This is a genomic window from Ancylobacter sp. GW821-FHT10E12, from assembly GCF_058809335.1.
On the sequence record NZ_JBXASN010000011.1, the window covers coordinates 57,672 to 113,089 of the forward strand.

The 55,418-nt window shown below is 68.7% G+C and carries 52 protein-coding genes and 1 tRNA gene (2 of these 53 cut by a window edge); 24 read left to right on the forward strand and 29 right to left on the reverse strand.

What is annotated here, in order from left to right; translation table 11 throughout:
• The 8 genes from AC1RU4_RS16055 to AC1RU4_RS16090 all read right to left on the reverse strand — a co-directional run.
• A protein-coding gene (locus AC1RU4_RS16055; RefSeq protein ID WP_492892112.1) for a helix-turn-helix domain-containing protein crosses the window boundary here: on the reverse strand, positions 1-165 show its start. The gene continues 567 nt to the left of window position 1, outside the view; only the first 165 of its 732 coding nucleotides appear in the window; the start codon lies at positions 163-165; its stop codon lies beyond the left edge, outside the window.
• Positions 166-250: 85 nt separating this feature from the next.
• Positions 251-1,252, reverse strand: a complete 1,002-nt coding sequence (locus AC1RU4_RS16060; RefSeq protein ID WP_492892113.1) for an ABC transporter ATP-binding protein — start codon at positions 1,250-1,252, stop codon at positions 251-253.
• Positions 1,249-2,247 (reverse strand): ABC transporter ATP-binding protein, encoded by a 999-nt coding sequence (locus AC1RU4_RS16065; RefSeq protein WP_492892114.1) that lies wholly within the window; start codon positions 2,245-2,247, stop codon positions 1,249-1,251. The genes AC1RU4_RS16060 and AC1RU4_RS16065 overlap by 4 nt, the downstream gene beginning before the upstream one ends.
• A gap of 5 nt (positions 2,248-2,252) precedes the next feature.
• Positions 2,253-3,146 (reverse strand): ABC transporter permease, encoded by an 894-nt coding sequence (locus AC1RU4_RS16070; protein WP_492892115.1) that lies wholly within the window; start codon positions 3,144-3,146, stop codon positions 2,253-2,255.
• A gap of 3 nt (positions 3,147-3,149) precedes the next feature.
• A complete protein-coding gene (locus tag AC1RU4_RS16075; protein WP_492892116.1) occupies positions 3,150-4,166 on the reverse strand; it encodes an ABC transporter permease in 1,017 nt (338 codons plus the stop codon).
• Positions 4,167-4,182: 16 nt separating this feature from the next.
• Positions 4,183-5,790, reverse strand: a complete 1,608-nt coding sequence (locus AC1RU4_RS16080; protein ID WP_492892117.1) for an ABC transporter substrate-binding protein — start codon at positions 5,788-5,790, stop codon at positions 4,183-4,185.
• Between the two features lie 36 nt (positions 5,791-5,826).
• Positions 5,827-7,059 carry an aminotransferase class III-fold pyridoxal phosphate-dependent enzyme gene (locus AC1RU4_RS16085; protein WP_492892118.1) on the reverse strand — a complete coding sequence of 411 codons (1,233 nt, stop codon included), beginning with the start codon at positions 7,057-7,059 and terminating at the stop codon, positions 5,827-5,829.
• Positions 7,060-7,343: 284 nt separating this feature from the next.
• On the reverse strand, positions 7,344-7,664 hold the full coding sequence (locus AC1RU4_RS16090) for a hypothetical protein (protein WP_492892119.1): 321 nt from the start codon (positions 7,662-7,664) through the stop codon (positions 7,344-7,346).
• Between the two features lie 339 nt (positions 7,665-8,003).
• On the opposite strand from AC1RU4_RS16090, the gene AC1RU4_RS16095 reads away from it, so the two are divergent.
• The 3 genes from AC1RU4_RS16095 to AC1RU4_RS16105 all read left to right on the forward strand — a co-directional run bounded on the left by AC1RU4_RS16095 (position 8,004) and on the right by AC1RU4_RS16105 (position 9,152).
• The gene (locus tag AC1RU4_RS16095) at positions 8,004-8,315 is read left to right on the forward strand and encodes a hypothetical protein (RefSeq protein ID WP_492892120.1); all 312 of its coding nucleotides are present in this window, start codon (positions 8,004-8,006) and stop codon (positions 8,313-8,315) included.
• A gap of 55 nt (positions 8,316-8,370) precedes the next feature.
• Positions 8,371-8,802 carry a hypothetical protein gene (locus AC1RU4_RS16100; protein WP_492892121.1) on the forward strand — a complete coding sequence of 144 codons (432 nt, stop codon included), beginning with the start codon at positions 8,371-8,373 and terminating at the stop codon, positions 8,800-8,802.
• Between the two features lie 263 nt (positions 8,803-9,065).
• Positions 9,066-9,152: transfer RNA gene (locus AC1RU4_RS16105), tRNA-Leu, on the forward strand.
• 346 nt (positions 9,153-9,498) lie between these two features.
• On the opposite strand, the gene AC1RU4_RS16110 is transcribed toward AC1RU4_RS16105, so the two are convergent.
• Positions 9,499-10,491: a LysR substrate-binding domain-containing protein gene (locus tag AC1RU4_RS16110; protein ID WP_492892123.1), complete on the reverse strand. Its 993-nt coding sequence runs from the start codon at positions 10,489-10,491 to the stop codon at positions 9,499-9,501.
• Between the two features lie 89 nt (positions 10,492-10,580).
• Here AC1RU4_RS16110 and AC1RU4_RS16115 point away from each other — a divergent pair, with 89 nt between their 5' ends.
• Genes AC1RU4_RS16115 through AC1RU4_RS16135 form a run of 5 tightly spaced genes read left to right on the forward strand, consistent with a single transcriptional unit; the run spans position 10,581 to position 17,134 of the window.
• A complete protein-coding gene (locus tag AC1RU4_RS16115; RefSeq protein ID WP_492892124.1) occupies positions 10,581-11,915 on the forward strand; it encodes an aromatic ring-hydroxylating oxygenase subunit alpha in 1,335 nt (444 codons plus the stop codon).
• Positions 11,912-13,192: a cystathionine gamma-synthase family protein gene (locus AC1RU4_RS16120; protein ID WP_492892125.1), complete on the forward strand. Its 1,281-nt coding sequence runs from the start codon at positions 11,912-11,914 to the stop codon at positions 13,190-13,192. The genes AC1RU4_RS16115 and AC1RU4_RS16120 overlap by 4 nt, the downstream gene beginning before the upstream one ends.
• Positions 13,189-14,784 (forward strand): FAD-dependent oxidoreductase, encoded by a 1,596-nt coding sequence (locus AC1RU4_RS16125; RefSeq protein ID WP_492892126.1) that lies wholly within the window; start codon positions 13,189-13,191, stop codon positions 14,782-14,784. Before AC1RU4_RS16120 ends, AC1RU4_RS16125 begins: the two co-directional genes overlap by 4 nt.
• Before the next feature lie 11 nt (positions 14,785-14,795).
• Positions 14,796-15,968 carry an NAD(P)/FAD-dependent oxidoreductase gene (locus AC1RU4_RS16130; protein ID WP_492892127.1) on the forward strand — a complete coding sequence of 391 codons (1,173 nt, stop codon included), beginning with the start codon at positions 14,796-14,798 and terminating at the stop codon, positions 15,966-15,968.
• A complete protein-coding gene (locus AC1RU4_RS16135; RefSeq protein WP_492892128.1) occupies positions 15,968-17,134 on the forward strand; it encodes an NAD(P)/FAD-dependent oxidoreductase in 1,167 nt (388 codons plus the stop codon). The genes AC1RU4_RS16130 and AC1RU4_RS16135 overlap by 1 nt, the downstream gene beginning before the upstream one ends.
• Before the next feature lie 99 nt (positions 17,135-17,233).
• Here AC1RU4_RS16135 and AC1RU4_RS16140 read toward each other — a convergent pair whose 3' ends face one another.
• Positions 17,234-18,070 carry a helix-turn-helix domain-containing protein gene (locus AC1RU4_RS16140; protein WP_492892129.1) on the reverse strand — a complete coding sequence of 279 codons (837 nt, stop codon included), beginning with the start codon at positions 18,068-18,070 and terminating at the stop codon, positions 17,234-17,236.
• A gap of 141 nt (positions 18,071-18,211) precedes the next feature.
• Between AC1RU4_RS16140 and AC1RU4_RS16145 the strand changes: the two genes are divergently transcribed.
• The 3 genes from AC1RU4_RS16145 (at position 18,212) to AC1RU4_RS16155 (ending at position 20,894) form a co-directional block, all read left to right on the forward strand.
• The gene (locus tag AC1RU4_RS16145) at positions 18,212-19,159 is read left to right on the forward strand and encodes a fatty acid desaturase (RefSeq protein ID WP_492892130.1); all 948 of its coding nucleotides are present in this window, start codon (positions 18,212-18,214) and stop codon (positions 19,157-19,159) included.
• A 62-nt stretch (positions 19,160-19,221) separates the two neighbouring features.
• Entirely contained in the window at positions 19,222-20,088 is an 867-nt protein-coding gene (locus AC1RU4_RS16150; protein WP_492892131.1) for a DMT family transporter, read from the forward strand.
• Entirely contained in the window at positions 20,085-20,894 is an 810-nt protein-coding gene (locus tag AC1RU4_RS16155) for a phosphate/phosphite/phosphonate ABC transporter substrate-binding protein (RefSeq protein ID WP_492892133.1), read from the forward strand. Before AC1RU4_RS16150 ends, AC1RU4_RS16155 begins: the two co-directional genes overlap by 4 nt.
• Positions 20,895-20,930: 36 nt before the next feature.
• On the opposite strand, the gene AC1RU4_RS16160 is transcribed toward AC1RU4_RS16155, so the two are convergent.
• From AC1RU4_RS16160 to AC1RU4_RS16175, 4 genes are read right to left on the reverse strand one after another with little or no spacing between them, the layout of a single operon-like run.
• Positions 20,931-22,973 carry a dipeptide ABC transporter ATP-binding protein gene (locus AC1RU4_RS16160; protein WP_492892134.1) on the reverse strand — a complete coding sequence of 681 codons (2,043 nt, stop codon included), beginning with the start codon at positions 22,971-22,973 and terminating at the stop codon, positions 20,931-20,933.
• Positions 22,970-23,848 (reverse strand): ABC transporter permease, encoded by an 879-nt coding sequence (locus AC1RU4_RS16165; protein WP_492892135.1) that lies wholly within the window; start codon positions 23,846-23,848, stop codon positions 22,970-22,972. Before AC1RU4_RS16165 ends, AC1RU4_RS16160 begins: the two co-directional genes overlap by 4 nt.
• Positions 23,845-24,810, reverse strand: coding sequence for an ABC transporter permease (locus AC1RU4_RS16170; RefSeq protein ID WP_492892136.1), 966 nt, complete (start codon positions 24,808-24,810; stop codon positions 23,845-23,847). The genes AC1RU4_RS16165 and AC1RU4_RS16170 overlap by 4 nt, the downstream gene beginning before the upstream one ends.
• 11 nt (positions 24,811-24,821) lie before the next feature.
• Positions 24,822-26,480 (reverse strand): ABC transporter substrate-binding protein, encoded by a 1,659-nt coding sequence (locus AC1RU4_RS16175; RefSeq protein ID WP_492892138.1) that lies wholly within the window; start codon positions 26,478-26,480, stop codon positions 24,822-24,824.
• Between the two features lie 165 nt (positions 26,481-26,645).
• Here AC1RU4_RS16175 and solA point away from each other — a divergent pair, with 165 nt between their 5' ends.
• The 6 genes from solA (at position 26,646) to AC1RU4_RS16205 (ending at position 33,155) form a co-directional block, all read left to right on the forward strand.
• On the forward strand, positions 26,646-27,806 hold the full coding sequence (gene solA / locus AC1RU4_RS16180) for an N-methyl-L-tryptophan oxidase (RefSeq protein ID WP_492892139.1): 1,161 nt from the start codon (positions 26,646-26,648) through the stop codon (positions 27,804-27,806).
• 325 nt (positions 27,807-28,131) lie between these two features.
• Positions 28,132-29,214, forward strand: coding sequence for an LLM class flavin-dependent oxidoreductase (locus tag AC1RU4_RS16185; protein ID WP_492892140.1), 1,083 nt, complete (start codon positions 28,132-28,134; stop codon positions 29,212-29,214).
• A 148-nt stretch (positions 29,215-29,362) separates the two neighbouring features.
• A complete protein-coding gene (locus AC1RU4_RS16190; RefSeq protein WP_492892237.1) occupies positions 29,363-30,133 on the forward strand; it encodes an ABC transporter permease subunit in 771 nt (256 codons plus the stop codon).
• Positions 30,130-30,864 (forward strand): ABC transporter ATP-binding protein, encoded by a 735-nt coding sequence (locus tag AC1RU4_RS16195; protein WP_492892141.1) that lies wholly within the window; start codon positions 30,130-30,132, stop codon positions 30,862-30,864. Before AC1RU4_RS16190 ends, AC1RU4_RS16195 begins: the two co-directional genes overlap by 4 nt.
• A 37-nt stretch (positions 30,865-30,901) precedes the next feature.
• Positions 30,902-31,924: an NrtA/SsuA/CpmA family ABC transporter substrate-binding protein gene (locus AC1RU4_RS16200; RefSeq protein WP_492892142.1), complete on the forward strand. Its 1,023-nt coding sequence runs from the start codon at positions 30,902-30,904 to the stop codon at positions 31,922-31,924.
• Positions 31,925-31,934: 10 nt separating this feature from the next.
• The gene (locus AC1RU4_RS16205) at positions 31,935-33,155 is read left to right on the forward strand and encodes an acyl-CoA dehydrogenase family protein (RefSeq protein WP_492892143.1); all 1,221 of its coding nucleotides are present in this window, start codon (positions 31,935-31,937) and stop codon (positions 33,153-33,155) included.
• Positions 33,156-33,290: 135 nt separating this feature from the next.
• On the opposite strand, the gene AC1RU4_RS16210 is transcribed toward AC1RU4_RS16205, so the two are convergent.
• From AC1RU4_RS16210 to AC1RU4_RS16225, 4 genes are read right to left on the reverse strand one after another with little or no spacing between them, the layout of a single operon-like run.
• The gene (locus AC1RU4_RS16210) at positions 33,291-34,088 is read right to left on the reverse strand and encodes a MetQ/NlpA family ABC transporter substrate-binding protein (protein WP_492892144.1); all 798 of its coding nucleotides are present in this window, start codon (positions 34,086-34,088) and stop codon (positions 33,291-33,293) included.
• Between the two features lie 28 nt (positions 34,089-34,116).
• Entirely contained in the window at positions 34,117-34,782 is a 666-nt protein-coding gene (locus tag AC1RU4_RS16215) for a methionine ABC transporter permease (protein WP_492892145.1), read from the reverse strand.
• Positions 34,772-35,956, reverse strand: coding sequence for a methionine ABC transporter ATP-binding protein (locus tag AC1RU4_RS16220; RefSeq protein ID WP_492892146.1), 1,185 nt, complete (start codon positions 35,954-35,956; stop codon positions 34,772-34,774). The genes AC1RU4_RS16215 and AC1RU4_RS16220 overlap by 11 nt, the downstream gene beginning before the upstream one ends.
• A 26-nt stretch (positions 35,957-35,982) precedes the next feature.
• Positions 35,983-36,186 carry a hypothetical protein gene (locus AC1RU4_RS16225; RefSeq protein ID WP_492892147.1) on the reverse strand — a complete coding sequence of 68 codons (204 nt, stop codon included), beginning with the start codon at positions 36,184-36,186 and terminating at the stop codon, positions 35,983-35,985.
• A gap of 432 nt (positions 36,187-36,618) precedes the next feature.
• On the opposite strand from AC1RU4_RS16225, the gene AC1RU4_RS16230 reads away from it, so the two are divergent.
• Complete coding sequence (locus AC1RU4_RS16230; protein WP_492892148.1) at positions 36,619-37,422, forward strand: MetQ/NlpA family ABC transporter substrate-binding protein; 804 nt, start codon at positions 36,619-36,621, stop codon at positions 37,420-37,422.
• A 102-nt stretch (positions 37,423-37,524) separates the two neighbouring features.
• Here the strand turns inward: AC1RU4_RS16230 and AC1RU4_RS16235 are convergent, their stop codons facing one another.
• From AC1RU4_RS16235 to galE, 7 genes are all read right to left on the reverse strand, one after another.
• Positions 37,525-38,508 (reverse strand): sulfonate ABC transporter substrate-binding protein, encoded by a 984-nt coding sequence (locus AC1RU4_RS16235; protein WP_492892149.1) that lies wholly within the window; start codon positions 38,506-38,508, stop codon positions 37,525-37,527.
• Between the two features lie 53 nt (positions 38,509-38,561).
• A complete protein-coding gene (locus AC1RU4_RS16240) occupies positions 38,562-39,332 on the reverse strand; it encodes an ATP-binding cassette domain-containing protein (RefSeq protein WP_492892150.1) in 771 nt (256 codons plus the stop codon).
• A gap of 4 nt (positions 39,333-39,336) precedes the next feature.
• Positions 39,337-40,182 carry an ABC transporter permease subunit gene (locus tag AC1RU4_RS16245; protein ID WP_492892151.1) on the reverse strand — a complete coding sequence of 282 codons (846 nt, stop codon included), beginning with the start codon at positions 40,180-40,182 and terminating at the stop codon, positions 39,337-39,339.
• A gap of 29 nt (positions 40,183-40,211) precedes the next feature.
• Positions 40,212-40,946 carry an ABC transporter ATP-binding protein gene (locus AC1RU4_RS16250; protein ID WP_492892152.1) on the reverse strand — a complete coding sequence of 245 codons (735 nt, stop codon included), beginning with the start codon at positions 40,944-40,946 and terminating at the stop codon, positions 40,212-40,214.
• Between the two features lie 10 nt (positions 40,947-40,956).
• A complete protein-coding gene (locus tag AC1RU4_RS16255) occupies positions 40,957-41,808 on the reverse strand; it encodes an ABC transporter permease (RefSeq protein WP_492892153.1) in 852 nt (283 codons plus the stop codon).
• Entirely contained in the window at positions 41,805-42,824 is a 1,020-nt protein-coding gene (locus AC1RU4_RS16260) for an aliphatic sulfonate ABC transporter substrate-binding protein (RefSeq protein ID WP_492892154.1), read from the reverse strand. The genes AC1RU4_RS16255 and AC1RU4_RS16260 overlap by 4 nt, the downstream gene beginning before the upstream one ends.
• 498 nt (positions 42,825-43,322) lie before the next feature.
• A complete protein-coding gene (gene galE, locus AC1RU4_RS16265) occupies positions 43,323-44,327 on the reverse strand; it encodes a UDP-glucose 4-epimerase GalE (RefSeq protein ID WP_492892155.1) in 1,005 nt (334 codons plus the stop codon).
• Between the two features lie 331 nt (positions 44,328-44,658).
• On the opposite strand from galE, the gene AC1RU4_RS16270 reads away from it, so the two are divergent.
• Positions 44,659-45,855 carry a CaiB/BaiF CoA transferase family protein gene (locus AC1RU4_RS16270; RefSeq protein ID WP_492892156.1) on the forward strand — a complete coding sequence of 399 codons (1,197 nt, stop codon included), beginning with the start codon at positions 44,659-44,661 and terminating at the stop codon, positions 45,853-45,855.
• Between the two features lie 37 nt (positions 45,856-45,892).
• On the opposite strand, the gene AC1RU4_RS16275 is transcribed toward AC1RU4_RS16270, so the two are convergent.
• On the reverse strand, positions 45,893-46,576 hold the full coding sequence (locus AC1RU4_RS16275; RefSeq protein WP_492892157.1) for a FadR/GntR family transcriptional regulator: 684 nt from the start codon (positions 46,574-46,576) through the stop codon (positions 45,893-45,895).
• A gap of 172 nt (positions 46,577-46,748) precedes the next feature.
• Between AC1RU4_RS16275 and AC1RU4_RS16280 the strand changes: the two genes are divergently transcribed.
• The 5 genes from AC1RU4_RS16280 (at position 46,749) to AC1RU4_RS16300 (ending at position 52,597) form a co-directional block, all read left to right on the forward strand.
• On the forward strand, positions 46,749-47,609 hold the full coding sequence (locus tag AC1RU4_RS16280; protein ID WP_492892158.1) for a fumarylacetoacetate hydrolase family protein: 861 nt from the start codon (positions 46,749-46,751) through the stop codon (positions 47,607-47,609).
• Between the two features lie 97 nt (positions 47,610-47,706).
• Entirely contained in the window at positions 47,707-49,416 is a 1,710-nt protein-coding gene (locus tag AC1RU4_RS16285) for an ABC transporter permease (protein WP_492892159.1), read from the forward strand.
• Positions 49,417-49,440: 24 nt separating this feature from the next.
• The gene (locus AC1RU4_RS16290) at positions 49,441-50,568 is read left to right on the forward strand and encodes an ABC transporter ATP-binding protein (RefSeq protein WP_492892160.1); all 1,128 of its coding nucleotides are present in this window, start codon (positions 49,441-49,443) and stop codon (positions 50,566-50,568) included.
• 17 nt (positions 50,569-50,585) lie between these two features.
• Entirely contained in the window at positions 50,586-51,512 is a 927-nt protein-coding gene (locus tag AC1RU4_RS16295; RefSeq protein ID WP_492892161.1) for an alpha/beta hydrolase, read from the forward strand.
• Positions 51,513-51,568: 56 nt separating this feature from the next.
• The gene (locus AC1RU4_RS16300; protein WP_492892162.1) at positions 51,569-52,597 is read left to right on the forward strand and encodes an ABC transporter substrate-binding protein; all 1,029 of its coding nucleotides are present in this window, start codon (positions 51,569-51,571) and stop codon (positions 52,595-52,597) included.
• Positions 52,598-52,789: 192 nt separating this feature from the next.
• On the opposite strand, the gene AC1RU4_RS16305 is transcribed toward AC1RU4_RS16300, so the two are convergent.
• From AC1RU4_RS16305 to aguB, 3 genes are all read right to left on the reverse strand, one after another.
• Positions 52,790-53,425 (reverse strand): hypothetical protein, encoded by a 636-nt coding sequence (locus AC1RU4_RS16305; protein WP_492892163.1) that lies wholly within the window; start codon positions 53,423-53,425, stop codon positions 52,790-52,792.
• Between the two features lie 174 nt (positions 53,426-53,599).
• Positions 53,600-54,688, reverse strand: coding sequence for an agmatine deiminase (gene aguA, locus AC1RU4_RS16310; RefSeq protein ID WP_492892164.1), 1,089 nt, complete (start codon positions 54,686-54,688; stop codon positions 53,600-53,602).
• Positions 54,685-55,418: the 3' portion of an N-carbamoylputrescine amidase gene (gene aguB, locus AC1RU4_RS16315; protein ID WP_492892165.1), read on the reverse strand. The gene runs 148 nt beyond the window's last position; the window shows 734 of its 882 coding nt (coding positions 149-882); its start codon lies off the right edge, out of view; the stop codon is at positions 54,685-54,687. Before aguB ends, aguA begins: the two co-directional genes overlap by 4 nt.

Genomic DNA, 55,418 nt, shown 5'->3' on the forward strand with positions numbered 1-55,418 from the left:
GCGGCAGCCGGGGCCGACGATATCGGCGACCACCATCTGGCGGCGATCGTCGATCCAGTAGAGAACGGCGGACGATGCCTGGAACGTGCCCAGCGCCAGATGGCGGATATGGGCGATCTGCTCGTCGGCACCGCACGGGGGCACATATCCCGAATTCTGGGACATTGTCTTCCTCCGCATCCAAGGGAAACCCGTCATTCCAAGCAAGAAGACTGCCAGACCCTGAAGCGAGCGCGCACGATTGCGTGTTTCAGGATGGAAAATGGCAGCATACCGAATGGCCCGATGCCAGAAGTCGCGGCGGCGGGTCGGTCTGCGCGCAGATCGCCTGCGCTTTCGGGCAGCGGGTGCGGAACCCGCACCCCGAAGGCCGCTGTGCCGGACTGGGAACGTCGCCGCGAAGCACGATCCGCTGCCTCGCGCGCTCGCGGACCGGATCGGGGATCGGGGCGGCCGACAGCAGCGCCTGCGTATAGGGATGGCCGGGTGCCTTGTACAGAAGCTCGCGCGGCGCGCTCTCGACGATGCGCCCGAGATACATCACCGCCACGCGGTCCGACATGTGGCGGACCACGGCGAGGTTGTGGGCGATGAGGATATAGGCAATGCCGGTGCGGGCCTGGATGTCCTTCAGGAGATTGAGCACACCGGCCTGCACCGAGACGTCGAGCGCGGAGACCGGCTCGTCGAGAAGGATCACGTCCGGCTCCACGGCTAAAGCGCGGGCGATGCCGATGCGCTGGCGCTGGCCGCCGGAGAAGGCGAACGGATAGCGGTCGGCCTGTTCCGGCAGCAGCTGCACCTGGTCCATTGCCCGCAGCACCCGCTCGCGGCGCGCGTCGCGGGTCAGGTCCAGCATGCGCAGCGGTTCGGCGATGTTCTCATAGGCGGTCATGCGGGGATTGAGGCAGGCATAGGGGTTCTGGAACACCAGCTGGATGTCGCGGCGATAGGGGCGCATCTGCGTGGCCGACAGGCCGGTGAGATCGGTGCCGCGGAACAGGATGCGGCCGGAGGTCGGAGCGACGAGGCCCATCATGGCGCGCGCGAGGGTGGTCTTGCCGCAGCCGGATTCCCCGACAATGCTCAGGGTCTCGCCCCGGCGCACATGCAGCGACACCCCGGCGACGGCGCCGATCGTCCCTGCCTTGCGGGAGAACAGGACGCCCTTGCGCACCGGAAACTCGACGCGCAATTCCTGCACGTCGAGCAGCGGACCGGCCTCCATCGGCTCGGCTGCGGATATCGTCATGCCGGCTCCCCCAGCAGCGTCGTGAGAGACAGTTCGTCCGCGCGGTGGCAGGCGACGACGGACGCACCGATGCGCTGCAGCGCCGGCTCGCCCACCCGGCAGGGCGGCACCGCGAAGGCGCAGCGCGGCTCGAACGGACATCCCGGCGCGCGGTCGGCGAGGGAGGGCGGCGCTCCCGGAATGGCGTGGAGGCGCTCCGCCACGTCGTCGATGGAGGGAACGGCGGCCAGCAGGCTCGCCGTGTAGGGATGGCGCGGCGTGGCGAATAGCGGCTCCACCGGCCCGCGCTCGGCGACCCGTCCGGCATAGAGCACGCTCATGCGGTCGGCGAGGCCGGCCACCAGGCCGAGATCGTGGGTGATGAGCACGATCGCCATGCCGCGCTCCTTCCGCAGCCGGGCGAAGATCTCCATGATCTGCGCCTGGATGGTGACGTCGAGCGCGGTGGTCGGCTCGTCGGCGATGAGAAGATCGGGGTCGTTGGCGATGGCGATGGCGATCACCACCCGCTGGCGCATGCCGCCGGAGAATTCGTGCGGATATTGGTCGTATCGCCGCTCCGGCGCCGGAATCGCCACCGCATCGAGCAGTTCCAGCGCCCGTGCCCGCAACTGGGCCCGCGACAGCGCCGGATTGTGCAGGCGGATCATCTCGACGATCTGCGCGCCGATGGTCTTGACCGGGTTGAGGGCGGTCATCGGGTCCTGGAACACCATGGCGATGCGCCGGCCGCGCAGCGCCCGCAGCCGCCGCTCGGGGGCGCCGCAGATCTCCTCGCCGTCGAAGCGGATCGACCCGGAGACGGCAAGGCCGCGCGGCAGCAGCCCCATCACCGCCAGCATGGACAGGCTCTTGCCGGAGCCGGATTCGCCGACCAGCCCGACGACCTCTCCCCGCTCGACGGTGAAATCGACATTGGAGACCGCCTCGCGCTCCCCCGACCGGGTCGGGATGGTGACGGCGAGGCCGCGTATGTCGAGAAGCGGAATCGCCATCGGCGTCACGCTCCCTGCCGCGTGCGCGGATCGGCCATGTCGCGCAGGGCGTCGCCGAGGAAATTGGCGCTGAGCGAGACGAGGAAGATGGCGATGCCCGGCCCGAGTGCGATCCACCAGCAATAGAAGTTGGACGCCCCCTCGGCGATCATCTGCCCCCATTCCGGCGTCGGCGGCTGGGCGCCGAGCCCGATGAAGCTGAGGCCGGCGGCGAGCAGGATCACCTGGCCGACATCCATGGTCGCATTGACGAAGATGGGGCTCCAGCACAGCGGCATGATGTGCCGGAGCAGCAGGCGCGCCGGCCTCACCCCGCCGACGATGGCGGCGTCGACATGGTCGAGCTTCTTAACGTTGAGCACCTGCGCCCGCATCAGCCGCGCATAGATCGGCCACCAGACGATGATGAGCGCGAGCGCGGTGTTGACGAGGCCGGGCCCCAGCGACGCGGCGATCGCCATGGCGAGCAGCACCGGCGGGAAGGCCAGCGTGATGTCGGCGAGCCGCATCAGCAGGTTGTCGACCACGCCGCCGAGAAAGCCGGACAGCGCCCCGATGGCGACGCCGATTCCCACCGCCACCGCGAGCACCGCGGCGGCGATGGGCAGCGAATAGCGCGCGCCATAGAGCGTGCGCACCAGCACGTCGCGCCCGAGCGCATCGGTGCCGAGCCAGTGCTGCGCACTCGGCGGCTGCAGCCTCCGGCCGGCAAGGCCGATCGGGTCATAGGGCGTCCACCATGGAATGGTGGCGGCGATGACGACCAGGGAAACCAGCACGACCCCGGCGAAGACCACCGGGACATGCCGCCAGCCGATGCGGCGGAACAGGCGGCCGAGGCCGTTCGAGATGCGGGGGCGGGAGCGCTCCTGCGTCCGGGTCGCGGGATTGAACAGCATGGTTCAGCCCGCCTCCCGCATGCGCGGATCGGCCGCCGCATAGGCGATGTCGGTCAGCAGGTTGGCGAGGAGGAAGCCGAGCCCGCCGATGATGGTCACGCCGGTGATGGCCGGGTAGTCGAGGCTGCGCGCGGCATCGACCGCATAGGAGCCGATGCCGGGCCAGGAGAAGATGGTCTCCACCAGCACCGAGCCGGTGATCAGGTAGGCGAAGGTGAAGCCGAGAATGGTCAGCGCCGGGATCAGCGCGTTGGCGAGCGCGTGATGCACCAGCACGCGCAGGCGGCCGGCGCCCTTGGCCCGCGCCATGGTGATGTAGTCTTGGCCGAGCACGTCGAGCATGCTGGCGCGCACCATGCGGGTGACGATGCCGATCACCGACCAGCCGAGCACCAGCGACGGCAGGACGAGATGGCGCAGCGCATCGACGAAGCCGTTCCAGTCGCCGGCGAGCAGCGTGTCGACCAGCAGGAATCCGGTCGCGCTCGGCGGCGCGACCGAGCGGATGTCGAGCCGGCCGGGACCGGGCAGGAGCTTGGTCTGCACCGAGAACAGGAACAGCGCGATCAGCCCCAGCCAGAATACCGGCAGGCAGGAGCCCATGAGCGCGATCAGCCTCGCGCCATGATCGGCGGGCGTGTCCTTGAATTCCGCGGCGACGATGGCGAGCACGATGCCGCCGACGGCGCCGACGATCATGGCGCAGATGACCAGCTCCAGCGTCGCCGGCAGCCGCTGGGCGAGGTCCTTCAGCACCGGCTGCTTGGTGCGGAACGAGGTGCCGAGATCGCCATGGGCGAGGTTCCACACATAGATCGCGTAGCGCTCGGGTACCGAACGGTCGAGGCCCCAGCGCGCCTTGGCGGCGGCGGCGATTTCCGGGTTGTCCAGCGCCCGCGCGCCGATGATCGAGACGAGGGGATTGCCCTTGGTGAACTGCGCCAGCAGGAAGGTCGCCGTGACGATGCCGAGCAGCAGCAGCGGCATCACGAGCAATCGCCGGAGGACGACCTTCAGCATGGCGGGGTGAGCCCTCTCACTTCTTCTCGATTTCGCCGAGCGGCAGGTTGCAGCAGGCGCTGTAGCGCACGCCGCTAACGTCGTTGCGATAGGCGAGGACCAGGTTCGGGCTGACCAGCGGCAGGATGATCTTGTCGTCGATCATCTTGAGCGCCAGGTCGCGATAGGCGGTCTCCTGCGCGGCGCCGGTGGCGGCGAGCGCCTTCTGGTACATGGCGAGCTGCTCCTTGCCGTCGAGGCCGGGCTGGCCGCCGACGCCGGCGCGCCGGGCCCAGGGCATGTCGGGCAGCATGCCGAAATACTGGATGTACTGGGCGGTGCCGTAATAATCCGGCGCGAAGAAGCCGATGGTGAAGGGCACGCCGGGGCTGTCTATATCGCTCACCCAGACGGTGAACGGCACCGGCTTCAGCGACAGCTTGATGCCGACGCGGCCGAGATCCTGCTGCACCTTCTGGGCAAGCAGCGACAGGTCGACGCCGTAGACGTTCATCGCCGGGAATTCGAGCTCCATCTCGAAGCCGTCGGGATGGCCGGCCTTGGCGAGCAGTTCCTTGGCCTTCTCGACATTGGTGACCAGCGCGGGAAGGTTCGACGTTCCCGGATAGCCGTTGGGGATCGCCGCCGGCTGCTCCTTGCCGTCGCCGCCGACGGTGAAGTCGATGATGCCCTTGTAGTCGAGGGCGAGGGCGATCGCCTCGCGGACCTCGTGGGTCAGCGGCACCGGCGCGCCCTTCGCCGCCGGGCTGACGGCGGCGTAGACGAAGTTGAACGAGGGCACCGACTTGAAGGTGCTGTCGGGCGCCGACACCGTCTTGGCGGTGTCGGGGTCGATCTGCATGGCGATGTCGGCGGTGCCGGACTGGAGCATCTGCGCCTGCGTCACCGCGTCGGCGGTCTGCTTGAGCACGACGCCGGCAACGCCGGGCTTCTTGCCGGTGAACTTGTCGTTGCGGGCGAGGCGCAGCGAATCGTCCGCCGTGTATTTCTCCAGCACGAACGGGCCGGCGCCGGCCGAATGGGCGAGGAACCAGGTGTCGGAGGTGTCCGAGGTCGCGGCATCGGCATTGGCATTGGCGCCGTTCGCCGCGGCGAGCTTGCTGTTGACGACGCCGGTATAGGGAGCCGCCAGGATGCCGAGGAATTCCGAGTTCGGCGTCTGGGTGGTGATGACCACCGTCCGGGGGTCCTTCGCCTCGACCGACTTCAGGCTGTCCATCAGATAGGCCGGGCCGCCCTTGATGTTCTTCAGCCGCTCCAGCGACCATTTCACGTCGGTGGCGGTTACCGGGGTGCCGTCGGAGAAGGTGGCGGCGGGGTCGAGATGGAAGGTGAAGGTGGTCACGTCCGGGCTCACCTCCCAGCTCTTGGCGAGGCTCGGGATGATGGTCGTATTGTCGGGTGCCAGCGTCAGCAGCGTCGCATAGACCGCCGAGAGGTAGATCTGGCAGGTGTCGCAATAGGCGCGCGCCGGATCGAGCGAGTTGATGTCCATCGCCCGCGCCACCACGAGCGGGCCGTCGGCGGCCTTCGCGCTCGGCGCGGCCATCGGCAGGAGGAACACCGAGGCGAGCAGGCAAGCCGCTGCGCTGGTGGACGGAGCAAGGCGAACATATCGGGCCATGGGCAAAGTCTCCGGGCGAATGGGCGGGGCTGAACGCTAGGCGGCAACCGGCGCGAGGGCGCGCACGGCGCGGAAACCCTGCTCGGCGGCATCGAGCGCCCGGGCGATATCCTCGGGCGTGTGCGCGGCGCTCAGGAACATGTTGTGCAGCGGGTGGAAATAGACGCCCGCCTCCAGGGCGGCGGCGCAGAAGGCGAAGCCTTTGCGTGTGCCGGGGTCGTCGTCGAACAGCACGAGCGGCATCTGCACCGGACCGGTCTGGCGGATCGGGATTCCATAGGTCGTGCTCAGCGCGGCGAGGCCCGCGCGCAGCGCCGTGCCCATCGCCTCCATATGCGCGATCGCGTTGTCGCGGCGCAGGATGTTCAGCGTCGCCACCGCCGCCGCCATGGACTGGGCGCCGCACCAGAACGAGCCGGTGGTGAAGATCGACTGGGTCGCCGCGCGGAAGCGGTCATTGCCGGTGACGGCCGACAGCGCGAAGCCATTGGCGATCGACTTCGACCAGGCCGACAGGTCCGGCCGCACGCCGACGCGCTCCCAGCTGCCGCCCTGATGCAGGCGGAAGCCGGCACGGACGTCGTCGACGATCAGCGCGGCATCGCCGGCATCGGCGGCGGCGCGGGCGGCTTTGGCGAATTCGACCGTCGGCAGCTGCTGGTCGAAGCCGTAATCGTGCTTGAAGGCGCTCACGATGATGCCGGCGAGGTCGCCCTCGGCCTGCTGTGCCGCCTGGAGCAGGCTTGTGACATCGTTGTACTCGTAGGTGAGTATGTGCGCCCGATCCTCGGCGGTCACGCCGACGAGGGAGGGCGAGCACCACGGAACCGCGCCGTGATAGGCCCCCTTGGCCACCAGGATCTTGCGGCGGCCGGTGCCGGCGCGCGCGACGGTGGCGGCGGTGGTGGTGGCGTCGGTGCCGTTCTTCTCGAACTGGGCCCAGTCGGCATGGGGGATCAGCTCGACCATCAGCTCGGCGAGCTCGACCATGGCCTCGGCCGGGCCGTTCATGGCATCGCCGCGCTGGTATTGAGCGAAGGCGGCCGCGTCGACCTCCGGGTGGTGGTGGCCGAGGATGATCGGTCCCCAGCTGCACATGAAGTCGAGATATTCGTTGCCGTCGACGTCCCAGAGCCGGGTGCCCTCGGCGCGCGCGAAATATTGCGGGTAGTTTTCCGGAAGACCATTGGCGTGCATGTGCCCCCACATGCCGCCCGGCACCACGCGCAGTGCCCGTTCCCGCAACGCGCGATCCAGCGAATTGCTCATTGCCGCCTCTAACCTGTGCATGCCTAAATTTCGGACGCAAGGGTGAGCAGGGCGGGCTGGAGCGTCAATCGACCGAAAGTAAGACATCGGCCGCCGGTGCGGGGAGGAGGTGGGCAACCGGAGCCGCTATCGCCCCGCGCCTGGGCGACCTGTGTCGTGGCGTGCGCGGCGATCATCGCTTCTGGCGAGATCCGCCGGCATTCCGGCGGCAAGGGTCGGTCGGGTCACGAAAAAGGCGCGGTCCCCAGGGATCGCGCCCGGTCGATGCGGCTATGTGCCTTTTGTCAGCGCCACTCGTACCAGCAGCGACGCACCCGGCGGCCCCAGCGGTCACGCACGGTGCGGCACACCCGTACCCGACGACGACGGCGCACGGGCGGCGGCGGAACCGGGCGGTGCCAGGGCTCGTGCCATACCTGCTCGATCGGCGTGCCGTCCGGCGTCATCGCGCTCGCGCCCGCGGATTCGGGGGCCGCGTCGGGCGGGGCAAGGTTCTTCAGCTGGTCGAGCGGCGTCGCTTCCGCCGTCGAACCGATGGCAAAGCCGGCAGTGGCTCCAGCGCCGACAAGGCCGGCAAGGCCGAGCAGAAATCCACGTCTGTCCACTTTATCCTCCCGCTAGGGCTGGACGTCGCCGCCGCGACGCCAAGCTACTCACACAGAGCCTTAACGCGCGAAGGTGATGAGGGTTTCGCCGGCCCGAAGGAAATCCTTTGCCGGGCTCGCGCCGCCGATCGTGCCTGAACACGGCAGCGCGCCTTCCGCATGGTCATGTCGGGAAATGCGGCCCCGCGGGCATCGACGCCTGCCGGCCGCTAGGTCGAACAGGTGACTTGTCGTCGACCGAATGCCGGGGAATAGTTCCTCGCCGGCCCAGAAAGGGCCGACAGCGATTCGTCGCGGTCCGATATGCCGGGCCGTCGATTTCCATCGAGGCGAACTCATATGATGCGTCCTGGTCCGGTGGGGAGATCCCGCCTGCTCGCCGCCGCCCTGCTACCTGCCCTGGTGGTCGGTGCGCCGTCGGCCCGCGCCAACGACACCGGCGCGCTGATCGGCGGCCTGGTTGCCGGCGCGCTGGTGGGCTCGGCGGTAACCGCCGCCGCCCGCCCGCGCTACTATTACCCGCCGCCGCCCCCGGTTTACTACGCGCCGCCGCCGCCGGCCTATTACGCCCCGCCACGCGGGCCGGTCTATGGGCCGGGCTATTGCGGCGCGCCGCCCTATCCGCCCTGCCGCACGCCGGTGCCCTACTGAGCTGCCTCGAGGTCTGCCGATGTTGAAAGCCGCATCTCTTCCGTTGAGCCTGCTCGTGGGCGCTGTGCTGATGGGTGGCGCCGCGCTGGCGCAGGGCGCACCGCCACCGGCCGCCGGGGCGCCGCCGGCAGGCGCCGAAGAGGAGGTGCTGCCGGCTCCGGCGGCCTGCCTGCTGACCGAGGCGTATCGCTGCGAGGCCGGCAAGACCTGCGAGAAGGTCGGCACGCTGGGCACCATCAAGCTGCCGGCGCGCGTGCTGGTCGATTTCGAGAAGCGCATTCTCGCCGGCACCAATGGCGAGGGGCTGCCGCATCTGTCGGTCATCCATTCCTTCGCGTCCGGCAGCGATAATCTCACCGCGCAGGGCGTCGATGGCCCGGTCGGCTGGATATTGCAGATGTCACGTTCCGAGGATGGGATCAGCCTGACCACCGTGTCGCACGAAGTGGTGCTGACCGGCTTCGGCACCTGCAAGCCGGCGCCGTAAGCGGGCGGCGGCTGATGGCGCTACGCGCTCTTCGCCGGTTCGGCCGGCAGCGGAGCGTGTTGCGGAGGCAATGGGGAGCGGGGGCGACCATTCCGTTTTTCGCAGCAACAGGCCGGCGGCGCGGCGTTTTAACCTGCGTGCGCCAAGTGAAGAACCAGATGAGGCGAAGGCTACGGCGTCGATCTGTCAGTAAAGCGTGCCGTGGGGATGGAGGTTGCTTTTTTCTTGGCGCCGGCGGCCATCCGTTATAGACAGCACGTCGAGCGGGCGTGGCGGAACCGGTAGACGCGACGGACTCAAAATTCGTTTCTGGTGACAGAGTGTCGGTTCGAGTCCGACCGCCCGCACCACCTCCCAATTTCCCAGGCTCTCCGCAAATGCGGGCTTCGGCGCCGCCGATCCGGCGGCCGGTCAGGCCGGCGGCGGGCAATGGCTTGCAGGCACCCCCTGCAGTCACCATCGGCAAGGCGATGAAGATGCATCGTGAGCGGCCGGGAGCCGTCCGCCGAGCTTGCAACCGTCCGGCATTCGCCGTCCATGTGACATGAGCCGGGATGCGCGCCGCCGGGCAATCGGCGAGCGCCGGCTTCGGGGATGGGCCGGGGCGATGCCGGGAGAAACCAGCGGCACTGCTTGAACGGCGCTGTTGCTTAGTCGGCTTGCATCGACCGGTCGGCGCGCGGCCGCCGTCTGCGGCTATGCCGGGGCGGGGGACACTTGGGCGGGGGATACTTGCGCGTAGCGCTGGACGACCCAGGAGCGGAAAAGCGCGATCGCGGGATCGGCCATGTCGTCGGGATGGACGGTGAGATAATAGCCGAAGCCGCTCGGGCAGGCCGCATCCTTGAACGGCGTCACCAGGCGCCCGTCGGCGAGTTCGGATGTGAACATGTCGACGTCGACCAGCGTGACGCCGCCCCCGGCGACCGCGCATTGCACCGCCATGGCTTCGGTATCGAAGGCCAGTCCGCGCACCACGCCGACATCGATGCCGCGCAGGCGGGTATAGGCCGACCAGAACACGCCGAAGGGCTCGCCCTCCAGCTTGACGTGCAGGAGCTCGTTGGTCCGCAGGAACGCGGGAAGGTCGAGGCCGGCCGCCCGCGCGGCCACATCGGGCGCGCAGGCCGGCGTCAGGCTCACCATCCAGAGCGGATCGCGGATGGCGTCGCCCAGATGCGGCCGGTCGAACACCACCGCGAGGTCGACGCTGCGTCCCGGCGGCAGGCCGATGCCGTTGCTGCTCGACACATCGATCGGCACGCCGGGAAAGGTGCGACGGAATTCGGCGAGAAGCGACAATCCGACGACGTGAAGGAAGGTCGGCGGCATGTGCACCCTGAGCACGCGCGCGCTCTGGCCGGGCTCGCGCCGCAGCACCTTCAGCATTTCCTCGATGCGATCGAAGGATTCCGCCACGACCGGCAGCAGCGCCGCGCCGGCGGCGGTCAGCAGCATGCCCTGCGGGCGGCGTTCCAGCAGCCGGCAGCCCAGATGCTCCTCCAGGCGGCTGACATGGCGGCTCAACGCGCTCTGCGAGATATGAAGGGCGGCCGCCGCGCCGGTGAAGCTGAGGCGGCCGCCGACCGCCTCGAAGGCCCTGAGCGCATTCAGCGGCAGCCAGACCCGCCCGGCGTCCGGCAGGTCGGCGTCGGCGGCAGGTGCGACCTCGGGGCGGGGAACCGGCACGCCTTGCCTCCATGCGATAGGGTCATCGAGAAAGGTCATTTGAACCGTTCCAGGGACTCTGCCAAGATTTCTCTCAAAGGGAAACAGCCATGCTTGATCTTGAGAGAATCCGGGCGCTCGTCGCCGGCCGCCGGCCGGGATACTCGTTGCCCCAGGCACTTTACAACAGCCCGGACGTGTTCGAGTTCGACATCGACGCGATCTTCGGACAATCCTGGATTCTGGTCGGCTTTTCCTGCGAGATCCCGCAGCCGCGCGGCTACCTCGCCGTTACCGTCGGCCGCTCGCCGGTGGTGATCACCCGCGACCGCGACGGCACGTTGCGCGCCTTCCACAATTCCTGCCGCCACCGCGGCGCGCAGATCTGCGCCGAGGGTGCCGGCGCGCGCGGGCGCCTGACCTGTCCCTACCATCAATGGGTCTACGATCTCGACGGCACGCTCGTGCATGCCCGTCACATGCAGGAAAGCTTCGACCCGGCGGAACACGGCCTGAAGCCGGTCCATGTCGAGAATGTCGCGGGCGCGCTCTTCGTGTGCCTCGCCGAGACCCCGCCGGCCTTCGCCCGCTTCCGCTCGCATCTGGAGCCCCTGCTGGGGCCGCATCGGCTGGAGGAGGCCAAGCTCGCGCACCAGAACACGCTCGTCGAGAAGGGCAACTGGAAGCTGGTGATGGAGAATGCGCGCGAGTGCTACCATTGCGCGGTCGGCCACCCGGAGCTGTGCCTCACCTTTCCCGTCGCCGAGGCGGTCGGAGAGCATTTCGCCAGCGAGGACGATCCGCGCCATGCGGCCTTCACCGCTCGGCTGGAAGCCGCCGGGATCGGAAAGGGACCGTTCGACGGGCCCTGGTGGCAGGTCGAGCGTTTCCCGCTCAACGAGGGGCAGCTGTCGCTGACCATCGACGGCGCGCTCGCCTGCAACAAGCTGATGGTCGACGGCGACGAGGTGGATATCGGCTCGCTCCGCTGGGCGATCGAGCCGCACAGCTTCTGCCATTCGACCGCCGACACCACCGTCTATTTCAGCGCCATGCCGACCGCCACCGGCGAGACGCTGGTGACCTGCAAGTGGCTGGTCCACAAGGATGCGGTGGAAGGCGTCGACTATGATGTCGAGCATCTCACCGCCCTGTGGAACGTCACCAACATCCAGGACCGCGATCTGGTCGAGAACAACCAGCGGGGCGTCAATTCCGTCGGCTACACGCCCGGACCCTATAGCCAGAGCGACGAGTCCTACGTGCTGCGTTTCATCGACTGGTACTGCGACAAGGCGCTGGACTTCGTCGCCGCGCGCACGGGCATCGACAAGCGGCCGATCGCGCTGCGCGCCGCCCCGGACGATGCCGCGCCGGCCCCGGTCGACATGCCGCCCGTCCTGCCGGCGCTGGAGACCGGCGAGCCCGAGGCGACGCGCCGTTGAGTACCGACGCGCCGCCGGACCCCCTGCATCCCGACACGCTCGTCGTCGGTTTCGGCTACGATCCGCAAACGGCGTACGGCGCCGTGAAGCCGCCGATCGTCCTGACCTCGACCTTCGCCTATCCCTCCGCCGCGGCGGCCAAGCAGGCGCACCGTGATTATTTCGATGGGGCGGTGCCTGGACGCGAGGCGCCCTTCATCTATGCGCGGCTCGATCATCCCGGCCTCGCGCTGCTGGAAAAGCGGCTCGCCGCGCTCGACGGTGCCGAGGAGGCGGCCGCCTTCGCCTCCGGCATGGCGGCGATCTCGGCGATCTTTCTGGCGTATCTCAAGCCGGGCGACAGCGTGCTGCACACGCGGCCGCTCTATGGCGGCACCCACGGCCTGCTGCAGGGGCCGATCGCCGGTATCGGCGTCACGCCGGTCGCCATCGAGGACGGCCTCGACGCGGACAGCGTCCGCCGCGCCGTCGAGACCGCCGGGCGGCATGGGCCGGTCGGCGTCATCTTCATCGAATCGCCCGCCAACCCCACCAATGGCATCGCCGATATCGCGATGATCGCCCACGCCGCCGACGATCTGGCGGGGCGGCAGGGCGGTCGGCGGCCGGTCGTGGTGGTCGACAACACGTTTCTCGGCGCGCTGCTGCAGGCGCCGCTGCGGCACGGGGCCGATCTCACCGTCACCTCGCTCACCAAATATGCCGGCGGGCACAGCGACCTCGTCGGCGGCGCCATTGCCGGCCGTGCCGGGACGGTCGGCCCGCTGCGGCGGCTGCGCACACTGCTCGGCACCCATCTCGACCCGTTCACCAGCTGGCTGACGCTGCGCTCGCTTGAGACCTTCCCGCTGCGCAATCGCCGCGCCAATGCCAATGCCGTCCTTGTCGCGGCCTTCCTGCGCGACCATCCGAAGGTCGAGAGCGTCAGCTTCCTCGGCTTTCTCGATGCCGGGTCGCCGGCCCGTGCGGTGTTCGACCGCCAATGCGCCGGCGCCGGCTCGACCTTTTCCTTCCGCATTCGCGGCGGCGAGGCGGAAGCCTTCGCCATGCTCGACCGCCTGAGGGTGTTCCGCATGGCGGTCAGCCTCGGCGGCACGGAAAGCCTGATCTGCCATTCCGCTACCACGACGCATTATTCGGTGCCGGAAGCGTTGCGCCGGGAGGTCGGGGTGGACGACGCCACCCTGCGCATCTCGGTCGGCATCGAACATCCCGACGACCTCGTGGCCGACCTCGCCGCAGCCCTTGACGCGATAGCTCCGGACGCCATTCCATGACCCGCCTGATCCTGCCCGCTCCCGACCGCTACTCGATCGCCGGCAAGACCGGAGCGCCGGACGAGCGTGCGGAGCTGGTGGTGGTCGGTGCCGGCCCCGCCGGCTGCGCGGCGGCGAGCGAAGCCGCCAGGGCCGGGGCGAAAGTGGTGCTGATCGACGAGAACCCGGTCGCGCCCGGCCTTATCGGCATGGACGTGCCCCTGCAGTTCGGCGGCCGGGCGAGCGCCGCCGTGCAGGCGCCGGAGCGCCTCGTCGAGCGTGTGCTGGAAGCCAATCCGGCGCTCGGCGAAGCCTGGGAACTGGGTGTCGATGTGCGCCTGTCCACCTATGCCTGGGGCGCCTGGGTGAACGGACCGGGGTTGCGGTCGCTGTCCACCGGCCTTCTCGGCCTCGCGGACGAGACCCGGAGCTGGCTGCTCGGTTTCGACCGGCTGATCCTCGCCACCGGCGCGCGGGACCTCAACCTGTCCTTTGCCGGCTCCGACCAGCCGGGGGTGATGGGCGCGCAGGCGCTTCATGCGTTGCTCTCGGTCTATGACGCCTTTGCCGGGCGCCGGCTGGTCATCCTCGGCACCGGCGACCTCGCCATCGGCACCGCCGAACTGGCGCTGGCGCGGGGACTGGAAGTGGCGGCGTTGGTCGAGGTGCGCGACGCGGGCGTGGGCGATGCGGCTCGGCTCGCCGCTCTCGCGGCGCAGGGCATCGAGATCATCACCGGGCATGTGCCGCTCGCCGCCGAGGGCGGGCCGGATGGCGTGACCGCCCTGGTGCTCGTCGATGCGGCGACGCCCGAGCATCGGCGCAGCATCGCCTGCGACACGGTGTGCCTGGCGGTGGGTGCGGTGCCGGTCATCGAGCTTTTCGACGTGCTCGGCGCCAGGCGGATGATGGTGCCCGAGCGCGGCGGCCATGTTCCCGTCGTCGACGCGGCGGGCGCGACCTCGCTCGGGGAGGTGTTCGCGGCGGGCGATTGCACCGGCCTCAACGGCGACGCCGTGTCGGCCGGCCGCGCCGCCGCCCGGGCGGCGCTGGTCTCGCTCGGCAGGCCGGTCGACGGCGCCGATTCAGGCTTGGCCCCGCCGCCGCCCGGCCCGGACGCGCTCGCCTACCAGCTCGACTGGGCGCGCGCGCTGCTCGCCACCGGCGGACCGGACGTGCTGGCCTGCATCTGCGAGGACGTGACGCGCGGCGAGCTTCTCGCCGTGCAGCCGCCCCGCTATCTCGGCTGGAGCTCCAACGCCATCGCGCAGCGCGACCTCGGCACGCTGGCGCAGGACGGGCCGCTCGACCAGGACCAGATCAAGCGGTTGACCCGCGCCTGCATGGGCGCCTGCCAGGCGCGGCGCTGCCGCGAGCAGGTGGCGCTGATGATGGCGCTCGGCGGCAACGTGCCGGCGGAATCGATCCCGCTCGCCGGCTACCGCGCGCCGGTACGGCCGCTGCCGCTCTCGGTTCTGGCCGATCTGAACGAGAGCCCCGGCATGGCGGAGGACTGGAACGTCTGGTTCGGCATCGTCACCCAGTGGATTTCCTACGACGACATCGGCACCGAGCGCGAAGCCGAGCAGCTTCGCGCCGGCATGCCCTATTGAGGATGCCGGCAATGTCGAAAACGGGCAGTTCCGTCGTTGTGGTCGGCGGCGGCGTCACCGGTCTGTCCGCCGCCTGGTGGCTGGCGCGCTCCGGCGTCGATGTGACGGTGCTGGAAAAGGGCATCGTCGGTTTCGAGGCCTCGGGACGCAATGGCGGCGGCTGCACGCATTACCAGAGCCCGCTCTTCCATGAGGAACAGCGGCTGTGGCCTCACATGGACGAACTGCTCGGCTATCCCACCGAATACCAGCGCGGGCGGCTGGTGTTCCAGGTCGACGAGCGCAAGGCGAATTTCCACGAAGGCCTCGCGATGCGCATTCCCGCCGGCTACGCGTGGGAGGTGCTGGACGGAAGGCAGGTGCGCGAACGGGTGCCGCTGGCGGGCGACAATGCCGTCTCGGGCGTGCTCTTGCATTTCGGCGGCCATGCCAACCCGCAGCGCACGTCGCAGGCCTATGCCTGGGCGGCGCAGGACCATGGCGCGCGGATCCGCCAGCATGTGGCGGTGCGCGGCTTCGCGATGGAAGGCGGTCGCGTCGCCGCCGTCGAGACCTCCGAGGGGAGCTTCGGCTGCGATGCGCTGGTGATCGCCGCCGGTCCGCAGACCGGGGCGCTGGCCGCCATGCTCGGGCACGACCTGCCGATGGCGCCGGCGCGGGCCGAGATGATCGTCACCGAGCCGCTGCCGCTGATGCCGATGGGGGGCGTCGACGGGCACGGGCTCTATGGAAGGCAGACCCTGCGCGGCAACCTCGCCTATGGCGGCGGCCCGCATGAATGGTACGACGAGGTGCCTCTGGACGGTCCGCCACCCCGCCCGTCGGGCAGCGTCCTGCGCAGCCTTGCCAAGCGTGTCGCCGAATTGCTGCCGCGCGCGGCGCATGCGCGCGTCATCCGCAGCTGGGCGGGGGTGATCGAGAACACCCCGGACGGAAGGCCGGTGATCGAACGCCTGTCCTCGCCCGACAATGTGACGCTCGCCACCATGTCGAGCGTCGGCTTCGGCCTGTCGCCCGCGAGCGGCCACGCCATCCGCGACCTCGTCCTCGACGGGGCCTGTTCCTTCACCGATCTCGGCAAGCTGTCGCTCGGCCGCTTCAAGGGCCTGTCGCCCGACTGGCGGCGAGAGCTCAACTGGCTGCCGCCGGAACCCTCCGCCAAGACCGAAGGCGTTATCCTCTGATGTCGAATTCCCGCGGCACTGTGATCGTGATCGGCGCCGGCATTGCCGGCCTCTCCACCGCCTGGGCGCTGCAGCGGCGGGGCTTCCGCGTCGAGCTGTTCGAGCAGGGGCCTATCCCGAATCCGCGCGCGACCTCCTATGACGAGCATCGGATCACCCGCCACGCCTATGGGACGCTGGAAGGATACGGCCTTCTGATGCCCGATGCCTTCGCCATGTACGAGCGGATGTTCCAGGACATCGGCGCCGACCATTTCGCCCGTTCGAAGGTGGTCTATTTCCTGCGCGAGGAGGTCGGCTGGTACGAGCCGACCGTCCGTACCCTCACCCGCCTCGGCTCGGGATTTCGCGACATCCCGCTCGCCGAGATGCATGAACGCTTCCCCATGGTCGAGACCGAGGGGCTGACCCGCGTCGTCGAGACCGACGAGGGCGGCATGCTGTTCCCCATCCGCATCCTCACCGATCTCACCGTCGCGCTCGGCAATCGCGGCGTGCGCTTCCATGCCGACAGCCGCGTCTCGGAGATCGATCCCGATGCCGGCATGGTCGTCGCCGGCGGGCGCGAATACCGCGCCGACCATGTCGTGGTCGCGGCCGGCGCCTGGGTGAACAAGCTGACGCCGCTGCTCGGGGAGACGATGGTGCCCTCGCGCCAGGCGGTGATGTATCTCGCGCCGCCGCCGGAACTGGCGCAGCGCTGGGCCGAGGCGCCGGTGCTGATCGACATGGGCCTGCAGAGCGGCACCTACACGCTGCCGCCGCGCCGCGGCACCCGCCTCAAGGTCGGCGACCATGTGTTCACCCGTTCCGGCGATGCCGACGGCGACCGCATCGCCGCCGACGCGGATGTCGCCCGGCTGGAGAGCGCGGCGCGCCTCGCCTATCGCGATTTCGACCGCTACCAGGTGCTGGAGCGCAAGATCTGCTTCTACACCGTCACCCGCGACGATTCCGAGCGCTTCGCGGTACGGCCGTGGGGCACGCGGACATGGGTGGTCAGCGCCTGCTCGGGCCACGGCTTCAAGCTCGGGCCGCTGATCGGCGACGGTGTCGCGGCGGCGATCGCCGGCGATCGCTCGCCCGAGGAGACGACGCGCTGGGCGGCCGGCCTGCTCGGCCTCGGGGAGACGCGGGCGCCGTCGGTGTCCGAGCCCGCCGCTTAGAGCGATTCCGGTGAATTCCAGTTTACCGGAATCGCTCTAAGTCTTTGTCGATACGCATTTTCTTCACGCGAACCGGTACCCACTTCGCTCGAAAATGCACTAGGCCACCTCCCGCGCGAGCGCGGAGAGAATCTCTGGCACGCCGGTGGGCTGTACCGTGCTCGCGCGGATGAGGTCGTCGAAGCGCTGGTTCAGCAGCCGGACATGCTTGGTCGCGGTGAAGACGAAGAACAGCCCCCCGGTATAGAGAATGGCGCGCTGCGGGCCGAATACCGTGAACGGCGCGGAATAGGTGTTCCTGAGATCGAACAGGTGGACGCGCAGGCTGGGATAGATGTCGCGGCAGGCCTTGCTCATGGCGTGAAGCTGCTCGCGCCGCAGCGCCGCCGGCAATCGGTCCCACTGCGCCTCGCCCCGCGCGAAGGCCTGCAGTCCCTGGAGCGACAGGCAGGCCTCCTGCGAGAGGTCGGAGCTGCGCATGCTGGCGAGCCGTTCCTCGGCCCAATGGACGCTGGCGCCGATATCGATCTCCGGCCAGCCGGCATATTCATAGGCGATGACGTCGGCGAGCTTGAGGAAGTCCGGGAAGCTGCGGGGCACGGTGCGGATCGAATAGCCGGCATTCTCGGCCTCGGCATACCAGCGCAGGAAGCGGTCGTCGGTCGGTGAGCCCGCCTGTCCCTCGACGCGCACCTGCTCGACCACGTCGGCGCCCTGCCTCTCCTGGCTGGTCAATCCGAGCAGCCAGTCGACGGAAACGCCATAGCGCGTCGCCAGCACCGCCAGCGTCTCGGCGCGCAGCAGCCGGTCGCTGGCCGGCGACAGGACTTGCGACAGCGTCGAGCGGTCGATGCCGAGCGAACCGGCGAAGGCGGCCGGCGTCAGGCCCGACCGCTTGATCACCAGGGCCAGGCGCTCGTGGAAAACCTGGACCACCTGCCGTCTCACCCGGCAACCTCCTCATAAACTCCCATTTGTTTCATTTTATCACCAAACGGGCATTTTGTGCGATAATTCACCCCTACGAATTTACTATCCCGCATTGCACGGTGTGGCCGCACGCCGGATGCTCGTCCCATGTCGCTCGCATCGCCCTTTACCGATTCTCACCGTGTTTCCCGTCGCCGCGCCGCCGTCGAGTGGCCGACCATGTGCCTCGCCATAGCGATCTACGGCGGCTGGGGGCTGTTGACATTCTTCCACGCCAGCCTGCCGATCCTTCTGCTCGTCCCGCTCGGGGCCTGGGTGATCGCCTGGCAGGGCTCGCTCCAGCACGAGATCATCCACGGCCATCCGACGCGCTGGCGGACTTTCAACCGGGCCCTCGGGTCGATCCCTCTCACGCTCTGGCTGCCCTTCGCGCGCTACCGGATGCTGCATCTCTGCCATCACCGCGACGAGCGGCTGACCGATCCGCTCGACGATCCGGAATCCTATTACTGGACGGAGGAGGACTGGGCGCGCCTCGGGCCCGCCGGCCGCTGGCTGGTGAAGGCGCAGACGCGGCTCGTCGGGCGGCTGGTGATCGGCCCGTTCTGGTCGGTCGGCCGCTTCCTCGTTTCGGAGGCGCGGGCGATGCTCGCCGGTGACCGGCTTCTGCGGCGGATCTGGGCGCACCACCTCGCCGGCTGCGCCGGAATCGTCCTGTGGCTCTATGCGGTCTGCGGGCTGGATCTGCTCGCCTATGCCGCGCTGTTCCTCTATCCTGGAACGGCGTTGCAGATGATCCGCTCCTTCGCCGAGCACAAGGCGGAGAGCGCCGTCTCCAAGCGCACCGCCATCGTGGAGAATTCGCCGGTGCTCGGCCTGCTGTTCCTCAACAACAATCTCCACGCCGTGCACCATGCGCATCCGACGCTGCCCTGGTACCGGCTGCCGGACTATTACCGCGCCAATCGCGCGGCGATCCTGGAAGGCAATGGCGGGCTTCTCTACAAGGGCTATGCCGACGTGTTCCGCCGGTTCCTCGTGGCTCCGCATGACCAGCCGGAACACCCGCTCGGCCGCGCCCCGCTCGACCAATGAGGCGGGACAGGGTCTTTAGCGGTATCAAGGTCTCGCGTGGAACGCTTGCGGGCGCCGGCTTCATGCTCGCCTCCGGCGCCGTCGTCGCCCTGATGGAGGCCGCGGTGCGCGGTCTCAGCCAGACGCTGCATCCCTTCGTCATCGTGTTCTGGCGCGAGATGTTCAGCGTCGCGCTGCTGCTGCCGTTCTGGACCATGGCCGGCCGGCCGCTGGTGCAGCGGCAAAGATTGCCGCTCCATCTCCTGCGCTCGCTGCTCAACGGCTTCGCCATCCTCGTCTGGTATCTGGCCTTGCGCAGTCTGCCGCTCGCCGAGGCGACGGCGCTCGGCTTCACCGCCATCCTGTTCGCGGCCCTGGGGAGCCGCATCGTGCTCGGCGAACGGGTCTCCCCGCTCCAGTGGGCCGCCATCGCCGCCGGCCTCGGCGGCGCGGCCCTCATCGTCGGGCCGCGAATGGCCCCCGGCGCCGGGACGATGTTCGGCGTCGTCGCCGCCCTCGGCTCGGCCATGCTCTTCGCCGCCTCCATGCTGGTCGCCAAGCTGCAAATGCGCGGCGACGGCAGCGCGGTCAGCGCGCTTCTGCTGGCGCTCGGCATGGGCGCGCTGGCCGGCGTGCTCGCCGCCCCGGTCTGGGCATGGCCGAGCCCGGCGGATTTCGGCTGGCTTTGCCTGTTCGCGCTCTGCAACGTGCTCGGCCAGGTGTTCTTCCTCGAAGCGATGCGCCGGACGGCGGCCGCCGTGGTGATCCCGCTCGACATATCGCGCCTCGTATGGGCGCTGGTGTTCGGCGCCGTCCTCTACGCGGAATGGCCGGCCGCGCCGGCACTGATCGGCGCCGGCCTCATCGCCGCCTCCGCCGTGCTCGTCGTCCTGGGCGCGCGGCGCGGCGAGGAGCAGCTGCCCGCGGCGGGCCGGAGCGTCTCGGCATGACACGGATCGCCAATCTCGGCATGTACGACGCGCCCTGGCTGCAGGCGTCGAACGACGCGCTGTGGGCCGCCATCCGCATCCGGCTCCTCGCGGCCGGCTATGCCGACCTGCCGGATGCGCTCGACCGCGTGCGTCCGCTGGCGTCGATCTGGCGCGATACGGAGCTGGTGCTGGGGCAGACCTGCGGCTATCCGCTGGTCACCGGGTTCAGCGACGTTCTGACGGTGATCGGCACGCCGGTCTACGATCTTCCGGGTTGCGAGGGGGCGCACCATTGCAGCTTCGTCATCGTCGCGGACGGGTCCCCCTTCACGACGCTTGCCGAGCTCCGGGGGCGCCGCGCGGCCATGAACGGCCCGGACAGCAATAGCGGGATGAACCTGCTGCGCCATGCCGTCGCCCCGCTGGCGTCGGGCGGCCGGTTCTTCGGCGAGGTGGTGGAAACCGGCGCGCATCTGGCGAGCCTGGAGAGCGTCCGGCGCGGCGGCGCGGATGTCGCCGCCATCGACTGCGTCACCTTCGGCCTCGCGCACCGGCACCGGCCCGACCTCACCTCGGGCGTCCGCGTCATCGCCCGCACGGCGTCCGGCCCCGCGCTGCCCTTCGTCACCCGCGCCGGAGCCACGCCCGAAGAGGTGGAGATGTTGCGGGAGGCGCTGAACGCGGCGCTTGCCGAGGCCGAACCCGGATCGCCCATAGGCGCGCTGGGGCTGCGGCATGTTGCGTCGGCGAGCTTTGAGGATTACGCGATCCTGCTGCGCTATCAGGCGGAGGCGGTCGCCGCGGACTATCCGGTGCTCGCCTAGGGGCTTTTCCGATCAGGCAGCAACAGGGCGTCCGTCTCAGCCGGCCTGCAAAGCCGGGCTGCGCCCGAGCTGTTCGCGCGGCAGATGGCAGCGGATCGCGTGGCCGTCCGCATCGGCTGTGAAGGGCGGTTCCTCGGTTTCGCATATCGGGCCGAAGCGGCGCGGGCAGCGTGTGTGGAACAGGCAGCCGCCGGGCGGGTTCATCCCGCTCGGAATGGCGCCGGTGAGGCGGATGCGCGTGCTGCGCTCGCCGGTCACCGAAGGCGCGGCGGAGAGCAGCGCCTCGGTATAGGGATGGTGCGGCCCTTCCAGCACCTTCGCCGCCGGTCCGATCTCCAGCAGCCGCCCGAGATAGAGCACGCTGATCCAGTCCGAGAGATAGCGCACGACGCCGAGATCATGGGAGATCAGCAGGTAGCTGACCTGCCGCTCCGCCTGCAATTCGGCGAGCAGGTTGAGGATCGCCGACTGCACCGAAACATCGAGGGCGGAAGTCGGCTCGTCGCAGACGACGAGGCGCGGATTGCCGGCAAAGGCGCGAGCGACGGCGACCCGCTGCTTCATGCCGCCGGAGAGCTGGCGGGGACGTGCGTCGAGCTGGCGCGAGGTGAGACGCACCGCCTCCAGCAGCCGGGTTACCTGTGCCACGACCGCGGCGCCCGTCAGTCCGCCGAGGCGCTTCACCGCGCGGCCGACGAGACGGCGCACCGTGTGCGAGCGGTTGAGGGCGGAATCCGGGTTCTGGAAGACGATCTGCAGCGCCTTGATCTGCTCGGCCGAGCGCCGGTGCACATCGGGAGCCAGCACGGCGCCGTCGAGCGCCATGCGCCCGCCCTCGTCATGAGCGATGAGGCCGAGCAGCGCATGGGCGAGCGTGCTCTTGCCGCTGCCGGATTCCCCGACGAGGCCCAGCGTCTCGCCCGGCATCAGCCGCAGCGACACATCGCGCAGCGCATGGACGGCGTAGGCGCCGGCGCCATAGGTTTTCGACAGCGCCGCGAGCTCCAGCACCGGCGTCTCGACCGTGGATGCGCTCGCGACCGGTGCCGGCGGTGCCGCCGACCGGGTCTCCGCCGGCGGCAGCGTGTCGACCCGGTCGTGATAGTGGCAGCGGCTGAACCGCGTCTCGCCGGTCGGAATAAGGGGCGGGTCGACCTCGCGGCAATGCGCATCGGCAAGGCCGCAGCGGGGCGCGAAGACGCAGCCTCGCGTGATCGAGCCGGGCGCCGGCGGGAAGCCGGGAATGGTGTCGAGCGGGGTGACGCCCTTGCGCAGGCCGGCCCGCGGCAGGCAGCGCAGGAGCCCGGCCGTGTAGGGATGGCGCGGGTCGCTGAACAGTGCCCGCACCGGCCCTTCTTCCACGAGGCGTCCAGCATAGAGAACGCCCACCCGGTCGCAAAGCCCGGCTATGGCGCCGAGATTGTGGCTGATGAACAGGATCGAGGCGCCGAACTCGCGCCGCAGCGCGTCGACCAGATCGAGTATCTCTGCCTCGATGGTGGCATCGAGCCCGGTCGTCGGTTCGTCGAGAATGAGCAGCGACGGATCCTTGGCGAGCGCCATGGCGATCACCACGCGCTGCTGCATGCCGCCGGACAGCTGATGCGGGTAGCGCTCCATGACGCGGCCGGGGGAGGAGATGCGCACCCGGCCCAGCATCGATTCGGCGCGCTGCCACGCCTCGGCGCGCGCGAAGCCCAGAAGCTCGAACACCTCGGCCAGCTGGCGGCCGATGGTCAGGGACGGGTTCAGCGCCCGGCCGGGATCCTGGAACACCATGGCGACCTCGCGGGCGCGCATCTGGCGCAGGGCGGAGCGATCGAGGGTCGAGACGTCGCGCCCGTTGATCAGGGCATGGCCGCCCGAGATGCGCCCGCTGGGCGGCAGCACGCGCTGCACCGCCAGCGCCACGGTGGACTTTCCCGAGCCGGATTCGCCGACCAACCCATAGACCTCGCCCTTGGCGATGGAGAGGCTCACCCCGCTCAGCACCGGAACCGCACGGCCGCGGACCTGGTAGGAGACGCTCAAGTCTTCGAGCTGAAGGACGGGGGGAGGTGTCGCGACGTCAGCTTTCATTCGGCCAGCGCCCTCTGCAGGGATTCGGCGACGAGATTGACCCCGACGATCAGCGAGGCCGTGGCGATGGTGTCGAACATCACCGTCCACCAGAAGCCGCCGACGAGGACGCCGTAATTCTCGGCGATCGACAGGCCCCAGTCGGGCGATGGCGGCTGGACGCCGAAGCCGAGGAAGCTCAGCGACGCGATGGTGAAAATGGCGTAGCCGAGCCGCACGGTGCCCTCGACGATGATCGGCGGCAGGATGTTCGGCAGGATTTCCGCGGCCATGATGTAGGGGGCGCCTTCGCCGCGCACGGTGGCGGCCGCCACATAGTCGAGATTGCGTTCGGTCAGGACGGCGGCGCGCACCGTGCGGGCGACCAGCGGCGCGAAGACGAGGCCGACGACGACCACCACCGTGGGCGTGGAGGGGCCGAGCGCGACCAGCACCAGCAGGGCGACGATGATCAGCGGCAGCGACAGCATGACCTCCAGCAGCCGCCCGACGATAGCGTCCACCCATCCGCCGAAATAGCCGGTCACGAGGCCGATGGCGGTGCCGGCGAGGGTGCCGACGATGGTGGCGAGCGGCGCGATGGTGAGGATGTCGCGCGCCCCGACAAGGACGCGCGAGAAGACGTCGCGCCCGATCTGGTCGGTGCCGAACCAGTGCTCGGCGGATGGCGGTTGCAGCGTGTTGAGCAGATCGTCCGCATAGGGATCGTAGGGGACGAAAAGCGGTGCGAACAGGGCGCAGACGGCCCAGAACAGCAGGATCACCGCGCCGACCACGAAGCTCGGCCGGCGCAGCAGCGTGGCGATAAGCCCGCGCGCGCCATTTCGGAGCTCGGCCGGCGGGGAGGGGGGGATGGCGGCGACGGTGTCCGTCATCGGCGCCCGCCGGTTCGAAGCCGGGGATCGAGTAGCGCCGTCACCGTGTCGGCGGCGAGGGTCGTGGCGACGAAGAAGCCGCCGATGACCAGTATGCCGGCCTGCAGCATGGCGAAATCCTTGGCGCGGGCGGCGCCCAGCACCAGCCCGCCGATGCCCTGATAGCGGAACAGCGATTCCACCACCACGAGCCCGCCGAGCGCATAGCCCATCTGTGCGGCGATCACCGTGATCGTCGGCAGCAGCGCGTTTCGCAGCACATGGCGCGTCAGCACGGTGCGCCAGGGCAGGCCCTTGAGAATCGCCGTGCGGGTATAGTCGGCCGACAGGGCCTCCACCGTTCCGGCGCGCGTCATGCGGGCGATATAGCCGAACAGCACGATCACCAGCGGCAGCGCGGGCAGGATCAGGTGCTGCAGCTGGACCAGCGGGCCGCTCCCCGGCGGCCAGGATGCCGAAAGCGGCAGCCAGCGCAGCAGCACGGCGAAGACCAGGATCAGCGCGATCGAGGAGACGAACTCGGGAATCACCGTCAGCGACAGGCCGGCGACGCTGATGATGCGGTCGAGCGGGCGCCCGGCCCGCAGCGCGGCGAGCACGCCGGCGCCGATCCCGAGCGGAACCACGATGGCGAAGACCGTGGCCGCGAGCTTCAGCGAATTCACCAGCGCATTGCCGATAAAGGGCGCAACCGGCGCGCGGTAGGCATAGGACTGGCCCATGTCGCCGGTCACGAGGCCGCCGATCCAGGAGAGATAGATCTCGACCGGCGGCCGATCGGCGCCGAGCCGTTCGTTCAGCGCGGCCACCGCCCGCGGATCCGCGAGCGGCCCGAGGATCGCCCGGGCGGGATCGCCCGGGAGAACCTGGCAGCCGAAGAACACGACGATGCTGAGCAGCCACAGCGTGAGCAGGCTCAGCGCCAGCCTCCTCAGAAGGAACCGCCCGAGTACCCCGGCCATCGTTGCCGCTCTCAGGCGAAGCCGGCCTTGTTCAGGAATATCTGCCCCATGGCCGTCGCCTCCACGCCTTTCAGCTTGGCCGAGGTGGCGGTCAGGTAATCGTAGAAATACGGGAAGATGATCGGCGTCTCGTCGAGCAGCAATGTCTGGATGGCGCCGGCCTGCTTCTTCTGCTCGGCGGGGTCGAGCGCCGCGATATAGGTGGCGACCAGCTTGTCATAGGCGGGATTCTTGAACTCGGCCGAGTTCCAGGTGCCGGTGCTCAGCAGCGGGGCGGCGAGGAAGATGTTCGGCGTGCCACGATGGCCGTAATCGGTCATGCCGAATTCCGAATCCAGCCAGTCCGACTTGCCGGGAACGGCATCGCCGTAATAGGCGCCGACATCCTCGATCTTCAGGGTGATCTTGATGCCGATTTCGGCGCCGGCGTTGCGGATGAGCGTCGCGAGCGTCGGCAATTCCTGCATCTGCATGGTGGTGAACGTCACCTCGAAACCACCGGGAACGCCCGCCTCGGCCATGAGCTGCTTGGCCTTGGCGATATCCTTGACGCGCTGTGGCACCGAGGTGTCCGTCGAGGGAAAGACCGGCGCGAACGGGCTGTCATTTCCGAGATCGGCCATGCCGCGAAACAGGCCCTTGACGAGCGTCGGCCGGTCGAGCGTCAGCGCCATGGCCTGGCGCACCCGCTTGTCGGCGAAGACGCCCTTGTTCTTCATGTGGATCTGGCGGTGGGCGTTCGACTTCAGCCGCAGGATGCTCACGGCCGGATTGTCGAAGAGGCTCTGGCCGCCCTGGACGGAGACCTGCTGGATGAGGTCGATCTGCCCGCCGAGCAGCGCCAGCACCTGGGGCTGCAGATCGTTGTAGAAGTTCAGCTCGACGCGCTCGGGGCCGACCGGGCCGCCCCAATAGTCCGGGTTGCGCACGAAGCTCGCGGAGACCTTCGGCGTGTATTTCTCCAGCTTGAACGGGCCGGTCGCGTTGAAGGTCTGCTCGAAGTCGCCCTTGTAGTCGGCGGGCAGGATGATCGCGTTGTAATTGTCGGTCGAGACGTAATAGGGGAAATTGCCGTTCGGCGCGTCGAGGGTGAAGCGCACCGTCAGGTCGTCGACCTTGGTGGTTCCGCCCTTGGACAGCACGCCCTTGAAGGCCGAAAGCGCGTTGGAGCCGTTGGCGGGATCCGCCAGCCGGTCGATCGACGCCACCACGTCATCGGCCTTCATGGTGCGGCCGTCATGGAATTTGACGCCCTCGCGCAGGGTGAAGGTCCAGACGCTTCCGTCAGCGTTCGGCTTCCACGAGGTCGCGAGCATCGGACGCAGCATCAGGTCGGGGCCGTCCATGACAAGGAAATCGCCCGCCATCTGCAGCGGCAGCAGCCCGCCCTGGTCGGCGACGGAGACCGGCTCGATGGCGCCCGAGGGGGTGATCTGCGCGACGCGGACCGTGCCGCCGGGCTTGCCCTGCGCCAGCGCGCGGCCGATCGGGGCGAAGCCGGCGCCCTGGAGCACGCCGGCCATCACGGCGGCGGACAGGCCGATGCGGCTGCCATGCCGAAGAAAGGCGCGGCGGTCGAGTCTGCCCAGGAGAAGTTCGTCGATGACCTGATTTTCCAGGGCCGTCCTGCCCTGCCGCCAATGATTCAGAGAACGGACGAAACTCGGCATGGCACGGCTCCTGATCAACGTTCCTCGGGAAAGTTTATGGCTTAGGTATATACAAATCGCATGCCACTCATGCAGGATGCAATTATTCTACATCCGCGAGCGGTCCCCTGCGCAACCCCGTTCATTGAAACCGCGATAAACAGCGACGGCGCAAACGAGGCATGCATGCCCCCTTTCGATTTTGACGTTGCGGTGATCGGCCTCGGGGCCATGGGCAGCGCCGCGCTGGCGCATTTGGCGGCGCGCGGACAGAAGGTGATCGGTTTCGAGGCATTCTCCCCGGCGCATGGCCTCAGCTCCTCGCACGGGGACAGCCGCATCATCCGGCTCGGCTATTTCGAGGACCCCAGCTACGTGCCGCTGCTGCGCCGCGCCTACGAGAATTGGTGGGCCCTGGAGCGGGATACCGGCACCCGCGTCCTCACCGTCACCGGCGTGCTCCAGATCGGCCGGCCGGACAGTTCCATCGTCTCCGGCACGCTCGCGTCCTGCCGGGCCTATGATCTCGACCATGAGGTGCTCGATCCCGCGGCCATGGCAAAACGTTATCCGGCTTTCGATCTCGATGCGGACGAGATTGCGGTGTTCGAGCGGCAGGGCGGTTTCGTGCGCCCGGAAGCCGCGGTGACGGCGCATCTCGGCCATGCCCGGCGCCATGGAGCCGAGCGGCGCATGGGAGCGCGCGTGACCGCCATCGAGCCGGACGACGCGGGCGTGACCGTCGTCCTCGGGCCGGAGCGGGTGAGGGCGCGTCGCGCCGTGGTGGCGACCGGGCCGTGGATCGGCCAGCTGGTTCCGGCGCTGGCGCCGCTCGCGACCCCGATCCGGCAGGTCGTCGCCTGGTACGAGCCACGGGACGTCGCGGCGACCGCCCTTGGCGCCATGCCGGTCTTCCTGCGCGACGCCGGCGCCGCCGGCTCCTTCTTCGGCTTTCCCGCGCTCGACGGTGCCGGCGTGAAGGTCGGCAAGCACGCCCATTTCCGCGAGCCGATCGGCGACCCGGATGCTCCGAACGCGCCGGTGAGCGAGGCCGATACGGCGCTGCTCGACGAATTCATCGCGCGGCGCCTGCCGCTCGGCGCGGGACCCCGGCTGGCCGCCACCACCTGCCGCTACACCATGCTGCCCGGCGAAGATTTCCTTCTGGATCGGCTTCCGGGCGAGCCGAACGTCATCGTCGCCTCGCCCTGCTCGGGCCATGGCTACAAGTTTGCCAGCGTCGTGGGGGAGATTCTCGCCGATCTTGCCGAGACGGGGCACTCGGAACTGCCGATCGCGGCCTTCGGCTTCCAGGCGCTCCAGGCCAGGGCGGCGGCATTGGCGTAGCCGATTTCGCCTTCCGGCCGTTCCCTTCCGCACATTCGGGCATCCCATAAGGCTCAAGGGCCCGATTCGGGGAAGGCAACGCGGGGCAGGCCGTCTCGTGGCCGGGTCCGCCTGCGGCCCCGGCCTGCCGTTGCGGACGGTCCATCGCGCCATCGTCCAGTCTCCGACAGGCAGGCCCCCAGGCATGTCCGGCCTGCCAAGGCGCTTGCGGGCAACGGATATGACATGATAGTACATAAATTAGATAGATAATATGAGTTATCACTCCTGACGATCATGTGCCGTCCTTCGGGGCGGCGGCGACTTTCTGCGCAAAGGGAATGCGATGACTGCCTCCGCTCTCCGTTTCGGGGTCTGGGCTCCGGTGCACGGGCCCCGCGCCGCGCTGCAGGACCCTGCCGAACCCTTCGACGCCTCGTGGGAGCATAATCGCGCCGTGGTGCTGGAGGCCGAGGCGCTGGGCTTCGATTCCACCCTGATCGCCCAGCACACGGTCAATCCGCACCTGCCGGAAAAGGATCAGCTCGAAACCTGGACGGCGGCCGCCGCGCTGGCGGCGCTGACCAGCCGCATCGAGCTGATCGCGGCGATCAAGCCCTATATCTACCATCCGGTGTTTCTGGCGAAGATGGCGCTGCAGATCGAGAACATCAGCCGCGGCCGCTTCGCCATCAATCTGGTCAATGCCTGGAACCGCATCGAATTCGAGAAGGCGGGCATTCCTTTCGGCGAGCATGACGACCGCTATGCCTATGGGCAGGAGTGGATCTCCATCGTGTCGCGGCTCACCGCCGGCGAGCGCGTGGATCATCGCGGCGCGAACTTCACGGTGACGGACTACAAGCTGACCCCGGCGGACCATTATCGCCGCCGGCCCGCGATCTATGTCGGCGGCGAATCCGAACCGGCCCGCGCGCTCGTCGCCGAGCATGGCGACGTCTGGTTCATCAACGGCCAGCCGCTTGCCGACGTCGCCGGCCTGATCGCCGATCTCGCCCGCCGTCCGCGCAGCGGTGCGCCCTTGCGCTTCGGCCTCTCCGCCTTCGTCATCGCCCGCGAGACCGAGGCCGAGGCACGGGCCGATTACGAGCACCTGCTGCGGCTCGCCGAGAAGGATGCCGAGGTGCGCACGGCCCAGCGCAGCCATGCCGACGCCAAGGTGGTCATGCTCCAGACCATGGCGAAGTCGGTGCGGATCGGCAGCAATGGCGGCACGGCCGCCGGCCTCGTCGGCAGCTACGACCAGGTGGCGGAGCGGATCGGCGCCTTTCATGCCGCGGGCATCGAGCTGTTCATGCTGCAATTCCAGCCGCTGCGCGCCGAAATGCGCCGTTTCGCTGCGGAGATCTTTCCGCGCGTCGGGCGTACGGCCCCCGTGTCGGCACGCGCACTTTCCGCCGCCGGCTGATCCCGCGTCCCAAAACCGGAGCCCGACGCCCGTGAGCACCATCGAGCCCGTCTCCAGTCTGTCCGTGCCGGCGATAAAAGCCGCGCGCCGGCGGACGCAGGCCGAAGCCGCCCCAGCCTCGAACGTCCGCCGCCCGGCCCATGCGAGGCTGGGCCCGCACAGCCTGACGGTCATTTCCTGGCTTGCGCCGGTGGCGCTGGTCATCGTCTGGGAGGCCCTCGCCCGCGCCGGCTGGATCTCGCCGCATGTGCTGCCGGCGCCGAGCAAGGTGCTGGCGACGGCCTGGAAGCTGACGCTGAACGGTTCGCTGCCGCGCGACCTCGGCACCAGCCTGCTGCGTGCGGCGGTCGGCTTCGCCATCGGCGGCGGCATCGGCTTCGTGCTCGGCACGCTGGTCGGGTTCTCCCGTCTCGCCGAGGCGGCCATCGACCGCAGCGTGCAGATGATCCGTGCGATTCCCTTCCTCGCCCTGCTGCCGCTGGTCATCGTCTGGTTCGGAGTCGGCGAGAGCCAGAAGATCTTCCTCGTCGCGCTCGGCGTCGCCTTTCCGATCTACATCAACACCGTGCTCGGCATCCGGCAGGTCGATCCGAAGCTGATCGAGCTCGGCCGCGTGCGGGGCCTCGGCACGCTTCAGCTGATCCGCCGCATCATCCTGCCGGGCGCGCTGCCCTCGATCCTCACCGGCGTGCGCTACGCGCTGGCGACCGCATGGCTGGCCCTCGTCGTGGCGGAGACCATCGGCGCCCAGTCCGGCCTCGGCTTCCTCGCCATGGATGCGCGCGAATTCCTGCGAACCGACGTCATCGTGCTCGCCATCGTGCTCTACGCGCTGATCGGCATCGCCGCCGATTCGATCGCCCGGCAGCTGGAGCGCTCGCTGCTCGCCTGGCATCCGAACTATGGAGGCGGCCGATGAGCGTCGCCTTCGCCGAAAGCGCCACCGCCCCGCACGCTCCGGCCCGCGCGGCCGTCATCGTCACCGATCTGCGCCGCGCCTATGGAGCGCGGGTGGTGATCGACCGGCTGAACCTCACCATCGAGCGCGGCGAATTCGTCGCCCTGCTGGGCGAGAGCGGCTGCGGCAAGACCACGCTGCTGCGGGCGCTGGCCGGGCTCGACCCGATCGAGCGCGGGCGCATCGAGGCGCCGGGACGGCCCGCCGTCGTCTTCCAGGAACACCGGCTGCTGCCGTGGGATTGCCTCTGGCGCAACGTCGCGCTCGGCCTGCCGGAGCAGGGCGCCCGCGAGAAGGCCGCCGCGGCGCTTGCCGAGGTCGGCCTCGGCAACCGGCTCGACGACTGGCCGCGCAATCTCTCCGGCGGCCAGGCCCAGCGGGTGGCGCTGGCCCGCGCGCTGGTGCAGGAGCCGGAACTGCTGCTGCTCGACGAGCCCTTCGCCGCGCTCGATGCGCTGACCCGCATCCGCATGCACGGACTGGTCAAGGAGCTCGTCGCCCGTCACCAGCCGGGCGTCCTGCTCGTCACCCACGACGTGGATGAGGCCATCGCGCTCGCCGACCGCGTGCTGGTGATGCGCGCCGGCGCCATCGCCGCCGAGCACCGACTCGCCAGCCACGACAATCCGGCGGCCCTGCGCCTCCGGCTCCTCGCCGAACTCGGGGTCGAGGCCGGACAGACCGCGGACTGAACCCTTCCCACTTGTCCCGTATTCTCCAGAGACCATCATGACCCAGTCGTCGGATTCATTTTTCTCCAGCCTGTCCCGCCGCCGTTTCCTGGAGACGTCGCTGCTCGGCGCCGGCGCGCTCGCGGGCGGCCTTGCGCTGCCGGTCCTTCCCGCCAGCGCTGCCGCCACCGGGCGCACCACCGACACGCTGCGTCTCACCTGGGGCTATACCGGCCTCACCTTCATCGTGAAGGAGCGCGGCGAGCTGGAGAAGACGCTCGCCAAGGACGGCATCAAGGTGGAGTGGGTCGGCCCGTTCCCCAACCACGCGCCGACCCTGCAGGCGGTGACCGGCGGCACGGCCGATTTCAGCTTCGGCGGCAGCACCACGCCGGCGCTGGCCGCCATCATCGCCGGCTCGCCGCTGGTCTTCACCCAGTTCCTCATCTACAACCCGCGCACCACCGCGATCATCGCCAAGGACGGTTCCGGCATCGACAAGGTCGAGGACCTGGTCGGCAAGTCGGTGGCGGTGAACCGGTCCGGCCTCGGCGAGTTCCTGCTGGTCGCGGCGCTGGAGAAGCACGGCGTCGACCGTTCCAAGGTCAATTTCGTCTATCTCAACCCGCCGGACGCCGCCCCGGCGCTCGCCTCCGGCAAGGTCGACGCCTGGTCGATGTGGAGCCCCGGCGTCGATATCGCCCGCTTCGAGTACAAGGCGCATGACGTGTTCCTCGAGGAGCGCGACCTCGATTTCCAGATCGACTTCACGTCTTATCTGACCCGTCGCGAATTCGTCGAGAACAACCCCGATCTCGTCCGGGCCTTCAACGCGGCGCTGAAGACCGAGGCCGACTGGGCGTCCAGCCATACCGAGGAGGCCGAGCGCCTCACCCAGGCCAAGGCCGGCTACAGCGACCAGGTGCGCGACCATTTCATCAGCCTCAAGAAGCAGTACAAGCTCTATCCGGTGAATGACGAAGCCTTCGTGTCCCAGCTCCAGAAGGCCTCGGAATGGCTGGTTGAGCGCAAGGTCCTGCCCGAGCCGGTGAACATCGCCGATCACCTGGCGCCGGTTTGAGGGGCGCGCGATGAACCGGCCGCTTTCCGTCGTCGAGATCGACCGTCCGGCTCTCGCTCGGGACGTCGATTACGACGCCCTGTTCGCCCGTATCGCCGAGGGGGCCTCCGAGCGGGAGCGCGACCGGGTCCTCCCCTTCGCGCCGATCGAATGGCTGCGGCAGGCCCGGTTCGGCGCGTTGCGCCTGCGCCGCGAGGATGGCGGCGGAGGCGCCGGCTTCCGCGAGCTGTTCTCCCTGGTGATCCGGCTCGGCGCGGCGGATTCCAACGTGGCGCATATCCTGCGCAATCACTTCACGGTGGTGGAGCAATATGCCCGCCGGCCGCGCACCGAGCAGGAACGGCGCTGGCAGAAGGCGGTGCTGGACGGGGCGATCGTCGGGCTGGGCAATACCGAGCTCGGCACGCCGCGCGCCGGCGCCACGCCGCCCGACACCACCCTCACCCCGGAGGCCGGCGGCTATCGGCTGGACGGCACCAAATACTATACGACCGGAACCCTTTATTCGGACCTCGTGCTGGTGCGCGCGGCCGATCCCTCGGGCGCCGTCGCCGCGGTGATCGTGCCGACGGATCGTGAGGGCGTGGAGATCGTCGACGATTGGGACGGCGCCGGGCAGCGCCTCACCGCTTCGGGCACCACCCATTTCCGCAATGTGTGGGTGGAGCGGGAGGAAGCCGTGTTCGACCGCGAGGGCGTCGGTTATGCGCTCGCCTATGCCAATACCCAGCCGCAGCTTTTCCTGACGGCGATCGTGGCCGGCATCGTCCGCGCCATCCGCGACGACGCGGCGGCACTGGTCAACAGCCGGGGCCGGAACTTCTACCATGCGCCGGCCGAGCGGCCGGCCGACGACGTCATACTGCAACAGGTGGTCGGCCAGATCGCGGCGAATGCTTTCGCGGCGGAAGCGGCGGTGCTTGCCGCCGCCGACGTCTTCGAAGCCGTCAGCCGCGCCCGCGACGCCGGGCGCGACGATCGCGAACTGGCACTTGCCGCCTCGCTGGCGGCCGCCCAGGCCAAGGTGGTGGTGGACGAGCTCGCCATCCGCAGCGGCGGCCTCATCTTCGATGTCGGCGGCGCCTCGGCCTCCAAGCGCACGCTCAATCTCGACCGGCACTGGCGCAATGCGCGCACGCTCGCCTCGCACAACCCGGATTCATACAAGGCGATGGCGATCGGCGCCTATGTCATCTCCGGCGCGCCGCTGCCCGACAAGGGCTTCTTCTGAGCGAGGCCGGGAGGCGACGGCTTCAGCCGCCGCCATCGCCCTTGCGCGGCCATCGGTGGATTCCGGCTCGCCGCCTCCAGCCATCCACCGAAAGGCCGCGAGGCGGATCTCCCCCGGCATGGGAGACGCGGCGGTTCACCAGGAGGGCAGCACCGAGCCCTTGAACTTCTCGATGATGAACGCCTTCACCTCCGGCGAATGGTAGGATTCGACGAGGGTCTTCACCCAGGGTTTGTCCTTGTCGCCGGCGCGCACGGCTATGAGGTTCACGTAGGGCCCCTTGGCATCTTCCCTGAGGATCGGATCGTTGACGGGATCGAGGCCGGCGGACGTGGCATAATTGGTATTGATCGCGGCGGCGTCGACATCCTCCAGCGCGCGCGGGGTCTGTGCCGCCTCAAGCTCGATGAAGCGCAGCTTCTTCGGGTTCTCGATGATGTCGATCACCGTCGGCTTGAAGCCGACGCCGTCGCGCAGCTTGATCACGCCCTTGTCCTGCAGCAGCAGCAGCGAGCGCCCGCCATTGGTCGGGTCGTTCTGGATGGCGATGGTGGCGCCGTTCGGCACCTCGGCCCAGCTCTTCCACTTCCTGGAATAGACGCCGAGCGGGAAGTTCACCGTGAGCGCGACCGGCTCGATCCCGTAGCCGCGATCGGCCTTCTGGTTGTCGAGATAGGGCTGGTTCTGGAACGAATTGGCCTCGATCTCGCCGGCGTCGAGCGCCTGGTTCGGCACCACGTAGTCGGAGAACTCGATGATCTTGATGTCGAGCCCCCTGGCCGCCGCCACGGGCTTCACCGCCTCGAGGATCTGCGCGTGCGGGCCGGGGGTGGCGGCGATGCGGATCGTCTCGGCAGAAGCCGGCAATGACGCGAGAAGCAGCGCGGCGGCAAGAAACGGGGAGCGCAGGAGAGTGGAGCACAGGAGAGTCATGTGGATCTTCCGGTGGGGTCGGGAGGGTTCAGGAACGTCGCAGCCGCCGGTTCACCCGGCGCGCAAGCGTCTCGCCGAGGGTCTGGACCGACTGGACGAGGATGATGAGGACGACGACGACGACCAGCATCACCTCGGGCATGAAGCGCTGGTAGCCGTAGCGGATGCCGAGGTCGCCGAGCCCGCCGCCGCCGACCGCGCCGACCATGGCGGAGTTCGACAGCAGGCTGACGATGGTCAGCGTCAGGCCGAGCACGAGGCCGGGAAGCGCCTCGGGTATCAGCACCTTGCGTACGATCTGCAACGGAGTCGCGCCCATGGCGAGCGAAGCCTCGACGAGCCCGTAATCGACCTCGCGGATGGCCGCCTCGACGATGCGGGCGATGAAGGGTGTCGCCGCGATGGAGAGCGGCACGATCGCCGCCGTGGTGCCGATCGAGGTGCCGGCGACGAACCGCGTGAACGGTATGATGGCGACCACGAGGATGATGAAGGGCGTCGAGCGCGTGGCATTCACCACGATGCCCAGCACGCGGTTGATCGCCACGGCCTCGAACAGCTCGCCCTTTCCGCTGGTCGCGAGGAAAATGCCGAGCGGCAGCCCGGCCAGCGTGCCGACCAGCGTGGCGACCGCGACCATGTAGAGGGTCTCGAACGTCGAATCGAGGATGAGGTTCAGCAGTTCAGGCGACATGGCCGATCACCTCCGCGGCAACGCCCTGCGCCTCCAGGGCGGCGATCAGGGCTCCATCCGTCCAGGCCGCCGTCGGCACGCCGACATAGAGCAGCGCGAAGGGATGCTCGCCGATGCTGTCGATCTGGCCGCCGAGCAGGGCGACATCGATGCCGAGCTCGCGCGCCAGCCGGGTGAGCACCGGCCGGCCGGCGGCTTCCCCGGTCAGCACCAGGCGCAGGACCGTCTGCGTCGCGTGGGTCGGGTCGGTTCCGAGCCGCCCCGCGAGCGAGGCCGGGACCTCGCGGCCGGGCAGGCTGCCGATGAACGAGCGGGCCGTCGCGGTGCGCGGATGCGCGAACACCTCGTGCACCGGCCCTTCCTCGATGATGCGGCCGGCTTCGATCACGCCGACGCGGTGGCAGATCTCCTTGATCACCGTCATCTCATGCGTGATCAGCACGATGGTGACGCCGAGCTCGGCATTCACGCGGGCGAGCAGGGCGAGGATGGAGCGGGTGGTTTCGGGGTCGAGCGCGCTCGTCGCTTCGTCGGAGAGCAGCACTTTCGGGTCGGTCGCCAGCGCGCGGGCGATGCCGACGCGCTGCTTCTGCCCGCCCGACAGCTCGACCGGATAGCGGTCGCGCTTGTCGGTGAGCCCGACGAGTTCCAGCAGCCGCTCCACCTTCCCGCGTATCGCCGCGCGGGAGAGGCCGAGGAGCTCCAGCGGCAGCGCCACATTGTCGAAGGCGGTGCGCGAGGATAGCAGGTTGAAGTGCTGGAAGATCATGCCGATCTTGCGCCGCTCCGCCCGCAGCGCGCGCTCCTCCAGCCGGTTGACGGTCACGCCGTCGACGATGACGTCTCCCCGGCTCGGCCGCTCAAGCCCGTTGATGGTGCGGATGAGCGTCGACTTGCCGGCGCCGGAGCGGCCGATCACGCCATAGATCTCGCCGCGCGGAATGCTGAGCGAGACATCCTTCAGCGCCTCGACGACCGCATCGCTGCCCCGCGCCGGAAACGACTTCGAGACGCCGTCGAGCACGATGGCAGCGCCGCCGCCGCCCCCGGCCCGATCCGGCCCGGTGCCGGACGCGGGCGCCGCCGCGGCAGGGCCGGGAAATGCGGCGCCCGGCGCGAGGTCGCGGAAATAGGCCGGCGGGAATCCGGGAGCGGCGGTGTCCTGAAGCATCATGTGCCGTTGGTCTGCAACGAGAAGGTTCACGCGGCGCGCGGCAGCGCCGGCGCGCCCGCGCGGGCGGCCAGGCGCCGCCGCTCGCGGTCGAGCTTCGCCCGCACGGCGCCGGCCGTCAGCCCGTCGCGGCGCAGGATCAGGTCGACGATCGGATCGGCCAGGATCTCGTCGATGGTGGGTTCATGGGCGGGAACGGGCGCATCGGCACCCGGAAAGATCACGGAGTTCATCGCTGTTGTCCCAATACGCGGATGCCCGTCATGCGGGGCGGTCCGGCAGTCTCGGCTTATGGCGGAGAGGGCTAGGCCCGGAAGGGACGTCGACAACACGCTGTCATGGCTCAGCTCCTGAAGCTCGTTGCCCGACCACGAAGTCGCTCCGTGGCGCTTTAGCGTTGGTGACGCGGTGCAAGCTGCCGGGTGTCAAATCCCGCGATCCGGCAGCGCCTGCCGCCGGACGACATGTTAGATAGCAGCTGGCGGGAAGAAGTCAATTAATTTTGTAGACTACTTGATTCACCCGCGATTGCATGATTTGTGCTCAATCGCATAATAAATATGCATAACTAGTATTCCATAAAATCACTAGATTACCGGTTCGGCTCCGGCCTTCCTGATGTCACCGGCGCATCACGCGCTTCCCGACCATTCAGGAGTGAACCCATGACAACGCTTTCCGGCCGCTGGCTCGGCGCCACCCTCGGCGCGGCCCTGGCCGCTTTGGCCGTGCTGCCCGCCCATGCGGCCGACAGGATCAAGATCGGCGTCATCGGCGGCGACGAGGAGGAGATCGCCGAAGTGGCGAAGAAGGTCGCCGCCAAGGACGGCCTCGACATCCAGATCGTCGCCTTTTCCGACTACACGCTGCCGAACGAGGCGCTCTCGCGGGGCGACCTCGACGCCAATGCGTTCCAGCACAAGCCCTATCTCGATTCGCAGATCGCCTCGCGCGGCTATCGGATCGCGCCGGCCGGCTTCACCATCGTCGAGCCGATCGGCTTCTATTCGGTGAAGTTCAAGAACTTCAAGGACTTGCCGGAGGGCGCGCAGATCGGCATTCCGAACGATCCGTCGAATGGCGGGCGGGCGCTGAACCTGCTGGCGGCCAACGGCCTCGTCACGCTCGCACCGGGCAAGGGTCTGCTGCCGACCGTGCTCGACGTCACCGACAATCCCAGGAAGGTGACATTCCGTGAGCTCGACGCCGCGCTGCTGCCCAAGCAGCTTCCCGACCTCGACGGCGCGGTGATCAACACCAATTACGCGCTCGGTGCCCATCTCGACCCGCGCAAGGACGCGCTGGTGCAGGAGAGCCGGATCAACAATCCCTATGGCAATTTCATCGCCGTGCGGGCCGGCGACGAGACCAGGCCGGCGATCGTGAAGCTGGTGAAGGCGTACCAGTCGGACGAGGTGAAGGACTTCCTGGACAAGCGCTTCAAGGGCGCCGTGCTTCCGGCGTGGTGAACCGGGGCCGGACCGGGTCCGGCCGGTCCGGCGGCTGGTGCCGGGGGGATGCGGGGCGCGGAAGACCGGCGCCGAGGTGTTTCCCCGGCGCCGTGAAGGATGTCAGAGCCCGGTGCGCAGCACCGCGTCGGCGACGACGATCTTCTTCGGCAGCAGGCCGAGGTTGAAGAACGTGTCGGCCACCAGCTGCTGGTCGGCGATCACCTTGTCGGTGAGCGGGGCGACGCCGAAGCTCTGCCGCGCGACGGCAACCGCGAGCACCGGCGCCGGGATGCCGGTGGAGGGCGCGAGTTCGGCGACGGCGGCGGGCGGGTCCTTCTGGATCCAGTCGTCGGTCTCGCGGATCGCGGCGATCAGCTGGCCGACGACCTTTGGGTTGGCCTCGGCGAATTTCCGCGAGCCGAGGTAGAACTGGTAATTGGGCACGATGCCCTCGGCGGTGGTCAGGGTGCGCGCCTTGATCGCCACCTCGGCGGAGGCCTGGAACGGGTCCCAGATCGCCCAGGCGTCGATGGCGCCCTTCTCGAAAGCGGCGCGGGCATCGGCCGGCGGCAGGAACTTGGTGGTGATGTCGGCATAGGCGAGGCCTTCCTTCTCCAGCGCCTTCACCAGCAGAAAATGCACGTTGGAGCCCTTGTTGAGGCCGACAATCCTGCCCTTGAGCTCCTTCACCGACTGGATCGGGCTGTCCTTCGGCACCAGGATCGCCTCGCCCTTCGGCGCCGGCGGCTCGTTGGCGAGATAGACGAGATTGTCGCTGGCCGCCTGGGCGAAGATCGGCGGCGCCTCGCCGGTCTGGCCGATATCGATGGCACCGGCATTCAGCGCCTCCAGCATCTGCGGCCCGGCGGCGAATTCGGCCCATTTCACCGAGATGCCGAGCGGCTCCAGCTTCTTCTCCAGAATGCCGCGCCCCTTGAGCAGCACCAGCGTGCCGTATTTCTGGAAGCCGACGCGCACCTCGCCTCCCGCGGCGAAGGCCGGGCGCAGGCCCGGTGCGGAGAGCGAGGCGGCGAGGCCGGCGGCGCCGGCGAACAGGGTTCGGCGGGAAAGCGTGGTCGAAAGCTTGGTCGAAAGCTTGGTCATGGGGTGAGCCTTTCGGATGGTGGGCGGCGCGGGGTTGGCCGCCCTGTCGGCGTTCAGGAGGCGAAGAGCTGGTCGAGGATGCGGCCTTCGAGCTGGGCGAGTTCCGTCGAGCCGCGCTGGCGCGGACGCGGCAGGTCGACCTCGAGATCGAGCGCGACCCGGCCGGCATCGATGAGGATCACGCGGTCGGCGAGCGCGAGGGCTTCGGCGACGTCGTGCGTCACCAGGATGGCGGTGAAGCGCTGCTCCAGCCAGATTCGCTCGACCAGACGCTGCATCTCGATGCGGGTCAGGGCGTCGAGCGCGCCGAGCGGCTCGTCGAGCGCCAGCAGGCGCGGGCCGGAGGCGAGCGCGCGCGCCAGCGCCACGCGCTGCTTCTGGCCGCCCGAGAGGACGGCCGGCCATTCGCCGGCGCGGTCGGCCAGCCCGACCTCGGCGAGGATGGCGCGGGCGCGCTGGTGACGGATATCGCCCTTCACCGAGGCCGGCAGGCCGACATCGACATTTCCCAGCACCCGCTCCCAGGGCAGTAGGCGCGGCTCCTGGAACATGATGCGCGTGGCCTCGCCGTCATGCGGGCCGTCGAACACGATGCGTCCCTGGCTCGGCTGGTCGAGCCCGGCGATTAGGCGCAGCAGCGTGCTCTTGCCGCAGCCGCTCTTGCCGACGACGGCGACGAACTGGCCGGCGGGAACGGCGAGGTCGATGCGTTCCAGCACGCGCTTCGGCCCGAACCGATGGCCGAGCTGCTCGAAGGCGATGCCGAGCCCGCGCGTCTCGCCCGCGGGCCTGTCGAAGCTGGAGGGAGCGGGCGCGACCGACATCGGCTCAGCTCCGCGGCGACTGGAAGGCCGGGTGCCATTGCAGGCACGCCCGTTCCAGCCAGCGGGTGAGCACGTCGGCGAGCTTGCCGAGCAGCGCATAGATGAGGATCGCCAGCACCACGATGTCGACCAGCAGGAACTCGCGGGCCTGCATCGCCATGTAGCCGAGGCCGGAGGAGGCGGCGATGGTCTCCGCCACGATCAGCGTCAGCCACATGATGCCGAGCGCGAAGCGCAGGCCGACGAAGATGGAGGGCAGCGCGCCCGGCAGGACGACCCGCCGGAACAGGGTGAGGGGCGTCATGCCGTAGACGCGGCCCATCTCGATGAACTGCGGGTCGACGGTGCGCACCCCGTGCAGCGTGTTGATGTAGATCGGGAAGAACACGCCGAGCGCCACCAGGAACAGCTTGGCCTCCTCGTCGATGCCGAACCACAGGATGACGAGCGGGATCAGCGCCAAATGCGGCACGTTGCGGATCATCTGCAGCGTGGTGTCGGTGTAGCGGTGCGAGAGATCCGACAATCCGTTGGCGATGCCGAGCGCCAGCCCGATGCCGCCGCCGACCACCAGGCCGCTCAGCGCGCGCAGCGTGCTCACGCCCATGTTGCGCAGGAGCTCGCCCGATTTCAGCGCCTGCCAGCCGGCGGCGGCGACGGCGGAGGGCGCGGGCAGCACGTTCGGCGCGATGAAGCCGACCTGCGACAGGTACTCCCAGCCCGCGACCAGCAGCACCGGCAGAACCCATCCGGCGATGCGGGCTTCCAGCGATGCGAGACGCAGGCGCCGCGCCTTGACGGTCTGCTCCCCGGTGGCGGCGACCCGGGCGTCGAGCTCGGCAAGCGACATGGCGGACTCCTGTTGCATCAGGCGCGGGATCAGATGGCGTGGGCGGCGTAGAGTGCGGTCAGCACGTCGGATTTCAGCTCGGCGATGCGGGCGTCCCGCCGGTCGCGCGGGCGCGGCAGCTCGACGTCGAGCGCGAAGCGCACCATGCCGGGATGCGCGCCCATGGTGATGACCCGGTCGGCCAGGAACAGCGCCTCGTCGACGTCATGCGTCACCAGGATGAGGGTGATGGCGTGCTGGCGGGCGACGCCGACCAGCAGGTCCTGCAGCTTCATCCGGGTGAAGGCGTCGACCGCGCTGAACGGCTCGTCGAGCAGCAGCAGCTGCGGCTGGGTGTTGAGGCTGCGCGCGATCGAGGCGCGCTGCGCCTGTCCGCCGGAGAGCTCCTTGGGCAGCGCCGCCTCGCGGCCGGCGAGGCCGACCTCGGCCAGGATCCGCGACACCCGCTCATTGCCGATGCCGGTGCCGCCGGTGCCGAAGGCGACATTGTCGGCGACGTTGAGCCATGGAAACAGGCGCGGCTCCTGAAACACGAAGCCGATCTCGCGGTCGAGGCCGCGTAGCGGCCGGCCGCCGAACACCACGTCGCCGTCATAGTCCTGGTCGAGGCCGGCGATGATGCGCAGCAGCGTGCTCTTGCCGCAGCCGCTCGGGCCCACCAGCGCGACGATCTCGCCCTCGGCGACGGAGAGCTCGACATGGCGCAACACCGTGGTTTCGCCGAAGCGCTTGGCCGCCACCCGCACCTTGAGAAGTTCGGTCATTCGAGCCTCCTCAGCCGAGCCGCGTTTCATAGGAATCGCGCCAGTACAGCGCCCGCTGCTCCAGCGCCTTGAGCAGCGTGTCGGACAGCTTTCCCAGCAGCGCCAGCATGAGGATCGCGGCGATGACGATGTCCGGCCGGCTGATCTCGCGCCCATCGGTGAGCAGGTAGCCGAGGCCCTGGGTGGCGGCGATGAGCTCGGCGGCCACAAGGCACATCCAGGCGAGGCTGAGACCCTGGCGCAGCCCGGTGAACAGGCTCGGCAGCGCGGCGGGCAGGAAGATGCGCCGCACCAGCGCGACCGGGCCGAGACCGTACATCTCGCCCACCTCGACCAGCTTGCGGTCGACATTGCGGATGCCGGCGATGAGGCCGAGATAGACCGGGAAGAAGGAGCCGATGGCGATCAGCGTCACTTTCGGCCCCTCGTCGATGCCGAGCCAGAGCAGCAGCAACGGCACCCAGGCGAGGCCGGGAATGGCGCGCAGCGCCTGGAAGGTGGGGTCGAGGATGGATTCGGCCCGCCGGTTCAGCCCGACGATCGAGCCGATCGGCAAAGCGAGCGCGACGCCGATGGCGTAGCCGCCCAGCACGCGCGCCGTGCTGACGCCGAGATGCGTCAGGAGGCCCTGGCCGTAGAGTTCGCGCACGGTCTCCAGGATGGCGCTCGGCGGCGGCATCAGCCGGGCCGGCACGAGGCCGAAGGAGACCGCCGCCTCCAGCCCGGCGAGCAGCAGGGCCGGCACGAGCAGGCCCCACAGGTTCGGCCGCGGCAGGGTCCAGTGCGCGCGGGAGGTGGCCGCCGGCGGCGGCGTCACGGCGCGCGTGGCCGGGGGGCGCGCAATGTCGGAGATGTCGGTCACTGACCCTTGACCTTCGCCTGCGTCTCGACGGCGACGCGCGCGAAGCGGTCGTCGACCAGTTCGCCGATATATTTGTCGAGATCGGTGCCCTTGCGGACGATCTCCTCCTGGAGCAGCAGCGGCGCGGTGGCCTTCAACGTGCCGATATGCTGGTCGTCGGGGACGGCCTTGGTGAAGTTGGCGCGGGTGAACTGTCGCGCGATCACCGCCTTGGACTGCTTGGATTCCTCGGCGACGATGGCGATGGCCTCGTCCTTGTTGGCGAGGATCCACAGGCGGGCGCGCTCATAGACGTTCAGCACCCGCTGCAGGTGCTGCGGGTATTTCTCGATGAACTGGTCGGTGGTGTTGAGGAAGCCGTAGCTGGAGAAATCCGGGTTGCGGTAGATGGTCTTGCTGCCGGCCTCGAGCTCGGTGGCGGCGATGAAGGGATCGAGCCCGGCCCAGGCGTCGACATCGCCGCGCTCCAGCGCGGTACGCCCTTCCGGATGCTGAAGGTGGACGATCTGGACGTCGTTCTTGCTCAGCCCGTGGGCGTTGAGCGCGCGCAGCAGGAAGAAGAACGGGTCGGTGCCCTTGGTGGCGGCGACCTTCTTGCCCTTGAGCTCCGGCACGGAAGTGATCGGCGAGTCCTTGGTGACGAGAAGGGTCGAGGCTTCCTGCGTGTTGAAGATGTAGACGGTCTTCACCGGCTGGCCGTTGGCCCGGCTCACCAGCGCGGAGATGCCGGAGGTCGAGGCGAAATCGCTGCTGCCGCTGTTGAGATATTCCAGCGCGCGGTTGCTGCCCTGGCTGAGCACCCATTTGACCGTGATGCCGTCCGGCTTGAACTCTTCCTCGAGCCAGCCGAAGCGTTTGATCACCAGGCTTTCCGGCGAGTAATAGGCATAGTCGAGCCTGATCTTGGCCGGCGCTTGCGCACGGGCGATGCCGGCCCCGCCGAGCCCGAGGGCCAGCCCGGCGATCAGCACCGCCCGCCTGTGCCAATATGCGCGCGCACCTTCGGTCCTGTTCATGTCGATCCCCGGTCGTTGATGGCGCGCGGCGTCGGAGCGCCGCCGGCTCAGGTTGTTTTTAAAGTCTACATATTAACTATACAATAGCTAGCCCATCCGCGCGCGTCGTTCTCGGCGAACGCGGCGAAGCCGGCTGGAAGGGTTGTGTGGCGACGGGGCCGCAAACCGGGGGGCCGGGTCCGGCAGCATCGGAGAAAGGCGGCGGGGCCTTGCCGCAGGGATCCGACGGTTCGCGGTGCAGGCGGTCGCCGCGGTCGCCGGCTGGATGCCGCCGGTGACCAAGCCACGTTGTTCGTCATCGCGTCCGGCTGCGGCGCGCGAGGCGATGGCCGAGGCGCCGGGCGGGTTCGTCGCGCTGTTTTTCGCCGCCCATGTCCGGGCGATCCGAGAGCCGGCACCACCGGCGATGCCGTCGCTGCGCCGCCGCGCGTGGTTCCGGCCCGGTCTCAGGTCGCGGCGAGGTCGGCTGGCCTGCCCTGTCGTTTTGTCGCCGCAGCCTTACGCCGATTTCGCGCGCGCCGCCGGATGGACGAGCGTGCAGCGGGCACGCCACGCATCCTCGATCATGGTCGCCAGCGAGGAGCGCGGGGAGGTCCAGCCGAGTTCCGCCTCGGCCGCCGCGCTGCCGGAGACCAGGCGTGCCGCGTCGCCCGGCCGCCGGTCGCCGATCTCCACCGGGATCGGCCGTCCGGTCACCTGCTGCGCCGCGCGCACGACGTCGTGCACCGAATAGCCGTGGCCGCTGCCGAGGCAGAACACCCGGCTGTCCTTGCCGGCTTCCAGCCATTTCAGCCCGAGCAGATGCGCCTCGACGAGATCGACGACATGCACGTAGTCGCGGATGCAGGTGCCGTCCGGGGTGGGATAGTCGGCGCCGAACACGGTGAGCCGGTCGCGCGCGCCGGCCGCGACGTCGAGGGTGATCGGGATGAGGTGGGTCTCCGGCAGGTGGAACTCGCCGATCTCGGACTCGGGATCGGCGCCGGCGACGTTGAAATAGCGGAAGATGACCGACTTGAGGCCGAAGGTCTGGCGGAAATTGCCCAGCATGTCCTCGATGGCCCGCTTGGACGCGCCATAGGCGTTGATCGGGTGCTGCGGCGTGTCCTCCTGCAGGCCGACGCCGTCATGGTCGCCATAGATCGCGCAGGTCGACGAGAAGATGACGTCGAGGCAGCCGGCCGCGATGGCCGCCTCGAACAGGTTCAGCGAGGTGGCGATGTTGCCGCCCCAATATTTTCCCGGATCGCGGATCGCCTCGTCCACCTGGCTGAGGGCGGCGAAATGCATGACCGCCTGTGGCCGCCAGCGCGCGAACACCTCGTCGAGGCGGGCGCGGTCGCGCAGGTCGCCTGGTTCGAACGGCCCGAAACGGACCGCCTGCTCCCAGCCGGTTTCGAGGTTGTCGTAGGTGATCGGCGTATAGCCGGCCGTTTTCAGGGCCTTGCAGGCATGCGAGCCAATATAGCCCGCGCCACCGGTCACCAGTATATTACCGCCCATCGATAAGGATGCCCCGGATGAACGGTGTCGACGCGCCATTGATTGTCGACAGCATCATGAACGTATAATTCGCGTCAAAGCACCCGTCCCGATAAAATTCTAAATATCTTGTTCAACAACAATCTCTTAACAAGGAATAGCCGAAGCGCTCCGGCCAAGTCAATAAACCGTCCGGCGCATGACGGATCGTCTTGCCCCACCGGCCTGTCGCGGCCGTGCCGGCGCGGCCGCCGCCGGCTTGGCCAAGCGCCGGGCCGCGATCTATGTTGGCGCCCCTTCGTCCCGGCGCCCGGCCGGGCATCCTTCCTTCCCGAAACCTGAGGTTTTCGCCATGCCCGGCGCGCTCGACGGCATCAAGGTTCTCGACCTGTCGCGGATTCTCGCCGGCCCCTGGGCGACGATGACGCTCGGCGATCTCGGCGCCGAGGTGTGGAAGATCGAGCAGCCCGGTGCCGGCGACGACACGCGCGGCTGGGCGCCGCCGGCCGCCGGCGGCATCGCCACCTATTATCTCGCCGCCAACCGCAACAAGAAGAGCCTCGCCGTCGATCTCGGCACGCCGGAGGGGCTCGCCATCGTCACCGGGCTCGCGGCGAAAGCCGACATCGTCATCGAGAATTTCCGCCCCGCCAGCCTGCGCAAGTTCAGGCTGACCTATGACGACCTGAAGGCGGTCAATCCGCGGCTGATCTATTGCTCGATCTCCGGCTACGGGCGCGGCAACGCAATGGAGGAGCGGCCGGGCTATGATTTCGTCATCCAGGCCGAGAGCGGCTTCATGGCGATCACCGGCGAGCCGGACGGCGAACCGATGAAGCTCGGCGTCGCTTTCGTCGATCTGGTTTCCGGCATGAACGCGGTGCAGTCGATCCTTGCCGCGCTCTATATGCGCGAGCGCACCGGCCGGGGGCAGGCGATCGACATCGCGCTGGTCGACGGGGCGTTCTTCCTGCTCGCCAATGTCGCCTCCGCGCATCTCAATACCGGGCAGGACGCCCGGCGCTTCGGCAACGCCCATCCCAGCATCGTGCCCTACCAGATCTTCGCCTGCGCCGACGGGCGCCTCGCGCTGGCGGTCGGCAATGACGAGCAGTATCGCCGGCTGTGCGTGAACGTGCTGGAGATGCCCGAGCTCGCCGCCGATCCGCGCTTCCTCACCAATCGCGGCCGGACGGAGAACCGGGCCGAGCTGCTGCCGCAGCTTTCCCTGGCGATCGCCGCCTTCGCCCTCGCCGATATCATCGCGCGGCTCAACCGCTTCGGCATTCCGGCCGGCGAGGTGCGCTCGGTGGCCGAGGCTTTCGCCGGCGAGACCGCGCGGCTGCGCGAGACCATCGTCGAGACGCCGCATCCCACCATCGGCACCTTCCGCTCGGTGCGCAGCCCGCTGCGGCTGTCGGACGCTCCGCCGACGGTGCGCACGGTGCCGCCGGGGGTGGGCGAGCATACGGACGAGGTGCTGGCCGACGTGCTGGCCTATCCGCCGGAGCGGATCGCCAGCCTGCGCGAGGACGGGATCATCGGCTGAGGGCGATGATTAGCCGGCGCATTGTTGGCTAGAGCCTTCATTCGCCGAGCAGATTGGCTTTCACCCGCATCAGGTGGCGGGCGATGGCGGCTTCCGCCTCGCGCCCGTCGCGCGCCCGCAGCGCGGCGACGATCTCGCGATGCTCCTGCCGGTAGAGGTCGCGGCGCTCGGCGGTGATGGAGCGCCGCTTCAGCTCGCCCCACTCGGCATGGTCGCGGGCGGCGGTGATGGTGGCGTAGAGGCTCACCATCAGCCGGTTATGCGTCGCCTCGGCGATCACCTGGTGCAAGGCGGCGTCCCATTTCTCGAATTCCTCGAAGCCGTCGCTGGCCTCGGCGCGGCGGTTGCACTCTTCCATCCGCTCGAAATCGGCGGCATTGGCGTTCATCACCACCAGCTGGGCGAGGCGCGGCTCGACGATGAGGCGTGCCGCCATGATCTCGGCCGGGCTGGCGTCGCTGGCCGGCCGCGCCGGCTCGTTCGCCCCAGGCACCGGCCTGGCGACATAGGTGCCGGAGCCGATGATCCGCACCACCCTGTTCTGCGCCTCGAACACCGACAGCACGTCGCGCACCACCGAGCGCGGCACGCCGAGCTGCTCGGCGATCGCCCGCTCGGTCGGCAGCCGGGCACCGGGCGCATAGCGGCCGGAGCCGATGGCCTGGTTCAGGAAGTCCTGCACCAATGTCGCCGGCTTGCGGTCGATGACGATGCTGTTCATCGGCGGTCTCGCTGTGTATCCGGCATTTGGTATACCAATATCCGTGCCGACTTCAATTACAATAACAAGAAATTCAATGCGATATCGACAAGTTGCCGAGATACCCGATTGACATCTGGTCAACCAATATGGCCAAATATAACAGAATTGGTGAACCAATCAAGGGCAGAACATGAAATTCGCCACCTATATCCACCAGGGGCAGGAGCAGGTCGGGCTGGTCGATGAGGATGCCGGGCGCATCTATCGCGTCGAGGCCGCCGGCATGGTCGACCTCATCGCCCGCTTCGCCGAGATCGCCCCGGCCATCCGCATGAACGGCAATGGTGCCGATCTTGACGAGGTGACGCTCATCGCCCCGATCCCGCGCCCGCGCCGCAATATCTTCTGCGTCGGCAAGAACTACCGCGACCATGCGAGGGAATTCGCCAATTCCGGCTACGAGGCCGGGGCGGTGAAGGGCGCCGAGATCGACGACTATCCCGCGGTGTTCACCAAGCCCGGTACCTGCGTGGTCGGGCCCGGTGCATCGGTCGACACCCATCCCAGGGTCACCAGCGCGGTCGACTACGAGGTCGAGCTCACCATCGTCATCGGCAAGGGCGGGCGCGACATCTCCCGCACCGACGCCGCCAGCCACATCTTCGGCTACACCATCATCAACGACGTCACCGCCCGCGACCGGCAGAAGAACCACCGCCAATGGTTCCTCGGCAAGGCGCTCGATACCTTCTGCCCGATGGGGCCGTGGATCACCACCGCCGACGAGGTGGATGCGCAGAACCTGCAGGTGCGCACCTGGGTGAACGGCGAATTGCGCCAGGACGCCAATACCAGCGACCTGATCTTCGACATTCCCGGCCTGATCGAGACCATTTCCGCCGGCACCACGCTGGAGCCGGGCGACCTCATCGCCACCGGCACGCCGGCCGGCGTCGGCCTCGGCTTCAACCCGCCGAAATTCCTCAAGGCGGGCGACAACGTCACCATGTCCATCAGCGGGCTCGGCACCCTGAGCAACCCGTTTGCCTGATCCCTGCGCCTGACGATGCGTGCCTGATCCCGCGCGCCGCGGCGTGCAACAGACAAGCCGAAGCGCACCCAGAAAAGCGCCGGCTCCGGGAGGAAAAATGGCCCTGCTTACTCTCGCGACGCCCCCGCGGGCGCTCGCCCTGCCGCGCTGGCTCGGCCTCGAAGGCCTGGTCATCGGCGGCGCCATCGCCGCGCTGGTGGTGCTCGTCGTGCTGCCCGTCCTGTCGCTGGTGGCGGCGAGCGTGTGGAACGGCGGGCTCACCGGCGAATTCTTCGTCGCCGCGCTCACCGGCCCGTCCTATCTCCGGGCGCTCGGCAATTCGCTGATCCTCGGCGCCTGGACCGGCCTGCTCAGCATCGCCATCGGCGTGCCGCTGGCCTGGGCGGTCAGCCGCACCAACGTCCCCGGCAAGGGGCTGATCCAGGTCACGGCGACGCTGTCCTACCTGTCGCCGCCCTTCCTCACCGCCATCGCCTTCGTCAACCTGTTCAGCCCCAATGCCGGGGTGGCGAACGTGTTCCTGCGCGAGGTGCTGGGGCTCGATATCGGCTTCAACATCTTCACTATGAGCGGCCTCGTCTTCGTCACGGTGCTGCACACCTTCCCCTTCGTCTACCTGCTCGCCTCCAGCGCGCTGCAATCGGTGGACGCTTCCTACGAGGAGGCGGCGCAGATCCTCGGCGCCGGCAAGCTGCGCACCGCGCTCACCATCACCCTGCCGCTGGTGGCGCCGGCGGTGCTGTCGGGCACGCTGCTCGCCTTCGTCAACGCCATCGCGCTGTTCGGCTCGCAGGCGATCATCGGCCTGCCGGGGCGCATCGTCACCCTGCCGACCCGCATCTACGCGCTGTTCGACTACCCGCCGCAATATGGCGTCGCCTCGGCATTGTCGCTGCTGTTCATCGCCATCACCGTGGTCGCGCTTTATCTCCAGCGCGCCTTCCTCGCCCGGCGCTCCTATGTGACGTTGGCCGGCAAGGGTGCCCGCCCGCAGCTCATGGATCTCGGGCCGTGGCGCTGGGCGCTGTTCGCGCTCTGCGTCGTCGCCTTCCTCGTCGCCATCGCGCTGCCCTATGGCACGCTGATCGCGGTGTCGTTCTCCAAGTCCTGGGGCCTCGCCTTCTGGCAGAACCTGACGCTGGACAACTACTATTTCGTCCTCGTCGAATATGACGTCACGCGGCGGGCGATCCTCAACAGCCTGATGCTCGCCACCATCGCCGCCACCGCCTGCGTGCTGCTCGGCGCCGTCATCTCGTGGATCGACCTGCGCACCCGGCTGCCGGGCCGGCGGCTGCTCGACTATGCCGCGCTGATCCCGCTCGGCCTGCCGGGAATCGTCATGGCGGTCGCCCTGCTGCAGTTCTGGCTGAAGATGCCGGTGGCGCTCTACGGCACCTTCGCCATCCTGCTGCTAGCCTATGTCGGGCGCTACGTGCCGCTCGGGGTGCGCGCCGCCAATTCCTCGCTGCGCCAGATCGACCCGTCGCTGGAGGAAGCCGCGCAGATCCTCGGCGCCTCCTGGTGGCAGACCATGAAGGAGATCACCCTGCCGCTGATCCGGCCCGGCCTGTTCGCCGGCTGGCTGCTGGTCTTCGTGCCGGTGATCCAGGAACTCAGCGCCTCGATCCTGCTGTTCTCCTCGCAGTCCATCACCCTCGCGGTGGCGGTCTACAACCTCTACGAGACCGGCTACACCGAACCCGTCGCCGCGCTCGCCATGGTCAACATGGTCATCATCGCCGTCGCCATCGGCATCGCCCGCCATTTCGGCGGCAGCCGCATCGGCCTCAAGGCCGGCAACTAGAAAACGCTTCGGGAGCAACGCCTCATGGCTGGAATCCAGATCACGGGCCTGTCGAAATTCTACGGCGGCAGGGACAGCGGCAAGGGTGGCGGCAGGGGTGGCGGGGGAATGGCCGCGGTGAGCGGCCTCAACCTCGACATCAAGGACAACCAGTTCGTCACCCTGCTCGGCCCCAGCGGCTGCGGCAAGACCACCACGCTGCGTCTGATAGCCGGCTACATCACGCCGGATGTCGGCACCATCCGCGTCGGCGACCGCGTCGTCTCCTCCGCCGACGGCGTCGCCCCGCCGGACCGTCGCGGCATGGGCATGGTGTTCCAGAACTACGCGGTGTGGCCGCACAAGACGGTGTTCGAGAACGTTGTCTTCGGCCTCAAGCTGCGCAAGGTCCCCGCGGCCGAGGCGCGGCGCAGGGTGCTCGACACCCTCGCCATGGTCAATCTGGCCGGCCTCGAGAACCGCCTGCCCAACGAGCTCTCCGGCGGCCAGCAGCAGCGGGTGGCGCTCGCCCGCAGCCTCGTCGTCGAGCCCGGCATCCTGCTGCTCGACGAACCGCTGTCCAATCTCGACGCCAAGCTGCGCGAGAAGATGCGCGTCGAGCTCAAGCAGCTGCAGCGGCGCACCGGTATCACCTTCGTCTATGTGACGCACGACCAGGCCGAGGCGCTGGCGCTGTCCGATCAGATCGCGGTGATGCATGGCGGCGAGCTTCAGCAGTTCGGCACGCCGGACGATGTCTATCGCCGCCCCGCCAACAAGATCGTCGCCGATTTCATGGGCATCGTGAATTTCCTGCCCGGCATCGTCCAGGCCGGCGAGCGGGGCCTCGTCGTGTCGGTGGACGGGGTGCCGGTGCCGGCGCCGATCAACGGCGCCCTGTCGCCGGGCGAGCCGGTCGATCTCGCGGTGCGGCCGGAGAGCGTGCGGCTCGCGGTGGCGGGCGATGCCGGCGCGCTCGCCGCCACCGTCACCGAGACCACCTATCTCGGCAATCTCGTCGAATACTGGCTGCGGCTGGATTCCGGCACGGTGCTGCGCGCCCAGACCCATCCGCTCGAGCGCTTCGGCATCGGTGACCGCGTGACCCTGTCGATCGATGCCGCCGACTGCACCGTGTTTCCGCGCGCCGGCGGCGCCGCGCTCGCCCATTGACGCCCAAGGAGAAGCCCATGTCGACCAACGCCGCCCTCAAGCCCGCGCCGCGCGGGCAGGAGCACTGGACCCGGAACGGCGATTCCGACCTGTTCCTCTGGAATAAATCGCCGGAAGGCCGTGCGGCCGCCGGCACCGTGCTGTTCGTGCACGGCTCCTCCATGGCCTCGCAGCCGACCTTCGACCTGCAGGTTCCCGGACGCCCGCATTCCTCGGCGATGGACCATTTCGTCGAGAAGGGCTTCGACACCTGGACGCTCGACCTGCGCGGCTATGGCCGCTCCGACAAGCGCCCCGGCACCGAGGCGACCATCGCGCAGGGGGCGGAAGACCTCGTCGCCGCCACCGACTACATCATCAGGGAGACCGGCACGCCGGATTTCCTCGTCTACGGCATCTCGTCGGGCGCGCTGCGTGCCGCCGCCTTCACCGAGCTTCATCCCGAGCGGGTCAAGCGGCTGGCGCTCGATGCCTTCGTGTGGACCGGCGAGGGCAGCCACACGCTGGACAACCGCCGCAAGAAGCTGCCGGACTTCAGGCGCGGCGAGCGCCGGCCGATCGACAAGGCCTTCGTCCATTCGATCTTCAACCGCGACCATCCCGGCACCGCCGAAGACAAGGTGATCGAGGCCTTCGCCGACTCCATCCTGTCCTTCGACGATTCGATGCCGAACGGCACCTATATCGACATGTGCACCAACCTGCCGCTGATCGACCCGGCCAGGATCGCCGTGCCGACCCTCGTGATGCGCGGCGAGTATGACGGCATCGCCGGCTTCGACGACCTGATCGAGTTCTTCAAACGCCTGCCCAATTCCGACAAGCAGTTCGCGGTGATGCCGGGCATCTCGCATGCCTCGTTCCAGCAGAAGAACTACATGCTGGTCTATCACATCCTGCACGCGTTCTTCACGCAGCCGGAGCCGGTCTATCGCGGCGGCTAGATCGCGAGGATCAACGGAAACGCCAGATAAAACAAAACATCATCTAGGAGGAACACATGAGGACGCTCATTGGCCGGCGCGGGTTCACCCTCGCGCTCGGCCTGATCGCCGGGGTGCTCGCGCTGCCGGGTCCGGGTCACGCTGAAGACGTCGACATGACCAAGGCGAAGGTCGAGGGCAAGGTCGTCTGGTACACCTCGACCCCGATCGAGCAGGCCAACAAGCTCGCCCGGATGTTCGAGGAGAAGACCGGCATCAAGGTCGAGCTGTTCCGCTCCGGCGGCTCGGCGATCCTGCGCCGGTTCAACCAGGAACAGTCGGCCGGCCGCATCGCCGCCGACGTGCTCACCACCTCGGACCCCGCCGCCTCGAACGTCATGGCCGAGCAGGGCCTGTTCGTGCCGTTCAAGCCGGTCGACTTCGACAAGATCCCCGACACCGCCAAGGACAAGGACGGCAACTGGATCGGCCAGCGGCTCAACCTGATCACCATCTATATGCGCGGCGACAAGATCCCGGAGGCGGAGCGGCCGAAGAAATGGACCGATCTCACCGCCAAGGGCTTCGACAAGAAGCTGGTGATGACCGATCCGTCCTTCACCTCGCTGCAATTGTCGGTGGTCGGCACGCTGTCGCAGAAGCTCGGCTGGGACTACTACAAGCAGCTCGCCGACAATGACGTGATGGTGGTGCAGGGCAACCAGCAGGTCTCCGACAATCTCAAGCGCGGCGAGCGGCTGATCGCGGTCGGGGCGCTGGATTCCTACGCGGCGGAAGACCGCGCCAGCGGCCACGATATCGTCACCGTCTATCCCGCCGACGGCACCTTCGTCATTCCCTCGCCGACCGCGGTGGTGAAGGGCGGGCCGAACCCCGAGGCCGCCAAGGCCTTCGCCACCTTCATGATCGGCCCCGACGCGCAGAAGCTGTTCCCGGCCGATGGCGGCTATGCCGCGCGCAGCGACGTCGACCCGCCGGCCGGCAGCCCGAAGGTGACCGACCTCGTGATCATCCCGGTCGACTATGCGGCGCTGGAGAAGAACGCCGCCAAGGTGAAGGACGAGTTCAACGAGATCTTCCGCTGAACGTGAAGGCTGCGGGACGCCGCTCCCGTCGGCATTCGTCTGGTGGGCAAGATGTGCGTGCTTCGAGACGCGGGGCTTCACCCCGCTCCTCAGCCTGACGAAGGTGCTTTAAGATCCTCGTCATCCTGAGGTGCCCGGCATGGCCGGGCCTCGAAGGACGCACGGCCCTGTCACCCGATTTCCAGCTGGCCCTCAGCGCGGCTCGCCGAAGGCGGCGCGCAGCGCGTTCGCCAGGGCGCACAGGTCGGGATCCGGGGCGACGCGCAGCACCGCGAGGGTCTCCGCTTCCTCGATCACCTGCGCGAATTCGAGCACGCGGTGATATTCCGGCCGGTTCCAGAAATCGTGCACCACCACCGGCAGGCCGGCGGGGCCGAACAGGAAGGCGGCGAGCAGGCAGGCGACGCGGAAGCGGCCGTCGACAAAGACGAGATCGGGCGTGAAAGCCGGATCATGGTGCCAGGGCGCCAGCGCATAGGCGGGCCAGCGCCCGCGCAGGTTCGGGTCGCGCGGCTTGCCCCAGTTCTTCACCGGGCCGATATCGGCATGCAGCAGCGTGAGCCGCCCCGCCGCTTCCGCCTCGGCCAGCGCCGGGGCGAGGCGCAGCCGCGCGATCCAGGCCGGGTCGGAATCGACGCTGAGGATGCGCCCGGCGCCGAGCCGCACGAATTCGCCGGTCGAATGCCCGCAGCCATATTCGACGATGCCGCGCGCCGCCTCGGCATGGCGGCGCAGCACCGCGAGCTCGGCGGGGCTCAGGGTCGGCTGCAGCAGCAGCGCGGCCTCTTCCGCCTCTGCCGCCTCCGGCGGCTTGGTCGACAGGTTCATGGAATTCTCCGGGCGGCCTCGTGCCGTTGCCGATCAGATGCGCTGGCTGGTCGACGGAAAGTGCCTCCGAGCGACCGTCTGGAGCATGTTCTGACCGCAAGCATCGTTCAACCCTTGCGGAACCTGTCTCAGGCTAGCCGCGCCGGGCCTCCGTGGAAAGCCGGCTGCCGCACATTAGCCCGGCATGCCGGCCGGCTGCTGCTGGGTTATGCAATGGATGTTGCCGCCGCCGAGCAGGATCTCGCGCGTCGGCAGGCCGACGATCTCCCGGTCGGGGAACAGCCCGCCGAGAATGGTGGCCGCCGCCTCGTCATGGACGGGATCGAGAAGCGGCATCAGCACGAAGCCGTTGCCGACATAGAAATTCACATAGGACCCGCCCAGCCGCTCGCCGACCTGCCGGCTCATCGTGCCGCCGGAAGCGAGGTCGATCGCCTCTTCCCCGGTGCGGTAAAGCGGCCCCGGCAGCGGCAGCTTCACCACCTCGATGCTGCGCCCCCGCGCGTCATGCGCCTTGCTGAGGCGATCGAAGGCGTCGCGGGAGATGGCATGTTGCGGGTCGGCCGGGTCGTCGCACCAGGTCAGCGCGACGACGCCCGGCTTCACGAAGCAGGCGATATTGTCGATATGGCCGGAGGTCTCGTCGTCGACCAACCCGGCGCCGAGCCACAGGATGCGCGAGACGCCGAGATGGTCCTTCAGATGGGTCTCGATCTCCTCGCGGGTGAGATCGGGATTGCGGTTGGGGTTGAGCAGGCATTCCTCGGTGGTGAGCAGGGTGCCCTCGCCGTCGACATGGATCGAGCCGCCCTCCAGCACCAGCGGCGGCGCGTAGCGCGGCGCGCGCTCGGTCTCCAGCACCTTGGCGGCGATCAGCCGGTCCTGGTCGCACGGGGCATAGAGCCCGCCCCAGGCGTTGAACTCCCAGTCGACGCCGCGCAGCCGGCCGGCGGCGTCGGTGACGAAGGTCGGCCCGCTGTCGCGGCACCAGGAATCGTCGTTCGAGGCTTCGATGAGGCGCACGCCGGCGGGAAGCCGGGCGCGGGCATTGGCCCATTGAGCGGCCGAGACCAGCATGCTCACCGGCTCGAACCGGGCGATGGCGCCCGCCACGGCGGCGAAGGCGGTCTGGGCGGGGATCGCGCCTTCGCGCCAATTGTCCGGCCGCTCCGGCCAGATCATCCAGGTGCCTGCATGCGTCTCCCATTCCGCCGGCATGCGGAAGCCGTCGGCGGTGGGCAGGCTGGTCAGGGTGTCGCTCATGATCGGGTGGTGCTTCCGTCGAGGGTGAGCAGCGGGGCGTAGAGTTCCGGCCGGCGGTCGCGGAACACGCCCCAGCTGCGGCGTTGATGGGCGATGGCGTCGAGGTCGACGCTCGCCAACAGCACCGCCTCGTCGGTGCGGCTCGCCTCCGCCAGCTTGGCGCCGGTCGGGTCGGCGATGAAGGAGGAGCCGTAGAAGGTGATTTCGGTGCCGTTACGACCGGGCTCGAGGCCGATGCGGTTGGAGGCGACCAGCGGCATCAGGTTGGCGCCGGCATGGCCCTGCATCACCCGCTGCCAGTGGGCGGCCGAATCGAGGCCGGGGTCCTGCGGCTCGGAACCGATGGCGGTGGGGTAGAGCAGCACCTCGGCGCCTTTGAGCGCCATCACCCGCGCGCATTCCGGGAACCACTGGTCCCAGCAGATGCCGACCCCGATCCGCCCGACCGCGGTGTCCCATACCTTGAAGCCGGTATCGCCGGGCGAGAAATAGAACTTCTCGGTGTAGCCGGGCCCGTCCGGGATATGGCTCTTGCGGTAGACGCCGAGCACCGAGCCGTCGGCGTCGATCATGGCGAGGCTGTTATAGGCGGCCGGCCCGGCGCGCTCGAAGAAGCTGAGCGGCAGCACCACGCCGAGCTCGCGGGCCAGCGCGGCGAAATGCTGGATCAGCCGGTTGCCGGCGAACGGGGCGGCGAGGTCGAGGAATTCGTGGAGCTGGTCCTGGCAGA

Coding starts and splice junctions, on each gene's coding strand:
- AC1RU4_RS16060 (WP_492892113.1), bottom strand. CDS start 1,252: ATGACGATATCCGCAGCCGAGCCGATGGAGGCCGGTCCGCTGCTCGAC.
- AC1RU4_RS16065 (WP_492892114.1), bottom strand. CDS start 2,247: ATGGCGATTCCGCTTCTCGACATACGCGGCCTCGCCGTCACCATCCCG.
- AC1RU4_RS16070 (WP_492892115.1), bottom strand. CDS start 3,146: ATGCTGTTCAATCCCGCGACCCGGACGCAGGAGCGCTCCCGCCCCCGC.
- AC1RU4_RS16075 (WP_492892116.1), bottom strand. CDS start 4,166: ATGCTGAAGGTCGTCCTCCGGCGATTGCTCGTGATGCCGCTGCTGCTG.
- AC1RU4_RS16080 (WP_492892117.1), bottom strand. CDS start 5,790: ATGGCCCGATATGTTCGCCTTGCTCCGTCCACCAGCGCAGCGGCTTGC.
- AC1RU4_RS16085 (WP_492892118.1), bottom strand. CDS start 7,059: ATGAGCAATTCGCTGGATCGCGCGTTGCGGGAACGGGCACTGCGCGTG.
- AC1RU4_RS16095 (WP_492892120.1), top strand. CDS start 8,004: ATGATGCGTCCTGGTCCGGTGGGGAGATCCCGCCTGCTCGCCGCCGCC.
- AC1RU4_RS16115 (WP_492892124.1), top strand. CDS start 10,581: ATGCTTGATCTTGAGAGAATCCGGGCGCTCGTCGCCGGCCGCCGGCCG.
- AC1RU4_RS16125 (WP_492892126.1), top strand. CDS start 13,189: ATGACCCGCCTGATCCTGCCCGCTCCCGACCGCTACTCGATCGCCGGC.
- AC1RU4_RS16130 (WP_492892127.1), top strand. CDS start 14,796: ATGTCGAAAACGGGCAGTTCCGTCGTTGTGGTCGGCGGCGGCGTCACC.
- AC1RU4_RS16135 (WP_492892128.1), top strand. CDS start 15,968: ATGTCGAATTCCCGCGGCACTGTGATCGTGATCGGCGCCGGCATTGCC.
- AC1RU4_RS16145 (WP_492892130.1), top strand. CDS start 18,212: ATGTCGCTCGCATCGCCCTTTACCGATTCTCACCGTGTTTCCCGTCGC.
- AC1RU4_RS16150 (WP_492892131.1), top strand. CDS start 19,222: ATGCTCGCCTCCGGCGCCGTCGTCGCCCTGATGGAGGCCGCGGTGCGC.
- AC1RU4_RS16155 (WP_492892133.1), top strand. CDS start 20,085: ATGACACGGATCGCCAATCTCGGCATGTACGACGCGCCCTGGCTGCAG.
- AC1RU4_RS16160 (WP_492892134.1), bottom strand. CDS start 22,973: ATGAAAGCTGACGTCGCGACACCTCCCCCCGTCCTTCAGCTCGAAGAC.
- AC1RU4_RS16165 (WP_492892135.1), bottom strand. CDS start 23,848: ATGACGGACACCGTCGCCGCCATCCCCCCCTCCCCGCCGGCCGAGCTC.
- AC1RU4_RS16170 (WP_492892136.1), bottom strand. CDS start 24,810: ATGGCCGGGGTACTCGGGCGGTTCCTTCTGAGGAGGCTGGCGCTGAGC.
- AC1RU4_RS16175 (WP_492892138.1), bottom strand. CDS start 26,480: ATGCCGAGTTTCGTCCGTTCTCTGAATCATTGGCGGCAGGGCAGGACG.
- solA (WP_492892139.1), top strand. CDS start 26,646: ATGCCCCCTTTCGATTTTGACGTTGCGGTGATCGGCCTCGGGGCCATG.
- AC1RU4_RS16185 (WP_492892140.1), top strand. CDS start 28,132: ATGACTGCCTCCGCTCTCCGTTTCGGGGTCTGGGCTCCGGTGCACGGG.
- AC1RU4_RS16195 (WP_492892141.1), top strand. CDS start 30,130: ATGAGCGTCGCCTTCGCCGAAAGCGCCACCGCCCCGCACGCTCCGGCC.
- AC1RU4_RS16200 (WP_492892142.1), top strand. CDS start 30,902: ATGACCCAGTCGTCGGATTCATTTTTCTCCAGCCTGTCCCGCCGCCGT.
- AC1RU4_RS16205 (WP_492892143.1), top strand. CDS start 31,935: ATGAACCGGCCGCTTTCCGTCGTCGAGATCGACCGTCCGGCTCTCGCT.
- AC1RU4_RS16210 (WP_492892144.1), bottom strand. CDS start 34,088: ATGACTCTCCTGTGCTCCACTCTCCTGCGCTCCCCGTTTCTTGCCGCC.
- AC1RU4_RS16215 (WP_492892145.1), bottom strand. CDS start 34,782: ATGTCGCCTGAACTGCTGAACCTCATCCTCGATTCGACGTTCGAGACC.
- AC1RU4_RS16220 (WP_492892146.1), bottom strand. CDS start 35,956: ATGATGCTTCAGGACACCGCCGCTCCCGGATTCCCGCCGGCCTATTTC.
- AC1RU4_RS16225 (WP_492892147.1), bottom strand. CDS start 36,186: ATGAACTCCGTGATCTTTCCGGGTGCCGATGCGCCCGTTCCCGCCCAT.
- AC1RU4_RS16230 (WP_492892148.1), top strand. CDS start 36,619: ATGACAACGCTTTCCGGCCGCTGGCTCGGCGCCACCCTCGGCGCGGCC.
- AC1RU4_RS16235 (WP_492892149.1), bottom strand. CDS start 38,508: ATGACCAAGCTTTCGACCAAGCTTTCGACCACGCTTTCCCGCCGAACC.
- AC1RU4_RS16240 (WP_492892150.1), bottom strand. CDS start 39,332: ATGTCGGTCGCGCCCGCTCCCTCCAGCTTCGACAGGCCCGCGGGCGAG.
- AC1RU4_RS16245 (WP_492892151.1), bottom strand. CDS start 40,182: ATGTCGCTTGCCGAGCTCGACGCCCGGGTCGCCGCCACCGGGGAGCAG.
- AC1RU4_RS16250 (WP_492892152.1), bottom strand. CDS start 40,946: ATGACCGAACTTCTCAAGGTGCGGGTGGCGGCCAAGCGCTTCGGCGAA.
- AC1RU4_RS16260 (WP_492892154.1), bottom strand. CDS start 42,824: ATGAACAGGACCGAAGGTGCGCGCGCATATTGGCACAGGCGGGCGGTG.
- galE (WP_492892155.1), bottom strand. CDS start 44,327: ATGGGCGGTAATATACTGGTGACCGGTGGCGCGGGCTATATTGGCTCG.
- AC1RU4_RS16270 (WP_492892156.1), top strand. CDS start 44,659: ATGCCCGGCGCGCTCGACGGCATCAAGGTTCTCGACCTGTCGCGGATT.
- AC1RU4_RS16275 (WP_492892157.1), bottom strand. CDS start 46,576: ATGAACAGCATCGTCATCGACCGCAAGCCGGCGACATTGGTGCAGGAC.
- AC1RU4_RS16280 (WP_492892158.1), top strand. CDS start 46,749: ATGAAATTCGCCACCTATATCCACCAGGGGCAGGAGCAGGTCGGGCTG.
- AC1RU4_RS16285 (WP_492892159.1), top strand. CDS start 47,707: ATGGCCCTGCTTACTCTCGCGACGCCCCCGCGGGCGCTCGCCCTGCCG.
- AC1RU4_RS16290 (WP_492892160.1), top strand. CDS start 49,441: ATGGCTGGAATCCAGATCACGGGCCTGTCGAAATTCTACGGCGGCAGG.
- AC1RU4_RS16295 (WP_492892161.1), top strand. CDS start 50,586: ATGTCGACCAACGCCGCCCTCAAGCCCGCGCCGCGCGGGCAGGAGCAC.
- AC1RU4_RS16300 (WP_492892162.1), top strand. CDS start 51,569: ATGAGGACGCTCATTGGCCGGCGCGGGTTCACCCTCGCGCTCGGCCTG.
- AC1RU4_RS16305 (WP_492892163.1), bottom strand. CDS start 53,425: ATGAACCTGTCGACCAAGCCGCCGGAGGCGGCAGAGGCGGAAGAGGCC.
- aguA (WP_492892164.1), bottom strand. CDS start 54,688: ATGAGCGACACCCTGACCAGCCTGCCCACCGCCGACGGCTTCCGCATG.